The sequence below is a fragment of the Salinisphaera orenii subsp. orenii MK-B5 genome, assembly GCF_003788635.1.
Classification (GTDB): Bacteria; Pseudomonadota; Gammaproteobacteria; order Nevskiales; family Salinisphaeraceae; genus Salinisphaera; species Salinisphaera orenii.
In genome coordinates, this window is the sequence record NZ_AYKH01000043.1 from 82,501 (window position 1) to 138,748 (window position 56,248).

Here is a 56,248-nt window from a genome sequence, read left to right on the forward strand (position 1 = left end):
TTTGTATATGGGCAAGATCGATAATGATTATCTGTGGCTGCGCGAGCAGCCACGCCGTACATCGCGTCTGCGCCGGACCGCGATCCTTTTGATGATACCGCTCGTGGCCGGCGCCGCCTGGCTGACGACCACGCCCGGGCCTGAGCCCGGGCAGTCGACCACGAGTGGCACAGCGGCCGACAGTTCGGATTCGGGCACCGACGGCGGCGACACCGCGTCGCAGCTCGTGGATGCGCGCCTGAGCGTACCGGGCAGCGCCGGGAAGCGCGATGCCGAATCGCGCCCGGCCGGGGCCGAGCACACGGTCAGTGAGGACAGCGCGGCTACGGACGACCGCGGGCTCGACGCCCAACAGGCCGGCGCGCGCACGATCGCCGTCGCTCCGGTGTCCACGAGCGATCCGGAGATCGCATCCGGGTCGACACCCGCCCCCCGCGTCGACGTCGACGCGGCCGGCGTACGCACGCAGCCGCTGGTGGCCTCGGAACTGAGCCCGGAGACGCTGACTCAGTCGAACCAGCCGCCCGCGCCGGCCGAGACGCCGGGCGAAGGCCCGGGTCGTTGGGAGGAGATCACGATCCGATCCGGCGATACGCTCTCGATCGCGTTCAATCGCCACGGCCTGGCCTATCAGGACTCGCTCGAGATCGCCCATATGGACAAGTACGGCGATCGCTTCACTCGTGGATTGAAGGCGGGCGACACCATGAAGGTGCGCGCCGATCGCGATGGCAGCGTACTGGCAGTGGACTTTCCGCTGGATCCGCTCAAGACCCTGGAAGTCCGTCCCGACGGCGACGGTTTCACCGGCGATGTCGTGATGACCGACGTCGAACACCGAAAGGCCTACTCCGCCGGCACCATCAACACGAGCTTCTACGTCGACGCGCTCGAAGCCGGCCTGTCGGACAACCAGATCATGCAGCTGGTCAAGATCTTCGGCTGGGACATCGACTTCGCGCTCGACATCCGGCCGGGGGATCGTTTCGTGGTGGTGCGCGACGAGATCTATCGCGACGGCGACAAGATCGCGGACGGCCCCATTCTGGCGGCCTCCTTCGTCAACGACGACAAGTCGGTGCGCGCCGTGCGCTATACCCTCGACAACGGCGAGAGTGCCTATTTCTCACCGGAGGGGCGCCCCATGAAGAAAGCCTTCATCCGCACGCCGGTCGACTACACGCGCATCAGCTCCCGCTTCAGCCTGTCCCGCAAGCACCCGGTCCTCAACAAGATCCGGCGTCACGCCGGCACCGACTACGCCGCCCCCACGGGCACGCCCATCAAGGCCACCGGCAACGGGCGCATCGTGTTTCGCGGTCGTCGCGGCGGCTATGGCAACGTGGTCATCATCAGGCACGACGATCATCTGTCAACGCGCTACGGCCACATGTCCAGATTCGCCGAGGGCCTGGGCACCGGCAGCCGGGTACAGCAGGGCGAGGTGATCGGCTACGTCGGCATGAGCGGCCTGGCGACCGGACCGCACCTGCATTACGAGTTCCGCGTCGACGGCGAGCCGAAGGATCCGGAAACCGTCGATCTGCCGCAGGCGACCCGGCTGCCCAAGAGTCAGCTGGCGGACTTCAAGCAGTACACCGCGCCGCTGCTGACCCAGCTCAAGACGCTGTCGCACACGCACATTGCACGCGTTGACGAAGCGGCCGACGACGCGTCGCGGCCGAACTGAAGACATGGACAGCGGCCCGGGGTTGCACATCGGCCTGATGTCGGGCACCAGCGTCGACGCAGCCGATGCCGCGCTGGTCGAATTCCCCGCCGACGGGCCGCCCCGCTTGCTGGCTACACACGCCGAACCACCCCCCGCGGCGCTGCGCGAGGACCTGCTGCATTTGTCGCAGCAGGTCGCCGGCGTGTCGCTCGCGAAGTTCGGCGAGCTCGATCAGCGCGTCGGCGCCTGGTTCGCCGACGCCGCCCAGGCCGTCATGCGCAAGGCCGACGTGTCGGCGGGCGCCGTCGCTGCGATCGGCAGCCACGGCCAAACCATTCGCCACGAGCCCGAAGCGCCGCTGCCATTCAGCCTACAGCTCGGCGCCGCGAGTCTGATCGCCGCCCGCACCGGCTGTCGGGTGGTCGCCGACTTCCGCAACAGCGACATGGCCATCGGCGGTCAGGGGGCACCGCTGGTGCCGGCATTCCATCGCAGCGTGTTTGCCGACTCGCAGCAGGCACGCATCGTCGTCAACATCGGCGGTATCGCCAACCTGACCATTCTGCCGACGGCCGCGATCCACGACCTCGACGCCGTCACCGGTCTGGATACCGGCCCGGGCAATGCGCTGATGGACGCCTGGGTCGCCATCCATCTCGGCCGACGGCTGGACGACGACGGCCGCTGGGCCGCGAGCGGCCGCGTCGACGCCCCGCTGCTCGCCCAGTTGATGAACGACCCGTATCTGCGCCGGCCCGCCCCCAAGAGCACCGGCCGGGAGCATTTCAACCTCGACTGGCTGCGCGCCCAGATCGACAGCCTGCACGCACCGCCGGATCCGGTGAACGTCCAGGCCACGCTGTGCGAATTCACCGCGTGCTCGATCGCGCAGGCCGTCGCGCATCACGGCCCGGGCGACGAGCGGGTGCTGCTCTGCGGCGGCGGCGTCCGCAACGCCGAGCTGAAACGACGGCTGGTCGACCGCCTCGCTCCACGCGACCTCGTCTCGACCGCCGATTACGGTCTCGACCCGGACTGGGTGGAGGCGGTCGCGTTCGCCTGGCTGGCCAAACGCACCGTCAATGGACAGAGCGGTAACCTGCCCTCGGTCACTGGCGCCAGGTTCCCCGTGCCGCTGGGTGCGGTCCACGAAGCGCGCGTGCGCGCCTGAGAACGTAGCGCCAGCCGGGGACCGCCAGAAAGCACCAGCAGGGTGCCGAACATTCGGCTTGCGGCGCATGGGTGAGGGCTATCGCGCCGTATCGCCGCGGCCAGGAAAAGACACAGGTTCAGACAGGCGGGCCGGGGCTCGCGGCGCGTCCGCCGCGCCCTGCCAGCTGACGACGGCAGGCGGAGAACCGAAAACACTGGCGGCATCGTCGGCGACACCGCGATACCTCGACGCCGGAGTCGCCAAAACGATAGGCGCCGCATAGCCGGGCGTAGCGGTGACAGACGATGGCTTTGTCATCACCCCCGCCCGGCCTCTGGCGATGCCGCTCCTCTGCTTTAGTGGGTGAGGGCGCGTGTCCCGCGCGATGCCACGAACGAGTTGCCGCAACCACAGGTCGTCGTGGCGTTGGGATTGCGGATCACGAACTGCGCCGCGCTGCGCGCGGCTTTGCTACGCAAAGCAATGGCATTGTAATCACCCCGCTTCGCCTGCGGCGAAGCCGCCCCCTCAAGGGGGCGAAGGCGCGCAGTGCCGTGCTATACGGCGAACGAGTTGCCGCAGCCGCAGGTCGTCGTGGCGTTGGGATTGCGGATCACGAACTGCGCCGCGCTGCGCGCGGCTTTGCTGCGCAAAGCGATGGCGTTGTCATCACCCCCGCTTCGCCTGCGGCGAAGCCGCCCCCTCAAGGGGGGCGAAGGCGCGCAGTTCAGTGCTATACGGCGAACGAGTTGCCGCAGCCGCAGGTCGTCGTGGCGTTGGGATTGCGGATCACGAACTGCGCGCCTTCGATCCCGTCGGAGAAGTCGATCTCGGCGCCGGTGAGATAGAGCACGCTCATCGGGTCCACGAGCAGAGTCACGCCCTGTTTCTCGATGCGGGTGTCTCCGTCCTCGATGTTCTCGTCGAAGGTGAAGCCGTACTGGAAACCCGAGCAGCCGCCGCCGGAGACGAACACGCGCAGTTTGAGCGCGTCGTTATCCTCGTCGTCGAGCAGTTCCTTGACCTTGGTCGCGGCGGCATCCGTGAACACCAGCGCGGCCTGGTCGTCGTACGTCGGTTGCGTGGCGGTACTCATAATCGCTTCATCCCGTTGACAGGATAGTCATAGCATACTTTATCGGTGCGATACCGGCGATTTGCAAGCCCCCGGCTACATCGCACTACGGCAGCGGACCGGGCGCGGCGAGCGCGCGAGTCTCCGGCGCGCCGATCATCAGGTTGAAGCACTGCACGGCCTGCCCCGCGGCGCCCTTGACCAGATTGTCGATCACCGACAGTACCACCGCCGTGTCGCCATCGCCGGGCCGGTGGACGGCGATCCGGCACATGTTGCTGGCCCGGACGTGCCGAGTCTCGGGCGTGGCACCCGCGTCCAGCACGTCCACGAACGGTTCGTCGGCATAGGCCCGCTCGAACACGGCCTGCAGATCTACCCGATCGGCGAGCTGCGCGTACAGGGTCGCATGGATGCCGCGGATCATGGGCACCAGATGCGGCACGAAGGTCAGCCCGACATCGCCGCGGGCCAGATCGCCCAGCACTTGCCGGATCTCGGGCAGGTGGCGATGCCCGTCAACGCCGTAGGCCTTGAAGGATTCGTTCATCTCGGCGAACAGAAAGCCCGGCTTGAGACTCTTGCCGGCCCCCGAGACGCCCGTCTTGGCATCCGCCACCAGCGTCGACACGTCCACCAGCCCGGCATCGATCAGGGGTTTGAAACCCAGCACCACGGCGGTCGGGTAGCAGCCCGGGCAGGCCACCAGGTCGGCGCCGGCGATCGCCTTCCGGTTGAGTTCCGGCAGGCCGTAGACAGCGCGTTCGATGAGTTCCGGACAGGCATGCGCGACGCCGTACCAGCGCGCCCAGAGCGCGGGGTCGCGCAGCCGGAAATCGGCCGACAGGTCGATCACGCGCTTGCCGGCCGCGAGCAGTGCGGGCACATCGTGCATGGCAGCCGCGTGCGGCGTGGCGAAAAAGACCACATCGCAGTCGGCGAACGTCGCCGCTTCCGGAACGCTGAACTCAAGATCGATCACGCCGCGCAGCTGCGGGTAGGCCTCGGCCACCGGCGTGCCGGCGTCGCCGCGCGAGGTCACGGCCACGACTTCGGCCTCCGGATGCCCGGCGAGCAGGCGCAGCAGCTCGGCGCCCGCATAGCCGGTCCCGCCCACGATCGCAACGCGCTGTGTGTCGGCCATGATGTGCAACTGTCCAAGTTCGGCTGAACGGCGCATAATAACGCGCACGCTGGCAGCCTGCGCAGACGCGCACGCCGCCGCCTCCATTTCGCACCCGGGCAGGATCTGTTGCACCCCCGCCAACGAATGTGCCATGGCTGTTAAGCCCTCGCGCGGGCGCAGGCTTCGCGAGGCCTGGCAGGGGCGGCTGGACAGCCTGCGCGCGCAGGTCGCGGACATCGAGAACACGCCCGGGCTGAGCCTGCTGTGCCTGCTCGGCGCGGCCACCGGCGGACTCTGCGGCCTCGTCATCCTGGCGCTGCACACGGCGATCCACACCCTGCAGGGCCCGCTGTTCGAGACCTTCGGCGGGCGCACCTTCGTCGACAGCTCGGTCGCCTTTCGCGTCGCGGTGCCGATCCTGGGCGCCGTGCTGCTGGGGGTCATCGTCGAACGGCTTTTCAAGTCGGCCGAGCACGGGATCGTGCATATCATCGAGCGGCTGGTCTATTACCAGGGCTATCTGCCGCTCAAGGCCGCCGCCGCCGAGTTCACAATGTCAGTGCTGGCCCTGACGACCGGCCAGTCGGTCGGCCGCGAAGGCGTGGCCGCGCACACCGGCGCGGCCACCGGCAGCTGGCTCGGGCGTCGCCTCGACCTGCCCAACAACAGCGTGCGCACGCTGGTGGGCTGCGGCGCGGCCGCCGGCATCGCCGCCTCCTTCAACACGCCGCTGGCGGCCGTGATCTTCGCCATGGAAGTGGTGATGATGGAATACACCATCGCCGGCTTCGCGCCCATCATCCTGGCGGCAGTCACGGGCTCTCTGGTGACGTTCACGCTCACCGACGTCCATCCACGCCTGATGGCGGACTACTCGGGCTTCGCCACGGTGGAGCTGCCCTATCTCGCCTTCGTCGGGGCGATACTCGGCGTCGCCGGCGCCGGCTTCACTCGACTGTGCGGCGCACTCGTGCCCTGGATGGGGCGGATCCGCATCAGTCTGCGGATCGCGCTGGCCGGCGTGGTCACCGCGCTGCTCGCGATCGTCTATCCGCAGGTCATGGGCCTGGGCTTCGACACCGTCAACGCCTCGCTCGCGGGTGATTTCACCATCACCATGGCACTCGGCATCGGGCTGGCGAAACTGCTGGCCACCAGCTTCGCGACCGCCGCGGCCATGCCCGGGGGCGTGATCCTGCCCACCTTCGTGATCGGCTCGGCGCTGGGCAGCGCACTCGGCGCGCTTGGGGCGATGCTGCTGCCCGGCCACGCCAACGACGCCGGTCTCTATGCGTTGCTGGGCATCGGCGCGATGATGGGCGCCGTGCTGCAGGCCCCGCTTTCAGCCCTCGTCGTGATACTGGAACTGTCCGGGCAGACCGGCCTGGTCCTGCCCGGCATGCTGGTGGTGATCGCCGCGCTCGTGGTCTCGCGACGCATCGCGGTGTCCGATTCGCTGTTCCGCCTGCTGCTGCGCCGTCGCGGGCTGGACTATCGCAACGATCCGATATCGCAGTATCTGCGCCGCGCCAGCGTGATCTCGGCGATGAACCGGCGTTTTCGCATCGTCGAACGCCGGATCACGCGCGGCGCGCTCGACGAGATCCTGGAGAACAACATCGACTGGCTGCTCATCCGCCGGCGCGACGGCCGTGCCAGCCTGATGCGGCCGGGCGACGTCGCGCGCTTTCTCAGCAACGCCGAGAACGCCGACCTGACCGAAGTGGACCTCATGGAGATCCCCGGTCAGCGTGCCGATGCCTACCCGATTCACGTCCGCGCCAGTCTGCAGGAGGCCTTCGATCAGATCGAGCGCAACGAAGCCGACGCCCTGATCGTCGAGCGCACCGGCGGCAGCAACCGCACGATCACCTACGGTGTACTCACGCGCGAAACCATCGACGGCAGCTATCGCCCCTAGCAGGCCCGGCATGAGGCGCCCATCTCGCGCACCCGCGAGGCCCCCAGCCGGCCAACGGGGCGTCCGGCCACTGCCTCCGCCGGCGCATGGGCGGCACCCACGGCGGGCGCACCGGACCGAAGCCGGCGCGACCGTTACAATGCCGCCTCACTGTTCCCGCGCCGAACGCCGGCGCCCGCCTTAGGAGATCGCCATGCTGTTGTGGGTCAAGGCCTTTCACGTCATCGCCATGGTGACGTGGTTCGCCGGTCTGTTCTATCTGCCGCGCCTGTTCGTCTATCACGCCGACACCCACGACGAACTCGGCCACACCCGTTTCTGCACCATGGAGAAACGCTTGAGCGTGCTGATGTCGATCGGCGCCGCCGCGACCATCGGGCTCGGCCTGTGGCTGCTCGCCGCCTACGGCGGCGAATGGATGGCCGCGAACGGCTGGATGCACGCCAAGCTCGCCCTCGTTCTGGGCCTGATCGGCTACCACGGCTGGTGCCAGGTGCAGGTCAAGAAGTTCCGCGAACAGCGCAGCAGCGGCAGTGCCGGCTATTTCCGGCTGATGAACGAGATCCCGAGCGTGTTTCTCGTGCTGATCGTCGTGCTGGCCGTGGTCAAGCCGTTCTGACGACCGTTGCGCACTAGAAAGCCGCGCACATGAAAAAGCCCGCCGGCGCACCACGGCGCCGGCGGGCTGTCAGTACGACGGCAGCGGCGGCCGGAACTATTCGCCGGCGTCCGGCGTCTGGTTGATGTCCGGACCGGTCTGCGACTGCAGGAAGTTCGGCTCGCCCATGGTCTTGATCAGGCCGAGCTGGGTCTCGATGAAATCGATGTGCTCTTCCTCGTCGGCCAGGATCTCGGCGAACAGCTCGCGGGTCACGTAGTCGTTGACCTCTTCACAGTAGCCGATCGCCTCCTTGTAGTACGCGTGGCCCTCGTACTCCGCGGCCAGATCGCACTCAAGCATCTCCTTGGGATTCTCGCCCACGCGCAGCTTACCCAGATCCTGCAGGTTGGGCAGGCCACCGAGGAACAGGATGCGCTTGATGAACCGATCGGCGTGCTGCATCTCCTCGATCGATTCCTGATATTCCTTCTTGCCGAGCTGGAAGTAGCCCATGTCGTCGTACATCCGCGCATGCAGGAAGTACTGATTGATCGCGGTAAGCTCCAGCTTGAGCGACTTCTGGAGATATTCGATGACCTTGGCGTCGCCTTTCATGGCTCTGATTCCCTGACTGTGGAACGGGATTGACGCCCAAGGCTAGCCCAGACGCCGGCGCCAGACAAACGCGGCGCCACATCGAGGCGGCGGAATGCAAACGGAAATCAGAGGCGCCTGAAGCAAGCGCCGGGCACGGCTCAGCCGACAGCGGTCAGCGGCGACTCTTCAACTGCCGCCAGCAGTGGCGTGGCGCGCTCCTGGCGCTGGCGGCATTCGGTCAGCACGTCGCGGGCGCAGGGCGCACAGCGTCCGCAGCAGCCGGCAACGCCCAGCCGCTTGCGCAGCTCGCGCATGCTGCACGCGCCGGCGCAGTAGGCCTCGCGAATCTGACAGTCGGTAACGGCGTTGCAGACACAAACGTACATGGCATGACCTCCGACGCGCAGTAAAACGCGAATGAGAATGAGTGTCAACCACAATCCGATGACACTCGCCATGCGCTGACGTTGCGCGCGAGCCCGTCTGTGGCGCGCACGGGATCATTGCGCGATCACGCGCGTCAGGGGCGTCGGGGCGGCTGCGCTACTGCGTCTTGAGACAGTCGGAGAGCTCGTCCAGCGCGAGCCGGTAGACCTGTCGCTTGAAGAAGACGACCTCGTCCACCGGATGCCAGTAGTCGACCCAGCGCCAGCCGTCGAACTCCGGCTTTTCGGTGGCATCGAAGCGCACGCAGGACTCCGGCGCGATCAGCTCGAGCATGAACCACTTCTGTTTCTGGCCGATGCACAGCGGCCGCCGGTTCCGGCGCACGTAGCGCTTGGGCAGACGATAACGCAGCCAGCGCCGCGTAGCGCCGATCATGCGCACGTGCTCGGGGCGCAGGCCGACCTCCTCCTCGAGCTCACGGAACAACGCGTCCCGCGCGTCCTCGCCTTCACGGATTCCGCCCTGGGGGAACTGCCAGGATTGCTGACCGATTCGCTTGGCCCAGAAGACCTCGCCTCTGGGATTGCTTAGGATGATGCCGACGTTGGCTCTGAAACCCTGCGCATCAATCACGATCACGCCCTCGGTATAACTACGGATTCGATTCTTTCATAAATCGGTCGCAAACGAAAAAGGCTGCCTTATCTTGAACCTAACGCTATTCGATCTTGATCATACGCTGCTGGCCGGTGACAGCGATTATCTCTGGGGGCGCTTCCTGGTCGACGAGGGCGTGGTCGACGGCGAGACCTACGCCCGCGAGAACGAGCGCTTTCACGCCCAGTACCAGGCGGGAAACCTCGATATCCATGCCTATCAGCGCTTCGTGCTCGCGCCGCTGCGCGAGCAGCCGCTGCCGCGCATGCACGACCTGCGGGCACGCTATGTCCGCACGCGGATCGCACCGATCGTGGCCCGCCACGCGCGTGCGCTGATCGCGCATCACCGCGATCGCGGCGACGCGCTCGCCATCATCACCGCGACCAACCGGTTCATCACCGAGCCCATCGCGGACCTGCTCGACATCGACACGCTGATCGCGACCGAGCCCGAGGTGGTGGACGGCCTCTACAGCGGCGAGATCGCCGGCACGCCGTCGTTCCAGGACGGCAAGATCGTGCGTGCCCAGGCCTGGACCGCCGCCCAGCCGCAGCCCTTCGAGCACGTCACCTTCTATTCGGATTCGCACAACGACCTGCCCCTGCTGCGCTGGGCGGATACCGCGATCGCGGTGGACCCGGACGAACGGCTGGCGGAGGCCGCCCGCGCCGCGGACTGGGCGATCATTAGTCTGCGCGGCGAGACACGACCGTTCTAGCCCCGGCAGCACCCGGCCCGCTATCGCGGTTGTAGCGCAGTGCGCGAAGCGCGCTCGGATGGAGCGCCGGCAGGCCCCGCGCTTAGACGCACAGCTGAATCAGGACGATGCCCGACCCGCGGCCGTCGACCCGCGGTGACGGCCTGAGCGCGGGCGCGTTATCGAAACGGCGCCAGCCGACCCGTGACCCGCCTACCGACCGGTTCGCTCGGCCCCGCCGCGCCGACCGCTAGCCCGTCGGCGCGTCGCGGGCCTCGTCCCAGGCGGAAACGAAAGGCGCGATCGCCTCGCGCAGGCGGCCGTTGGTGGCGAATACGCTGCGCGTGTCGAGATCGATAGCCCCGCCGCCGAGCGCGCTGATGTCGCCCCCGGCCTCGCGCAGGATCACGGTAAGAGCGGCGATGTCGAGGATGTTGAGGTCGGATTCCAGGATCGCGTCGATGCGCCCCGAGGCCAGCAGATGATAGTGATAGAAGTCGCCGTAGCCGCGGATGCGGTGCACCCGGCCGACCAGCGCGCCGATGTCCGGCCAGGCCGGCGACGCGCCGAGCGCGGCGATATTGCCCAGCGAGAGACTGGTCTCGGCCAGCGCATCGGTCGTGGACACGCGGATCGGCTCGCCGTTGAGAGTCGCCCCGTGACCGCGGGCCGCGCAGGCCAGCTCGCCGCCGTTGAACATCGGCGCGTTGGACACGCCCACCACGAGCTCGCCGCGGTGGCGCAGCGCGATCTGGGTGGAGAAGAACGGATAGCCACGCACGAAGCTCTTGGTGCCGTCGACCGGATCGATCAGCCAGACGTATTCGGCGTCCGCGCTTTCGTGCCCCAGCTCCTCACCGTAGAAGCCGTGCTCCGGATAGGCCCGCGAAAGCACGTCCTTGATCGCGCGCTCGGACTCGATGTCGGCGACGGTCACCGGGCTCGCATCGGCCTTGCGCTCGACGTCGAACGTGCCCTGGTAATAATGACGGATGACCGTCTCGGCGGCCCGGGCGGCCTCGACGGCGGTCTCGAGATAACCCCTGTAATCGGTCAAAGCGTGCATCCTCGATCGACGGTAAATCAGCGAAAGCGCGCCATCCTAGCGCAGCACGCCGAAAATGGTGAGCAGCGCGAGTCCCGCGAGGGCGACCAGCAACGCCCGCGACACCAGGCCGAGCGCCTCGAGCAGCGTGTCGTTGAGCTCTTCATCCGTACGCCGCCTCGTGCGCGCATCGGCGCCACGCCCCAGGCCGAGCGCGCCCCGGCCCACGGCCGCCAGCAGCCGCCAGCTCGCCGCCCCGCTGGCATGGGTGATCGCCCGCGCCGCGGGCCAGGCCGCCAGCGCCTGTCCGGTCCGGCCGACCAGCGCGTAGAGCAGCGCGGTCAGGCGCGCCGGTATCCACGCCGCCAGCCCGTGCACGTAGGTGGCGGTGCGCCGCAGCGCCCGCGAACCGGTGCCGCGGGCGGCCAGCACGGGCAGCTCCCGCACGCTGCGATAGAACACCGCCCCGGCGGGGCCGGCCACGAAGAACCACAGCAGCACCGCCAGCACGCGCTCGTGGCCCTGCACCAGCACCGCGCCGACGATCGTCTGCCCGTCGCGGTCCGCCGGCGGGCGGCCGCTATGCGACCGGCACAGGGCTGCGGCGCAGGCCGCGGCGCGGTCGTGATCGGCCTCGCTGCGGGCATGCGCCAGGGCGTAGACGTCCTCCCACAGATCGCGCGGGCCGAAGGTCAGCACCAGCACGACCACGCCGAAGATCAGATCCACCCCGAGCCAGAGATAGTGCTCGATCGCCCACTGCAACAGCGCGACCGCGAGCACCGGCGGCGCGATCACCAGCACGCCGCTCGGATGCGACAGCCAGCGCGCGCCGGCGCGGCTGCGTTCGATCAGCGCCACGTACCGTGCGAAGCCGTCGACATCGCGCCAGCGTCTGAGCTGGCCCAGCGCCCGTTCGACGAACAACGCCACGACGATGACGATCAGATGCATGACGACTCCAGCAGGCGACGGAAGAGCGCCCAGTCGAAGGCCGGGCCCGGGTCGGTCTTGCGACCCGGCGCGATGTCGCTGTGGCCGACGATACGCGCCGGCGTGAGCCCCGGATAGGCCCGCAGCAGCGCGCCGGCGACGGCGCCGAGCGCGCGGTACTGCGCGGGGCTGTAGGGACAGTCGTCGGTGCCTTCCAGCTCCACCCCGACGCCGAAATCGTTGACCGCATCCCGGCCGTCGAAGTGCGAACGCCCGGCGTGCCAGGCACGCGCGTGGAAGCCCACGTACTGCGTGATGCGGCCGGTGCGCTCGATCAGCGCATGCGCGGAGACCCGCAGATCGGCGATACGCCGGTAGAACGGATGCGCCGCCGGCGCGAGGCGGTTGCTGAACAGCGCATCGACCTGACCGTGACCGAAGCACCCGGGCGGCAGTGTGATCCCGTGCACCACCAGCGTGTCCACCGCCGTGCCGGCCGGCCGGGCGTCGCAGTTCGGCGAAGGCAGACGGCGCACGCCCGTCAACCACCCGGCTTGGATGTGCAGCGGCGCGACCATGAGGTCAGAAATAGGCCTGAAGACCGAGCACGCCGCGCAGACCGGCGTCGACCGCCGTGCCTTCCCAGCCCAGCTCGGCGCGCAGGGCCAGATCGCCGAACAACGGCATCTGCTGTATGCCGCGCGCCCACCGATAGTGGCCGTCGTCGCCGGCGACATATTCCAGCGCGCCGGCTTCTAACTTGAGCTGGTAACCCGGCGCCTGGCGGGCGAGCACGCCGGCGCTGCCCCCGGCTCCGAGCGCATAGCCCGGCGACAGCGCGCTGTTGGCGTCGACCGAGGCCAGGCCGAAGACATAGCCCATCAGGTCGTCGCCGCCCCAGGCCAGGCCGGGCCCGCCCTGCAGGTAGTAGCCGAGATTGTTGGGGACATCGTCGAAGACCACCGACGACGGCCGCCGCCGCAGTCCGGTGTCGATCTGGAAGGAGACCGGCTTGAACAGCTCGTCGCGCGGCGACAGCGAGATGATGTTGAGGATCTGCAGGTCGTCGATGCGCAGCTCGCCGTCGGCCGGGTCCACGCGCAGCCCCAGGTCGAGGAAATTGATCTCGGCCCCGGCGGTGTAGCCTCCGGGATCGTCCAGCAGATCGTGGTACGCGGGCCGGATGCGCAGGCCGAACGACAGGTCATCGCCCTCGTAGACCGCCGCGGCGGCCATCCGCAGCGACTCGTGGCCGCGGTCCGGCGGCGTCCGCGGCGCCGGCACGGGCGTGAACGGCGACGGCTGTCGAATCTGGCTGCGCGCCAGCAGAATGGCGTCGGCATGATCGCTGTCGGCCTCAACGGCCTCGGCGTCGCTCTGCAGCCGGTAGTAGAGATAGTCGTGGGCGACCTCCAGCACCCCGGCACGCACATCGGGCGCGAGCTCGGACAGCGCTTCGCCCTCGAGGGGCACGCGGGCGGCGGCCACGTCGAGCGCCAGCTCGCGATCGGCCGGATCGAGCTGGCCCGCCTCCCAACGGATCGTGGTCTCCAGCGACGGCCGGTAGCCGGGTGCGGCCATCAGTCCCGGCACGTCGGCCAGCGCGCGGATGGTATCCGCCGGGATCGCGTACCAGTCGAAGTCCTCGGTCAGATCCAGCGACGGCCGGGCGACCTCCAGCAGACTCAGCAGCTGGTAGGAGCAGTTCTTGGTGAGAAAGTAGTAGTCGAAGCGCACCCCGTCCATCTCCCAGAGATGGTCGACCAGGCGGTCACGCTCGTCGTCGTCGAGCTGTAGCGGGTAGGACCACACGTCGCGGTGCTCGATCCAGGCGTACTGCTTGACCTTCTCATAGTACGGGAACAGGCCGAACACGCCCGGATAGCCGCCGGTGAGCCCGTTCCAGGCGAACCCCAGCCCCTGCGCGTCGTCGCCCGCGGCCGCGGCGAAATTCACCGCATAGGCCAGCAGTTCGGTGCGACGCGCGGCGCGCGACGAATCGATGCGCAGCAGCGTGTGACCGAACATTGACGACGGGCTGTTGGGAAAGGCGGTCGGAAAGATCAGGCTGATGCGCTTCGGGCTGAGCGCGGCCCGCCATTGCCGGTATTCGTCGCAGTCCGCACCGCCGAGCGTCTGCGGCGCCAGCCCCAGCCGGCGTTCGAGAAACTTGCGCCGGGCGACGAACACACAGGCCGCCGGCTTGTTGCGGCCTTCGATCCGGCGATTCTCCACCAGCGCGGCGAGCGTGGCATCGAGCTCGGCCGCCGGATCGCGGCGCCCCTCGGCCGCCAGAAAGAAGTGCTCGCTGGCCACCGTGCTGTGCACGCCCGCGCCCAGCCAGTTCTTTTCATAGTGCCCGAGCGCGCGCCACTGCGGGCTGGCGGCCAGATCCCGCTCGGCGGCCCGTGCCTGCAGCGCCGCCAGATCCGACGCCGGCGCTTCGGCGGCACCGGTCGCCGGCCACCAGGCCATGCCCAACGCCAGAGCCACACCGAGCAGCGGCATACCCGTCAAACCTGCGCGTTTCACCATCAAAAGGCCTAATCGAAGAAATGCCGGAACGACACGCTGCAACCGGTGACGGCATCGCGCTGCCAGGTCTCGTGGCTGCACTCACCGCGCAGCGCGTTCTCGGACGATAGCGGCAGATTGGCGGTGATCCCGGTCCGCAGGCGCGAGAAATGCGCGGTGTATTCCAGCCATCGCGCGTGTAGGCCCCATTGTACGGATTCCGCCTGAAAGGCGACGCCGGCCTCGGCGCCCCCGCCGAGTGCCGCGCCCGGCTCCTCGCCGCTCACGCTCTCCAGGCGCGCGACCGCGAACACGTACGGAAACAGATCGCCGACCCGCCAGCTCGCCCCCGGCCCGCCCTGGACAAAGCCCCCGAGCGCGCGCCGTTCATGCGCCACCGGCGCTTGTTCCAGGCCCGCGTGCACGAACCAGGAGATCGGCTTGACGAAATCGCTGCGCGGCGCCAGCGACCGGATATTGACCAGATCGAGACGCTCGAGCGCGAGGCCGTCGGCCTCGTCGATACGCAGCTGTACGTCCAGCCCTTCGATCGCCGCTCCCGGCAGAAAGCCGGTCATCGGGTCGAACAGATCATGGTAGGTCAGCCGATAGCCGAAGGACAGAAAATCGCGGCCGTTCCGACGGCCGACGCCGATATTCGCCATCTGGGTGCCATGCCCGCTTTCCGGCGGGGCCGGCGGCGACGCCGGCGCATCGGGCGGCGCGGGATTGCGCTGCACCACGCGCAGCAGGGCCAGACTCTTGCGGGCGACATCGGGATCGCGCGCGCCTTCCCGGTTGCGCAGCCGCAGCGCCTGGTAGGCCACCTGGGCGATGAGATGCCGCCGCGGCGGCGGATAGGCCTCGAATCGCGGTGTCGCCGCCAGCGACGTGTCCTCGCGCAGGGCCGCCGCCAGCGCCCGTTCGTCGCCGTCCAGACGCGCGGCCAGCGCCTCCAGTTCACGGGCTTTCGACGGCCGGTAACGGCGCTGCGCCACCAAATCGGCGTCATACAGCGCGCGCACGGTGTTCACCGGCAGCTCGGCAAAGCGCAGCTCGGTCATCAGCGGCGCCGTCGGGCGGCCCACCTTGATCAGTTCGAGCAGGCGGAACGAACAGTTCTCGTCGAAGAAGTAGTAATCGAAATTGATCCCGCGCAGCTCCCAGAGATGGCGCACCACCCAGTCGATCTCGTCGGCATCGAGATTCAGGGCGTACTCCCACATGTCGCGGTTTTCGACAAAGGCGTAGTCGCGGATCTTCTCGACATACGAGGTTACCGAGAACTGGCCCGGGTAGCCGCCGGCCAGGCCCCGCCAGATATAGAACAGCGAATTGTCCGCCCCGCCGGCCTGGGCGCCGAAGTTGATCGCCCGCGACAGCCAGACGGCGTCGGGCTCGGCGCTGGCGTCCAGGCGCAGCAGCGTATGGCCGAACATCGACGACGGGCTGTTCAGATAGGCGGCGGGGAAGACCAGCACCAGCCGGCCGATGGGCATCTGCGCGCGCCATGCCTTGTAATCGTCGCAGTGGGCCAGCGGCTCGGGCTCTTGCCAGCCGAGTTTTTCGGCCAGAAAACGATAGCGCGCCGGAAAGCGACAGCGCGCCGGGCTGGCCGCCGGCGCGAGCGCCTGCCATGTGGCCCGCAGTTCGGCCGCCGGGTCGGCCTTGCCGTCGGCGGCGAGGAAAAAATCGTCGTCGTCGACATAGCTGGTGCCGACGCCGCGCAGGGTGGCGCCCGGATTGACGTGCATCAGCGCCTGCCACCGCTCAGTTGCCGCCAGGGCCGCGAGATCCGGCGCGGGCGCGGCATGGACGGCGACGCTGCAGACGAGCGCGCACAACCAGATCCCGGCCCGGGCAATGAGCCGCCATCGCGCCGCGGCACGCAAGACAAAAAAATGCCCCGCCTCCACCGAGACGGGGCGAGCCGGCAGACGTTCGATCAGGACACGTAGTGCGACAGACGATCGTCGCGCTTCATGACCATGGTGATGTTGTCCATCACTTCGCCGGAGGAGACATCGTCACGCGGAAAGATCTGCGTGAAATTCTCGTGCATGAGGCTATTGAAGTGGTCACGATCGGCCGGGTCGATCTGCATCGCCACCGTCAGCGCGGTCAGCGCCTCGCCGTGGCCCACGGCCATGTCCTGGGCGACCTCTTCGAGCACGCCGTTCATCGCCAGCAGGCTGTCGCCGCTGTAGGTCAGCGTACCGCTTACATCGCAGCCGTTGGTGCCACTGGTCATGCCGAAGGTGGCATTGCCGGAGGTGCCGTTGACGATGGTGGCCAGCAAATGGGCCGGCAGGCCACTCGAGCCTTCGAACAGCAGATTGCCCCAGCCGCAGCCCGGTCCGCCCGGCGCCACGGCGCTCGCGCTCATGCTCGACCCGAGCAGGACCGCACCGATGATGATCTTTTTCATTATTTTCCCCTGAATAAAGACAGTTCGTTATGCATTTTTTCGCCCTGCGATCGTTCGTCGGGCTTGATTCACTATAGCGCGCCTGCGGTGCCTGTAAAGCGGTTGCGCGAACCGCCGGCCGCGGCTTCATTTTGCAGCCGACGCGGCAATATGGCGGGCCGGCATTCAAAGCGGACGATTCATGAAAAACGAGCCCGCGGCCCGGCGTCTTTCGAGCGCGCCACTCTCCCTGACCACAGCCCCGGATCGAGTATCAGCACGAGCCCGGGCCAGGCGGCCGGAAGCGCGATGAATATACCTATCAGCCTCTCGCCGGTGATGATGCCCGCCGCCCCGAGCAGGCCGCGGCCCTCGCGCACGGCGCCGCTGCCGCCGAGCCAGGCGACGAGACCGCCGAAGGCGATCGCCATCGACAGCGACAAGGGCAGATAGAGACCGAGCGCGACCGCCAGCGCCCGGCAGACGGAGCCCGCTGTCCCGGCGACCGAGCAGGCTGTCGAGCGCGATCGTGGCCAGCGCGATCACGTCGCCGCCGATCACCCAGCCCCAGGGCAGATCGCCGCCGAACACACCGCGCACGACCGTCACCATGAGATCGGCCTGGGGCGCCGGCGACGCACTGGGATGGGCCGTGTCCGACACCCCGATGCCGTAGGCGTGCAGCAGCAGCGACCACACCGGCGATCGGCACGATCTGGAAACAGGGCGCAATCGGACCCGTAGTCGAACACCATCAAGGCCGGCAGGGTGAAGATCACGCTGGCGGCGATCGCCTCGCCCGCGCTGGCCGCGGTCTGGACGATGCTGTTCTCGAGCACGTTGGCATCGGCGGACAGCCGCAGGATGCCCCGCGACAACATCGCCGCCGGAATCGAGGCCGACACGGTCAGCCCGGCGAACAGTCCTGGCTAGGCGTTGACCGCCGACAGCACCACGACCAGCGCCACCCCCGGCAGTGCCGCACGAAACGAAAGCTCACGCACCGGTGTCGAAGCTCCTGCGCTCACGGAACGGCCACCGAGCAGCGGATGATCGCGTCCGACCACCCTGATAAGCTCGCCCCGATGCGCAACGACCCCATCGCATTGACCAAGGATCGATACTTCATGCGCTCGACACTCCTGTTATGCCTGTCGCTGCTGATCGCCGGCGCGCCGGCCGCGAGCCTGGCCGATCCGCAGTCCGGCAACACGACCACGGCCTCCCCCGACGCCGCCGAAAGCCAGAACGAGCAGGGCGCGGACGCTGACGACACGCCGGCCGGTCGCGACAGGGACTCGGCGTCGGCCGGCGACGAGACGACCAAGGCGGACGAGCGCGACTCGAGCAGAGCGGCGCCGCGTGTCGATATCCCCGACATCGACATCCCGTACAAGAAGTACGTGCTCGACAACGGCCTGACGCTGATCGTGCACACCGACCACAAGACGCCGATCGTCGCCGTCAACATCTGGTATCACGTCGGCTCCAAGAACGAGGGCCCGAACCAGCAGGGCTTCGCGCATCTGTTCGAGCATCTGATGTTCCAGGGCAGCGAACACTGGGACGGCGAGTATTTCGAACCGTTCGAGCGCGCGGGCGCGACCGACATGAACGGAACCACCAACGTGGACCGCACCAACTATTTCGCGAGCGTGCCCACCAACGCCCTGGATATGGCCCTGTGGATGGAGTCCGACCGCATGGGGCACTTCCTCGGCGCCATCGACCAGGACCTGCTGGACGAACAGCGTGGCGTGGTCCTCAACGAGAAGCGCCAGGGCGAGAACCAGCCCTACGGTGAGGTCTTCAACACGTTGCCGACCAACACCTATCCGGCCGGCCACCCCTATTCCTGGCCGACCATCGGCTCCGAATCCGACCTGAACGCGGCCTCGCTGGAGGACGTCAAGTCGTGGTTCAAGCAGTACTACGGCCCCTCCAACGCGGTGCTGGTGCTGGCCGGCGACATCGAGCCGGAGGCCGCCCGCGACAAGGTCGAGCAGTACTTCGGCAGCATCGAACCCGGGCCGCCGGTCACCCGGCAGAAGCGCTGGATCGCCAAGATGAACGGCGAGCACCGGCAGGTGATGTTCGATCGCGTGCCGCAGGCGCGCGTCTACAAGGTCTGGAACGTCCCGCCGACGGGCTCGCCCGATGTGACCCGGCTGCAGATCGCCGCCGACCTGCTCGCCGGCTCGAAGACGAGCCCCCTCTACAAGACACTCGTCTACGACCGGCAGATCGCCACCGATGTCTCCGCCTTCGTCTGGGACAAGGAGATCGGCTCGCAATTCATCGTCAGCGCCACGGCCCGTCCGGATCAGGACCTGGCCGCGGTCGAGGCCGCCCTCGACGAGCAGCTGCAGCGCTTTCTGGACAAAGGCCCGGCGCCGGCGGCACTGGAACGCGCCCGCACGCGCTTCGGTGCCTCGTTCGTGCGCGGCACCGAGAGCGTGGGCGGCCTGGGCGGCAAGGCCGACATACTCGCCCAGGGCGAGATCTACGAAAACGACCCGGGCGCCTACAAGGACGAACTCGAGACGCTGCGCCAGGCAACGCCCGAGACGATCCGCAAAACGGCATCCCAATGGCTGTCGGAGGGCGTCTATGTACTCTCGGTCAAGCCCTTCGGCGAGCGCCACGCCAGCGGCGAGGACGTGGACCGCGACCAGCTGCCGGACATCGGCGACGGCGCCACCCTGGATCTGCCGGACGTCCAGCACACCCAACTGTCCAACGGTCTGAAGGTGCGCTTCGCCGAGCGCCATGACACGCCCGTCGTGCAGATGCGCATGATCTTCGACGCCGGCTATGCCGCCGACCCGCCGGAGGCCCCAGGCACCGCCAGCCTCGCCATGAACATGCTCGACGAGGGCACGACGCAACGCGACGCGCTCGAGATCAGCGCGGATGTCGACGCCCTCGGCGCCGGCCTGGGCACGAGCGCATCGCTGGACTCGGCCAGCGTCACGCTGTCCACACTGGCCACGACCCTCGAACCGGCCACGAGCATATTCGCGGACGTGATCCGCAACGCGAATTTTCCGGAAAAGGAATTCCAGCGTCTCAAGAAACAGCGGCTGGCCGCCATCGCCCAGGAAAAGCGCGACCCCACCAGCCTGGCCCTGCGCACGCTCGGACCGTTGCTCTACGGCGAGGACCATGCCTACGGCACGCCGCTGACCGGCAGCGGCACCACCGCCGCCATCCGCGAGATGACGGTCGAGGACGTGCGCGACTACGCCCACACCTGGCTGCGACCCGACAACGCCACGCTCGTGGTGGTCGGCGACACGACGCTCTCCGAGCTGAAACCGGTGCTGGAAAAGCAGTTCGGCGACTGGCAGCCACCGCAGAATGACAAGACGCCGCCGAGCAAGCCGCTGCCCGAGATCAGCGCGCCCGGGAAACCGCGGATCTATCTGCTCGATCGCCCGGGCAGCAATCAGGCCACCGTGATCGCCGGTAACGTCGCGCCGCCGAAATCCAGCGACGACGACATCGCCATGGAAACGGTCAACGCTGTGCTCGGCGGCATGTTCAACTCGCGGCTCAATCTGAACCTGCGCGAGGACAAGCACTGGTCCTACGGCGCGCGCAGCATGCTCATGGACGCGCGCGCCCAGCAGCCGTTCGTGGCCTACGCCTCGGTGCAGACCGACAAGACAGCGCCCTCCATGCGCGAGATGCGCAAGGAGCTCAAAGCCATCCGTGGCGACGAGCCGGCGACCGACAGCGAACTGTCCGCAGCCGAGGCCAATCTCACGCGCAGTCTGCCCGGGGACAACGAGACCACGTCGGAGCTGGCCTCGACGCTGGCCCAGTCGGTAATCTTCGATCTGCCGGACGACTACTACGAGCACTACGTCGAGCGTATCCGCGGGCTCGACGGCAAGGCGCTCACCGCGGCCGCGCGCACCATGATCAACGCCGACGGCCTGACCTGGATCGTCGTCGGCGACCTCGACAGCATCGAGAAGCCCGTGCGCGAACTCGGCTGGGGCGACGTGGAAGTGATCGATCCGGCCACGCTCGATCCCGCCACCGACGCCTCGCAGGAGGACGGAGACGACTCATGAGACCCGGGCCGTTGACCGGACTGGCCGGCGCGGCGCTGCTGGCCGGCGCGGCGCTGCCCGCGGGCGCGGCGGTCGAGCGCGAGGACATCCTCGTCCTCGACGCCGACGGCCGCCACTACACGAGCTACAAGACCCTGCGCTCGGATCTGGCCGAACGCGTGCTCTATCTCGGTCCGGACGAGGCCCCGGGGGACAATGTCTATATCGTGCCCTCGGACTACCGCACCAGTGAGGGCCCGGACGGAGGCATGCGGCTGCGCTTCGACACCGGCAGCTACGCGGTGATGGACACCGGCCGATTCACCGACGACCGACTGCGCCGCAGCGACGACGGCACCTACGTGTTCACCAGCTGGGACGGGGACACGCGCGCCGACGGCCATCACGGCAAATGGAACGCACCGGACGACTTCGACTCGTTCGCCTATACCTGGGTGGTGCCGGCCAGCATCGAGATCGTCGACTACAGCGCCAATCGCCGCGGCGACTGGTCGCACCAGGGTCGCAACCTCACCTGGCGCGGCGAAGACGTCAACGACATCACGTTCCGGATCCGCTACCGGGTCGAGGCAGCGGCTCAGACCGGCGGGCCGCCGGCAACCTCCGCGAACGCCAGCGAGGCCACGACCGAGTCAGCCGCCGACACCGCCCCGTTCCAGCCGGTGCCCAAGCGTCAGCGCATGGCCATCGGCTCGCACAGCGACACCCGGGTCGCCGACGCCGCCGAACCATCGCCCGCCCCGGGCCGAACAGCGCCGCAGACAGCGCCGACCGAAAGCCCGGGCGCGCCGTCCTCGAACACCGCGCCAATCGAGATACCGAACCTGCAGACCGCACCCGCCGCCGCGCTGGCGCCCACGCCAGGCGCCGATACGACCGCCGACGCATCGGCCCCGCAGTCGCCCGAACGTCCGGGTGCACCGTCGGACAGCGGCGGCACGGCGGCGTCCACCACGGCTGCGGACGGCATCGATCTCGAAAGCGTCGTGGTGCTGGCCGGCGCGCGGCCGACGATCACCGCACGGGGGCACGTCGTGCTCGATCGACTCGCCCGCCGGCTCGCCGAAGGTGACGCCCGACGAGTGACGGTGACCGGCCCTGCGATCAAGAGCACGCGCGAGATGGGCGGCTCGGCCGCGCAGGCCGCGCGGGTGGCCGACTACCTCGCCAATCACGGGCTTGAGTCCGGCACGGTCGACAGCCGCGCGGGCTCCACCGGGAGCACACACGGCACGCGGACGGTACGCGTGACCGCCGATCCGAACGCCGCCCTGGCGGGTTTCGATCCAGGACGCTGAGCGGGCGCGACCGCATCCGGCGTCGGCCACTGCTGCAGCGGTCGACCGAAACGACAACGCCGCGGGTCGGCTGCCTCGGCACGGCCGACCGTCACGGCTTGTACAGCCCAAGCCGAACTGGGGCGGACCAATCGCAAGTGCGATATCGTCAGCCCGTCTCCGGCCGGGCCCATCGCCGACTCCGGGTAGGCCGCAGCGCGGCCGCGCCCGCGCGCTAGTCGGGCGAGTTCTGCTGGAAATCGCCCAGCGGCCGCACGAAGGTGTACTTGCCGGGCTCGACGATCAGCCGCCGGCCGGCGTCGTCCACGTTCATGCCCAGCAGCGAGAACGGCAGCGAGACCACGAACAGCCCCGTGCCCACGGCGGTGGCGGCGAGGCTCACCGGCCGCACGAGCACCGCATCCACGCCCATGGCGGCTGCAGAGGGGCGGCCGGGATCGGCATAATCGTCGATCGCCGCGGCCGGATTCGCCAGGCCGAGCCCGAGCGCGGCGACGACAACGATCAGCGCACGACGCGCGGAGAACACCGACATGACCCAAGCCCCGGATGATTGCATGCAAGCCACACTAGCAAAGCGCCGCGGCAAGTCAATCCGGCGATGCGGCCCCGCGGGCGGCCGGCGGAGCCGTCGGGCATGAGCGATCAGGAAGTCTATCTCGCCTCGGATCCGGTCAACGCCGAGATCGCCAAGGACATGCTGGCCAGCCACGGCATCGCCGCTCAGGTGCGCAACCAGTATCTATGGGGCGGCATGGGCGATCTCCCGGCCAACGTCTATCCCAGCGTCTGGGTCGAGGATCCGGCCGACTACGCCGCCGCGCGCGCGCTCATACGCGCGTTCGAGCGGGGCCCGGTCGAAAGCGGCAGCACCTGGCGCTGTCCGAACTGCGGCGAACAGCTCGACGCCCAGTTCGATCAGTGCTGGAACTGCCAGACCGAACGCCCGGGCGACTGAGCGCGCCGATGCGGATCGTCCTGCACCAGCCGCGCATTCCGCCCAACACCGGCAACGCCATCCGGCTGTGCGTGAACATCGGCGCCACGCTCGACCTCATTCACCCACTGGGCTTCTCGCTGTTGGACCGCCATCTCCGGCGCGCCGGGCTCGACTACCGGGAACGGGCGGTCATTCACGAGTGGCCGGACTACGCCGCCTGGCGCGACGCCCATCCGGGCATCCGCGTGTTCGCGGCCACGAAACACGGCGACACCCGATACGACACCGTCGCCTATCGCGCCGACGACGCCCTGCTGTTCGGCAGCGAGACCGAGGGCCTGCCACAACACCTGATCGCCGCCGCGGATGCCGCCATCGTGCTGCCCATGCGGCCGGCCAACCGCAGTCTGAACCTGTCCAACAGCGTGGCGGTGATCGCCTACGAGGCCTGGCGCCAGGCGGGATTCCGCTAGCGCCGAACCGCGCCTAGGCGCGATCCGCGCGGTCGAACAGCACCTCCCAGCCCGCGCCGTCGGCGGCCTCCGACAGGCGCCGGTCCGGCTGCACGGCCACGGCCTCGCCGACTTCGTGGAACAGATAGGTATCGTTGATGGAGTCGCCGAAGGCGATCGCCTGTGACAACGGCAGATTCGCAGCGGCGGCGAGCGTGCGCGCGGCGTCGATCTTCGTGGCGCCGTAGGGATGGCGCACCGGCGGGCCGGCGGTGAAGCGATCGGCACGGGCCTCGCACAGTGCACCGAGCGCGGCATCGGCCTCCAGCCACTGCGCGAGAGCATCGGCCAGGAACTGCGGCGTGCCGGAGAGCAGCACCACATGATCCCCGGCGGCCTGATGGGCGCGCAGCCGTTCGACCGCGGGGGCATACAGCGCCGGCGCGACGTCATCGGCGACGAAGTCGCGCGCGAGCGTTTCGATGTCCCGGCGCCGGTGGCCGCTCAGATACGCCTTGTTCTTCTGCAGCACATGGCGGCCGAAACGCGGCAGGTAGCGGATGCAGAACCACAGATAGGCGCCGACGCCCCGCAGCCCCAGAGCACCGCGCCGCCAGAGATAACGCGCAAAACGGGACTCCGAGCTGGCCCCGGGCACCAGGGTGCCGTCGATGTCGAACAGAACCAGGCGCATACGACTAGTCCTCCTGCAGCGACGGCCGTGCGTTCATGCAGAATTCCACGATCACCGGCAGGCCGCGAACCACGCAGATCGCCGCGGAGGCCCAGGCCAGCGCCAGACCGATACCGCTCATGATGCCGCCCCAGTCGGCCCAGAACGCCGGCGCGAGCGCATCGAACGGCTGCCACAGCAGGATCCAGGCGAACGTCACCGCCTTGAGCACGGCATAGAAGCCGCGCATGAAGCGTCCGGCCACCAGGAACCGCCCCACCGGCGACTGCATCATGTCGAAGGCGGCGGTACCCGAGGCGGCGCCCTTGCTGCGGATCGCATCGACCAGATTGCCGCGGATGATGAACAGCAGGGGAATCCAGACGCCGATGAAGCCCAGATGCGCGAGCACCACCCAAAGCACCGTCTCGACGATGCGGTCGATGGCGATGTCGAAGGTGGCGCCGAACAGCGTTTCCTCGTTGAAGCGCCGCGCCACCCAACCGTCGACGCCGTCGAGCGCGATGATCAGCAGCGTCAGCGGCGCGTTCACGAGCTGGAGCGCCGGATTCCCGGAATAGATGATTCCCAGAAGCACGAAAAGCAGCAGGAAGCGCCCGAAAGTTACCCAGTTCGCCATACCCCGGAGTGTCCTGAGTCGGTGTGCCGCTCGGGCGGCCGAACCGGGCCGCCGCAATATCCGCCGCCACGGCGAACATCATGACCTGATGTCACATTTTAATCTTTTTCGGACCGGAACGGGCGATCCGTCAATCTACGTACGGCCTCGGGCGGCGAGACGCCCTCGTGCAGCACGCGATAAGCCTGGGAGGCGATCGGCATCTCGACGCCCAAGTGGTCCGCGATGCGATGTACCTCGCGGGCCACGCGCACGCCCTCGACCACCTGGCGGATCTCGCGCTCGGCCGACGCCACGTCGTGACCGGCGGCCAGGGCCAGCCCCATGCGCCGGTTGCGCGACTGATCGTCGGTGCAGGTGAGCAGCAGATCGCCGAGGCCGGCCATGCCCACGAGCGTTCCGCGCTCGCCGCCGAGCTTCTCGCCCAGCCGCATCATCTCCGACAGCCCGCGGGTGATCAGCAGCGCGCGGGCGTTGGCGCCGTAGCCGAGGCCGTCGGAGATGCCCACCGCGATCGCCAGCACGTTCTTCACCGCGCCACCGACACCGACGCCGACGACATCGCTGGCGGTGTAGACCCGGAACACGCCGTCGTGGAAGGCGCCGGCCATGTCGCGGGCGAAATCCGCATCCGCGGAGGCGATCGTGACCGCCGTTGGCATGCCCCGGCCGACCTCGCCGGCGAAGCTCGGGCCGCTGAGCACGGCGGTCGCACGCGCCGCACCCAGCTCCTCGGCTGCAACCCGGTCGGGCAGCAGGGCGGATTCGGGCTCCAGGCCCTTGGTCGCCCAGATCACGCGCTGGCTCTCGGCAAGCAGATCGCGCAGGCTGCGCAGACAGGCGCGCAGGGCGTGACTCGGCACGACCACCAGCACATCGTCGGCCGCGGCCACCGCGCGGGCCAGGTCGGGCTCCGGCGTCAGACGCTCGGGAAAGGGACAGCCCGGCAGGTAGCGACTGTTCTCGCGATCACGGGCCATCGCGGCGATGGCGGCCTCGTCGCGCGCCCACAGACGCACGTCGTTGTCGTTGCGCGCCAGCTGGATCGCCAGCGCCGTGCCCCAGGACCCCGCGCCGACCACGGCCATGCAGCGGCCGCCACGAGCGGCATCGGTCGTAGCCACGGACGCGTTCAGTGGGTCGCGTCGCGGGCGTCGGTGGCCGACGACTCCGGGTTCTGCTGATGCTGGGCGTAGAGCCGGTCGAAGTTCACCGGCTGCAGCAGGAAGTGCGGAAAGCCCGCCCGCTGGACCATGTCGCCGATGCTTTCGCGCACGTAGGGAAACAACACCGACGGGCAGTAGGCCCCGAGCACGTGATTGCGCTCGCGTTCCTCGGTGAAGCCCTCGATGCGGAACACGCCGGCCTGCTGGACCTCGACGATATAGGCCGTGCGATCGGCCTGCTTGGCCGTGACCGTCACCGTGACCACGACCTGATGGGTCTCGTCGCTGAGGTTGTGGATGCGGGTGTTCAGATCGACGTTGACGTCGGGCTTGTACTCCTCGGTGAACACGCGCGGCCCGTCGGGCACCTCGATCGAGGCGTCCCGAATATAGATTTTCTGCAGCGCGACCTGCTTCTGCGCCTGCCCGTTGTCACCGCCGTTGCCGGCCTCGTCCGCCATGGGTCTCTCCTCGTTGGTCTGAGCTCGCGGCTACTTGCGGGTCACCGGCAGGCCGTCCGCCTGCCAGGCGTTGATGCCGCCCTTGAGGGCGTACACATGGGTGTAGCCCTTGCGCCGCAGCTTGCTGGCGGCCTGCGGTGCCACGTTGCCGATGCCGCAGTAGCAGATGATGGTGCGATCGGTCTTCTTCGTGATCTCGCCGGCGCGTTCCTCGATGCCGGCCATGGGCACGTGCACGGCATTGAGGATGTGGTTCTTCTTGTAGTCGGCCGCCGAGCGCGTGTCCACCACGACGGCGTCGTCGGTGTTCATCAGCCGCACGGCTTCGGTCGCCGGGATCGGCCGGTGCCCCTTCATCAGCCGATAGACCTCGTTGACCGCCAGGGCGATCAGCACGATCACCAGGGCGCTCCAGAGGAACGGATGATTGACGATGAATTCCTGAATCTGCTGCAGCATGGTGTCCGGTCGGGGCTGGTGACGGGCCGGTTGTTTCACGAAATGACGCCCGGCCGGGCCGGGCGCCGGCGGCGATTATTGCATACCGGACGCTGGCCGCGTGGCTTACAATCCCGCCCATGCGCGTGTTTCGATCGTTCGGCGTCGCCCTGCTCGCCGCCACCCTGACCGTGTCCGCGACCGGCTCGGCCCAGTCCGACCGCTCCGAGCAGGCCCGGGCCGAGCTCGACGCCCTGCGCGATCGCATCGACGCCGTCCGCCAGCACATCGCCGCCGACAAGAGCCAGCGCGGCGACCTGGCGAACGCCCTCAATCAGGCCGAAGCCGACATCAGCGCCGCCCAGAAGCGCCTGCGTACGCTCGACGATGCGATCGCCGCGCATCGCGATCGCATCGACAGCCTCACCGCGCGGCGCGACGCCGAGCGCGACGACCTCGGCGACAAGCTGGACGTGCTCCGCGATCAGGTCCGCGCCGCCTATTCGAGCGGCCGCATGAATCGCATGCGTCTGCTGCTGTCCGGCGAGTCGCCCGAGAAGCTCGGCCGCATGCTCGTGTATTTCGAGTACTTCGCCGGCGCCCAGACCGAGCAGGTCCACGCGCTGCAGGACACCCTCGCCGATCTCGCGGTGCGCCAGCGCGCCCTGGAGCAGGAACAGGACGCGCTGGCCGAACGCCGGGCCGACCGTGCCGAGACGCTGTCGCGTCTAGAGGCCAATCAGGCCGAACGCCGGGAGGCCATCGCGGCACTCGACTCGCAGCTGTCCTCGCGCCAGGCCAACCTGGAGAACCTGCGCATCGACGCCCAGCGGCTGGAGGATCTGCTCGGCTCCCTGCAGAGCGAGCTCTCGGCCCTGCCGCCGGTCGACGAGGGCACGCCGTTCGCCGAACTCAAGGGCCGCATGAGGCCGCCGGTCGACGGCCGGGTGCTGGCCCGCTTCGGCACCACCAAGGCCGGCGGCCCGCTGAAATGGCAGGGCCAGTGGCGCGCCGCGCCCGAAGGCACCGCGGTCCGGGCGGTGGCGGGCGGTCGCGTGGTCTATGTCGGCTACATGCACCGCTACGGACTGATCGTGATCCTCGATCACGGCAACAACTACTACACGCTCTACGGCCATGCCGAGAGCACCTACGTCGAGGTCGGCGACAACGTCCAACGCGGCCAGGCGGTGGCCAAGGCCGGGCGCAGCGGCGGCCATCGGCGCAGCGGCGCCTATTTCGAGATCCGGCGCGGCAGCACGCCCGTCAATCCGTCGCAGTGGCTGTCCGGTTGACGCGCCCGGCACCGGCCGATGGTGTGCTATCTTCTAGCGTCGTTCCGGAACGCGGTTCACGCTCCGATCGTTCGCGCCGCAGCTGCGGCCAGGGGGAGTCCTAGCGTCATGCGAGCCACAATCCGCAGCACGCTGCTGATCGCCTTCGGCGTCATCATCGGCACCGTCCTCGCCCTTCCGCCCGGCGCGTTCGCGCAGCCCGGCGACGATTCGCGAGACGAAGCCGCCGATGCCCCGGCGCACGGCCTGCCGCTCGAGGAACTGCGCACCTTCGTCGAGATCCTCAACCGCGTGAAGCAGGGCTACGTCGAGGATGTCTCCGACCAGGCGCTGCTGGAAAACGCCATCCGCGGCATGCTCGACGGCCTCGACCCGCACTCGGCCTATCTCAACAAGTCGGAGTTCAAGGAGATCTCGATCTCGACCTCCGGTCGCTTCGGCGGTCTCGGCGTCGAGGTGCAGATCGAGAACGGCTTCGTGCGCGTGGTCGCGCCGATCGACGACACCCCGGCGAGCGAGGCCGGGCTCCAGGCCGGCGACCTGATCGTGCGCATCGACGGCAAGGCGGTCAAAGGCATGTCGCTGATGGACGCGGTCAAGACGATGCGCGGCGATCCGGGCAGCGAAGTCACGCTCACGATCCTGCGCGACGGCCGCGACGAGCCTTTCACGGTCACGCTCGAGCGTTCGGTGATCCGCGTGGAGAGCGTCAAGGCGCGGATGCTCGACGATGGCTACGGCTATGTCCGCATCACCCAGTTCTCCAGCCAGACCGGCGAAAGCCTCGAACGCGAGCTCGAGCGGCTGCAGGACCGCGCCGACGAAGGGCTTCGCGGCATCGTGCTCGACCTGCGCAATAACCCCGGCGGCGTGCTGAGTTCGGCAGTGGACGTCGCCGACACCTTCCTGGACGCGGGCGGCATCGTCTCGATCAAGGGGCGGGCGGAGAACACCGACCAGCAGTTCGACGCCGAGCCCGGCGACATGCTCGACGGCGCGCCGATCGTGGTGCTGGTCAACGAGGGTTCGGCCTCGGCATCGGAGATCGTGGCGGGCGCCCTGCAGGACGACAGCCGCGCCGTGATCATGGGTTCCCGGACCTTCGGCAAGGGCTCGGTCCAGACCATACTGCCGCTGGCGAACGGGGCCGCGCTCAAGCTCACCACTGCGCGCTACTACACACCGAGTGGGCGCTCGATCCAGGCCGAGGGCATCGACCCGGACGTGGGCATTCAGAACGTCAACGTCACCGCTGCCCAGGGCAGCGAGGTCCTGCCCTTCTCGGAGGCCGATCTCGCCGGCGCGCTGGCCAACGACAACGATGACGACGAGGACGGCCCGCGCGACGGCGTGAAAGGGCCCGACGGCAAGCCGCTGGCCGAGTCCGACTACGCCCTGTACGAGGCGCTGAACCTGCTCAAGGGGCTCTACATCCTGCGCACGCGCTGAGCGCGCCCGCGGCGCTACTCGGGCCCGACGGCACGCCAGCGCATCTCGACGTGCGTGTCGCTCTGTCCGCTACGCTGGAAGCCGTGGCGGGCGTAGAATGCCTCGGCGCGGGCATTGGTGCGGAATACGCGCAGCGTCACCGCCCTGTCCAGACGCCCGGCCCGGGCCTGGAGATGACCCAGCAGCCGGCCACCGCGACCGGCCCCGCGGGCCTCGGCCACGAGCACGATGTTCGCCAGATGCAGCGCACCCGCCCGCCACAGCACCTGCAGATAGCCCACCTCGCGGGCCCCATCGACGACGATCAGCGGGCGCACACGCTCGAACAGACGGCCGAAATCGCGCCGCTGCCAGGCGTCGTTCCAGCCCCAGATCGCGTCGATGTGATCCCGATAGGCCACCGCGTACCATACGAACAGGCGCGGCCATTCGTCACGGCGGGCCCGTCGCAGGGACAGGCCCGCATCCACGCGGCCCGGGCCGAGCGCGGACCGCAGCCGGGTCAGCCCCGCCAGGCGCGTACCCAGCAGGCCAGACCCGCGACCGCGCCGAGGCCCGTCAGCCAGGCCGGGGCAGGCGCATAGATCGCCAGGACCGCCGCCGAGACCACGAGCCCGGTGCCGACGACGGTCCAGCGCATGGCGCGCCGCGCCGTACGCAGCTCGTGGGTGATGTCGCCGAGCGCGCGCTCGAGTTCGCGGGCGGCCGGAGTGCTGCCCTCGTCCAGCCGCTTGACTACGGTCGCGACCAGACCGGGCAGACTGTCCATGATCTGCGGCGCCTGGCGACGCAGCCGCTCGGCGGCAACCCGCGGGCTGGCGCGGTGGTGCATCCATTCCTCGAGCACCGGCTTGGCCGTGGACCAGAGATCCAGCTGCGGATAGAGATCGCGCCCGAGACCCTCGACGTTGAGCACGGTCTTCTGCAGCAGCACCAACTGCGGCTGGACCTGATAGCGATAGCGGCGCGCGATCCGGAACAGCCGGACCAGGAACAGTCCGAAGGAAATCTCGGCCAGCGGCTTGTTCATGATCGGCTCGGAGACCGTGCGGATCGCGCCCTCGAATTCCTCGACCCGGATATCGGCCGGCATCCAGCCGGATTCGATGTGCAGCTCGGCGATGCGCTTGTAGTCCTGATTGAAAAACGCCAGGAAGTTCTCGGCCAGATAGCGCTGATCCGCGCTCGTCAGCGAGCCGACGATGCCGAAATCCAGGCCGATGTAGCGCGGCCGATGCGGGTGGGTGACGTCCACGAAGATATTGCCGGGATGCATGTCGGCGTGGAAGAAATTGTCGCGAAAGACCTGCTTGAAGAAGATCTCCACGCCGCGCTCGGCCAGCACCTTGAAATCCACGCCCGCCGCGGTGAGCGATTCGACGTCGTCGATGGGGATGCCGTGCATGCGCTCCATGACCAGCACGCTCTCGGTGCTGTAGTCGAAGAATATCTCCGGATGCACGATCAAATCCGAGCCGGCCCAGTTGCGCCCGAGCTGGCTGGCGTTGGCGCCCTCGCGCATCAGATCCAGCTCGTCGGTGATGATGCGGTCGTACTCGGCCACGATCTCGACCGGGCGCAGCCGCCGGGCCTCCGGGTGAAAGCGCGCGGCCAGACCGGCCAGGCGATAGAGCACGGCGATGTCGCGGTCGATGCGTTCGTGCACGTCCGGGCGCAGCACCTTGACCACGACCTCGCGGCCGGCCGCCTCGCCGGCACGCGGGTGCAGACGCGCGGCGTGCACCTGGGCGATCGAGGCCGCGGCCATCGGCTCGGTCTCGAAGGACTCGAAGAACACCTCGAGCGAGTGGCCGTAGGCCGCCTCGATCAGCCGGCGCGCCTCGGCGCCCTCGAACGGCGGCACATCGTCCTGAAGCTTCGACAGCTCCTCGGCCATGCCTTCGGGCAGCAGATCGCGCCGGGTCGACAGCGTCTGGCCGAACTTGACGAAGACCGGGCCGAGCGCTTCCAGCGCCAGGCGCAGACGCACGTTCAGCGGCTCGTCGAAATCGCGCGGCCTGCCGAGCAGCCAGGTGGGTGCGGCATCGCCCATCAGCTCGCCCAGACCGTAACGGCGGGCGGTGCGCAGGATCTCGAGCATGCGGCGGCTGCGGGACAGCATCAGCGGGCGCCCCGCAGTCGCCGCAGCCGCGCGCCCAGCCGGTCGACGTCGTCGCGCAGCGTCTCGACCTCGCCGGCGAAGACGTCATGCTCCCAGCGGCCGACGACATCGCGCGATTCCTCCCGCAGATATTCCGCGGCCTGCTCGGGCACCTCGCGGGCCGCGCGCGCGACCAGCGCCCGCGCCGAGGCCAGCCCGCGGCCGAGGACATAGGCCGGCACCGGGCCGAAGCGGGCGTCCACGATGTCGGTGATGTCGAAGTCCACGGCCGAGAACAGGTCGGCGAAACGCTGGGCGACGCCGACGTCGCCCTCGATGCGCAGGCCCGCGCCCATCAGGCCTTCGCGGCCGCCGGAGAACAGCAGCCGTCCGAAGACCATGCTCGCCCCGGTCAGCGTCACGTCCGCGGCCTCCGGCGGCGCCGCGCACACCTGCATGCCGTGATCCTCGGCCACGAACACCAGCCGCAGCCCCAGATCCGACAGCCGCAGCTCCAGCGCGCATCCGGCCAGCGCCGCGCAGCGCTCGAGCGCGCGGGCATCGCTGCCGAGATAGCGGGCCAGCGCGATCTCCACCGCCCCGAGTGCCGGCGTGGGCAGGCTGCGGTACTCGGTCACGGGCTGTAACCGCGATGGACGGCGACGATGCCGCCGGTGAGGTTGTGATAGCCGCAGCGCACCAGGCCGGCCGTGCGCATCATCTCGCGCAGCGTGTCCTGGTCCGGATGCATGCGGATCGACTCCGCGAGATAGCGGTAGGAGGCCTCGTCGCCGGCGACGTTGCGGCCCAGCCAGGGCAGTACCGAAAACGAGTAGATATCGTAGAGCTTGTCCAGCCCCGGCACCGCCGGCTTGGAGAATTCGAGCACGATCGCGCGGCCGCCGGGCCGGGTCACGCGTCGCATCTCGGCCAGCGCGGCCGGCTTGTCGGTGACGTTGCGCAGCCCGAAGCCGATGGACACGCAGTCGAACGTGTCGTCGGCGAACGGCAGCCGCTCGGCGTTGGCCAGACAATAGTCGACGTTGTCGACAATGCCGGCGTCGATGAGCCGGTCGCGCCCGTGCGCCAGCATGGCGGGGTTGATGTCGGAGAGCAGCACGCGGCCGTCGGGGCCCGCGCGGCGCGCGAACCCGGTGGCGAGGTCGCCGGTGCCGCCGGCCAGGTCCAGCACCCGCTCGCCCGGGCGCACCGCCGCCAGTTCCAGGGTGAAGTGCTTCCACGCCCGATGGATGCCCATCGACATCAGATCGTTCATCAGGTCGTAGTTGTCGGCCACCGAGTCGAACACCGCGCCGACACGGCGCTGCTTCTCGCCGCGGGCGACGCGTTCGTAGCCGAAGTCGATGGTGTCCGGATCGTCGCCGGAGGCGTCCCGGCGCGGGCGGCCGGTCTCGTCGTGCTGGGCCATATCGGACCTAGAAGCGGGGCTGCGGGAAGCTTACGCGAGGCGCTGTTCGCGGCCAAGCGCCTGCCGCGGCGTGCCCCGAATCTAGTAGATTGGGCACCTCAATCGACTCGGGGACGCTCTCATGGAGACAACGCAGCACGAGGTCGTGGTCTTCGGCGCGACCAGTTTCGTCGGCCGCCTGACCTGCGCCTATCTCGCGGATCGGTACGGCGACGACCTGGACTGGGCCATGGCCGGCCGCTCGCAGAGCCGGCTGGAGTCGGTGCGCGACGAGGTAGGCGCCGGCGACGACGTGCCGCTGATCGTGGCCGACGCCGCCGATCCGGCCGCGCTCGAGGCACTCTGCGAGCGCGCGCGGGTGGTGGTGTCCACCGTCGGCCCCTACGCCCTCTACGGCGAGACGCTGGTGCGGATCTGTGCCGAGACCGGCACGGACTACTGCGACCTCACCGGCGAGGTGCAGTGGATCCGGCGCATGATAGAACGCTACGAGGCGACCGCTGCGGAAAGCGGCGCCCGCATCGTGCACTGTTGCGGCTTCGACTCGCTGCCCTCCGACCTCGGCGTGCACTATCTTCAGCGCACGGCGCGGCAGCGCTTCGGCGCCCCCTGCACGCGGGTGAAGATGCGGGTCAAGGCCATGCGCGGCACCTTTTCCGGCGGCACCGTCGCCAGCCTGGTCAACGTCGCCCGCGAGATGCGCGCCGACCCGGACCTGCGCCGCGCGCTGGCCGATCCCTACGCGCTCTGCCCGGCGACATACCGGCCGGCGACACGCCAGCCCGACGTCAAAGGCCCGACGTTCGATACCGATGCCGGTGCCTGGGTCGCGCCGTTCGTCATGGCCGCCATCAACACCCGCGTGGTCCAGCGCAGCAACGCCCTGTCGAAGCAGGCCTACGGCGCGGATTTTCGCTACGACGAGGCCCAGATGATGGGCCGCGGCGCCCGCGGCCGGCTGCGTGCCTACGCCCTGACCGCTGCCCTAGGCGGCTTCATGGCCGGCGTCGCGCTCGCACCCACCCGCCGTCTGCTGGAGCGCTTCGTGCTGCCCGGGCCCGGCGAGGGCCCCTCGTCACAGGCGCAGGAAAACGGCTTCTACGACATCCGTTTCTTCGGCGAGACCGAGGCCGGCGAGAAACTGGCGATCAAGGTCGTGGGCGATCGCGATCCCGGCTACGGCTCCACCTCGAAGATGCTCGGCGAAGCCGCCGTCTGCCTGGCCCGCGACATCGACACCGCCACCGCCGGCGGTTTCTGGACGCCGGCCACGATCTTCGGCGACACCCTGGTCGAGCGCCTGGAAAACGACGCCGGCCTGCATTTCGAGGCGCTGACCTGACACCGCCGCGCCGGCCACCGGGGCCGACGATGCCGCCCCGAGGCCGGCACCAGAGCAGAACGCGGTGTCGCGGCGCCCGGTTACGGGCCGGACGCGAGCGTTGTCCAGCCCGGGCGCCCGATTCGCCCATGAACCGGCACACCTCTACAGCAGCCCGCCGGCTCCGCCCATCGCCGTGCTCGTATAGGCTGTGAGCCATGATGAGCCGGACCGAGACACCCCACTGGCATCTGCTGGGCGCCGGCCATATCGGCACCTGGGCGGCCCGTCATCTCCTCGCGGCCGGACACCGCGTGAGCGTGATACGCGCCACGCAGGCCACGGCGGTACACGCACGTTTCACCCGCGCCGACGGCCGCGACCGCACCATGCTGCGTCTGCCCGTCGCCTCGCCCGCCGCGCTGAGCGCGCCGCTGTCGCATGTCGTTGTCGCCTGCAAGACGCCGTTCACCGACACCGCACTGGCCCGCTGTCGCCTGGCCGCCGACTCGACGGTGATCCGCCTGCAGAACGGTATCGGCACGCTCGACGGCCGGCTGCCGGACCGGGCCTGCCTGATCGAGGCGGTGACCACCGCGGCGGTCAAGGGCCGGCGTGACGCCCACGAGATCGTGGCCGACAACCGGACCTGGATGGGCGGCTCGGCGGTGCCGCCGGCCTGGTTCGAGTCTCTGGCCGACCACTGGCCGGGGCTGCAATGGGCGGCGGACATCCGTTATCGGCAGTGGCGCAAGCTGGTGGCCAATGCCGTCATCAACCCGCTGACCGCGCTCCACGACGTACCCAACGGCGCGCTGGTCACCGACGCCCGTCTCGCCGGGCAGGCGGCCGAACTCGCCACCGAAGCGGACCGGCTGCTGGCCCGCCTCGACCCGACCTGGCCGGGCGACTCGCTGGCCGGCGTGCAGGCCATCGCCCGCGCCACTGCCGACAACACCTCGTCGATGCGGGCGGACATGGCGCGCGGCGCCGCCACCGAGATCGAGGCCATCAACGGCTGGCTCCTGCGTCAGGCCGATACCTGCGGGCTGGCCCTGCCCGCGCATGCGGCGATCGTAGAGGCCGTGCGCCGGCGCGGCTAGACGCGGGCCGTATCAGCGCATGCCGATGACCTCGACGGCGTGGGCCTCGTCCGCGCGTTTCACCCCCAGCAACAGACTGCCCAGCACGCAGATCGCCAGATTGAGCAGCAGGCCCCAGAGGCCACTGAACACCCCCAGCGGCGTCCAGTCCGCGAACGTCATCGCCGAGGCCAGCAGCGTGCCGGCGAGCATGCCGGCGAACACTGCACGCGTGTTCAGCCGCACCCAGTACAAGCCCAGAATGAGCGCGGGCGCGGCCTGGATGAGCAACTCGAACTTGAGCACGAAGATACGGTAGAGCGTGCCCGGCGGGTACCAGGCGATGATCACCAGCACGACCACGGCGGCCAGACCGACCAGCTTGCCAACCCGGATCTTGCGGTGTTCGGAGGCGTCGCGGTCGACGAAACGACCGTACAGATCGTTCGACACGATCGACGAGAACGTCAGCAGAACCGAATCCGCGGTGGATACGATCGCCGCGATCACGCCGCCGAACAGCAGCACCATGGCCCAGTAGAAGACCACGTGACGCGTGGCCAGCGCGTTGGCGATGCGACCGACGAGCTGCTCCGACTCACCCGTGGACAGCCCCGGGAACGCAGCGATGCCGATGATGCCCACGAAGAAGACCACGGCGGCGGTGGCGAACGGCATGAAGGCCATGCGGATGAACGAGCGCTTGAGGGTGGCCTCGCTCCGGGCCGAGAAGATGCGCTGGACCGCGTGCGGATAGACCGCCGCGCCGATCCCCACCAGCGCGATCAGCGAGAACCAATGGGCCACGCCCGCGGCGTCCGGGGCGCCGAGCTTGTCCGGCGCCTCGCGCCGCATCACTTCGGCGGCCGTCCCCGGGCCGCCGAAGTAGATCAGCGAGCCGAGCAGCAGCATGAACACACCGAAAAGCAGGGCGATACCCTGGATGGTGTCGGTGTAGGCCACCGACCGCATGCCGCCGAGCCAGCTGTAGGCGACCATGATCACGATGAAGAACACCACCCCGACCTGATACGGGATGGTGCCGCCGGTCAGCCCCGACACCCCCTGGCCGATGGCCACGAACTGCTCCAGCAGATAGTTGCCCAGCGCGTAGAGCATGAGGATGGACGCCAGAATGGTGACCGCCCGCGACCTGAATCGCATGTCGATCCAGTCCACCGGCGTGAGCAGCGAGAAACGCCGGCCCAGCGCGTACAGCCGCGGGGCGAAGAACAGATAGACCGCGATGATGCAGATAAAAAACGGCACCGACACCAGGTACTGGTAGCCGATGCGGTAGGCCGTGGGCGGATAGCCGATGACGGTGTTGCCGCTGTACTGGGTGGCGAAGAAGGTGAAGAACAGCACCATCACGCCCAGGCCGCGGCCGCCGAGATAGTACTCGTCCAGGCTTTCGTGGATATGGCGGTTGCGCAGATACGTGATCAGGCCGACCGCGAGCATCAGCCCGCCATAGGCCAGCAGTACCGCGATGCCGGCCGCGCCGCCGAATGCGAGCTCCATGGCCTACGCCTCGGGATCGTCGTCGGTGCCCATGTCCCATTGGCAGCAGACCACCCACGCCACGAAACACGACAGCGCCAGCGACGCCGCGAGGATGATCCAGGCCCAGTACGGCACACCCCAGAGCAGCGGCTCGAACGAACCGGCCGGGAAGTACCATGGCGTGATCAGCGCCATCAGCACCACGAATCCGATCCACACCGCCGGGCTGCGCACCGGCTCCTTTCGCGCTCTCATCGACTCCTCCTTCGGCGCAACGCACGCCCGATGTTCGAGGCCCGACTTCACGGCCGGGCCGTTTGTTGTGCCGCCGGCCATCGCGCTGGACACGGACCGCGGCTTGACCCGCACGCCCGGCCGCGCTGTGATGCAGCGGTTGTCTTCGAGCATGGCTGCCGCGCACGCGCGGCGACAATCATGCGATGCGCAAGGGTGACTTCGTGAAACACGAAACCGCAAACGCCGCGCGGCCGACACCGCGCCGCCGGCCCGGCGCCCGCTGATGCGCGACCTGGACCCGGTCAGCCTGCGCCTGTTCGTGGCGATCGCCGACGAACGCAGCCTGACCGCCGCGGCCGCGCGCGAGCACATGGCTCTGGCCGCGGTGAGCAAGCGGGTGCGCGACCTCGAGGCGCGACTGGACACCGCCCTGCTCTATCGTCGGCCGCGCGGCGTCGAACCGACCCCGGCCGGGGACGCACTGCTGCATCATGCCCGCGGCCTGCTGGACGACATGGACCGGCTCGCCGCCGAGCTGAGCGAATACAGCCGCGGCGTGCGCGGACACGTGCGTCTGGACGCCAACACCTCGGCCATCATCCAGTTCCTGCCGCACGATCTGTCGACCTTCACCCGCGCCCACCCGGCGATCAAGATCGACCTGCAGGAGCGGGTCAGCAGCGAGGCGGCCCAGGCGGTACGCGAGGGCCGGACCGACATCGCCGTGTTCGCCGACACCCCGGCGGCGGCCGAGCTGCAACGCCGGGTCTACCGTCGCGACCAGCTGGTGCTGGTCACCCCGCACGACCACCCGCTCGCCGGGCGCGCGACCGCGTCGCTGGCCGACGCCCTGCCCTACGACATCATCGGCCTGCAGCACAACGCCTCCCTGCACGGGCTGTTGGCCGAAGCCGCCCGCGGCCTCGACACGCCGCTGCGGCTGCGTATTCAGGTACGCAGTTTCGAGGGCATCTGCCGGATGATCGCCCACGGCATGGGCGTCGGCGTGCTGCCCGCGGGCGCGGTGACGCCCACCGCGGCGCGCCCGCTCACCGTCGTACCGCTGGCCGACGATTGGGCCGAACGCACCCTGTGGCTGGGCATGCGCGACTACGCCACGCTGCCGGTGATCGCCCGCGAGATGGTCGACCACCTGACCGCGGCCGACGACCACGAGTGACACCGCGCCTACGCCGAATACGAAGCCTTGATCCGCGATCGGCTGATTGTCGGCCGCGCCGCCGCTGACTAGGCTCGAGGGATCGCCCACCGATGCCACCGACGAGATGACCGACCCCGCACCCCAGAACAGGCCGATGGCGCTGGCGGGCCTCAAGGTGCTCGAACTCGGCCAGCTCATCGCCGGCCCCTTCGCCAGCAAGCTGTTCGGCGAATTCGGCGCCGATGTCATCAAGATCGAGCCGCCGGGCACCGGCGACCCGCTCCGGCGCTGGCGGGTCATGCGCGGCGACACCTCGCTGTGGTGGCACGTCCAGAGCCGCAACAAGCGCTCCGTCTCGCTGGACCTGAAGTCCGCGGAGGGCCAGGACATCGTGCGCCGGCTGGCGGCAGAGGCCGATATCGTGGTCGAGAACTTCAGTCCCGGCCGGCTGGAACAATGGGGGCTCGGCTGGGCGGATCTGGCAGCGATCAACGACCGCCTGATCATGGTCCGGATCTCCGGCTACGGCCAGACCGGCCCGTATCGCGACCTGCCCGGCTTCGGCGTCATCGGCGAAGCCGTGGGCGGGCTGCGCTATCTGTCCGGCCATCCGGGCGAGTCGTCGGTACGGGTGGGCGTGTCCATCGGCGATTCGCTGTCGGCGCTCTACGGTGTCATCGGCGCCCTGCTCGCGCTCGCCGAACGCCGGCAGTCGGGCCGCGGCCAGTACATCGATGTCGCCCTCTACGAATCCGTGTTCGGCATGATGGAATCGCTGATTCCGGAATACGACGGCGCCGGCATCATCCGCGAGCCCGGCGGCAGCGCCCTGCCCGGCATCACCCCGTCGAACGCCTACCGCTGCGCAGACGGCACCGAAGTGCTCATCGCCGGCAACGGCGACTCCATCTTCAAGCGGCTGATGACCGCGATCGGGCGCGACGATCTCGGCGCGGAGCCGGCCCTGGCCCACAACGACGGCCGCACCCGGCACGCCGCGCGTATCGATGCGGCCATCGAGGCCTGGACGCGTCAAAACGACCGCGCTCGTGTGCTGGAGGTGCTGGAGGCCGCCCGCGTGCCCTGCGGCCGGCCCTACACGGCCAGGGACATCGTCGAGGACGCCCACTACGCCGCCCGCCACATGATCGAGACGATCACCACCGCCGACGGCGAATCGCTGCGGGTACCGGCGGTGCTGCCGCGGCTGTCGCGCACGCCGGGCCGCGTGGGCGGCGGCGGCCCGGCGCTCGGCGAACACACACGCGCCGTGCTCGACGAGCTGGGCATCGACCGCGCCACCCAGCAGCGCCTGCACGCCGCCGGCGTGCTCCACGATCCCGACACCGGAGATCGAGCATGAGCGAACGCGTGTTCATCAACGAGGTCGCCCCGCGCGACGGTTTCCAGATCGAGCCCGGCTTCGTGCCCACGGCGGACAAGATCGCGCTCATCGACGCCCTGTCGCCGCTCGGATTCGCCGGGATCGAGGTCACATCCTTCACCTCGCCGAAAGCGATCCCAAACCTCGCCGACGCCGATCGGGTGATGGCCGGCATCGACCGTACGCCTGGCGTGTCGTATATCGCGCTCGTTCCCAACGCCCTCGGGGTGGCGCGGGCGCTGGCTGCCGGCACCGACGAACTCAACTTCGTGATGTCGGCCAGCGACAGCCACGGCCGGGCCAACCTGCGCCTGACCGCGGCGGATTCGCTGGCCCGCTTCGCCGCCATGGCGGACACCGGCCGGGCCGCCGGTGCGCGCCTCAACGTCTCCATCTCCACCGCCTTCGGCTGCCCGTTCGAGGGCCCGGTCGACCCTGCACGCGTGCGCGATATCGTCGCTCGCATCGCCGCACTGGGCATCCACGGCGTGACCCTCTGCGACACCACCGGCATGGCCAATCCGCGCCAGGTGGCTGCCCTGTGCCGCGAGCTGATCGCCGCATGGCCGCGGCTGGAACTGACCCTGCATCTGCACAACACCCGCGGCATGGGGCTGGCCAACGCCCTGGCCGGCTTCGAGGCCGGGGTGACGCGCTTCGACGCCGCACTCGGCGGCCTCGGCGGCTGCCCCTTCGCACCGGGTGCGACCGGCAACGTCTGCAGCGAGGATCTCGTGCACATGTTCGAACAGATGGGCGTGGCCACCGGCGTCGATCTCGACGCCCTGCTGCGCGTGGCCCGCGACCTGCCGGCGCTGGTCGGCCACGAGGTGCCCGGCCAGGTGGCCAAGGCGGGCACGGCCGAGCGTCGCCACCCGCTGCCCGACGGCGTCGGCTGACACACCGCGCGCCCGCGTTCGATCATGATGCCTACCGAGTCCTTCGATCAGCGTGTTGCGTTGACCCATTGATCCCAAGGGCGCCCGTGGAAAGATCCGCGCGATCGTCACGCGCAAGCTCCGACCACACGACGCGGCGCTCGCGGCACCGCAAAGACCACGCGGCTCGACACGCCAGAACGACGGCTCGTATCGCCCGGAACAGCACTCGCCGGCTGATCCCCGACACTGCGACATCGGCCCGAGCACGCCCTGCTCGGGGTCCCGGGGCAATCCGGCCTCGCCGGCCGGACGCCGTCACTTGCCCGCCACGCGACGACTGTCGACAATGCGCGCCCGCACGCGGTACCGGCGCCCGTACCGCCATCACCGGAGAGACACGGCATGGCCACCGCATCACGCGAGGACCGCGATCGCCGACGGCTCGGCCTGACGCTGGTCGCGCTGTTGCTGGTCGCACTCAATCTGCGGCCGGCGCTTACGAGTGTATCGCCAGTGCTGCAGCGCATCGGTGAAAGTCTGGCGCTGTCACCGGCGATGCTGGGGCTGCTGACCACGCTGCCGGTGCTCTGTCTCGGCCTCGCCGCACCCGTTGCGCCGCGGGCCGCGCGCCGCCTCGGTGCGGAACGCGCGGTGCTCGCCGCCCTGCTCGTGCTGGCGCTGGCGCTGCTGGTGCGTCCCTATACCGGCACGCCGGGCCTGTTCGCGGGCACCGCGCTGGCCGGCGGCTGCATCGGCGTGCTCGGGGTGCTGCTGCCGGGGCTGGTCAAGCGGGATTTTCCAGAGCGCGTCAGCGCCATGACCGGGCTTTACACGATGACGCTGTGCCTGGGCGCAGCGACCGCCGCGGGCGCGACCGAACCGCTCCGGCTGATTCTCGGCGAGGCCTGGCGCGGCGCGCTGGCGCTCTGGCTGATACCGGCGCTCGCCGCCGCGGTGATCTGGGGGCTGCAGCCCCGGGCGCCGGCAGCAGCCACCCGCCACGCCGGACCGCGCACCCGTCTGATGCGGGACTCGCTGGCCTGGCAGGTCACGCTGTTCATGGGCAGCCAGTCCGCGCTGGCCTACAGCGTGTTCGGCTGGCTGCCCACGATTCTGGCCGACCGGGGGCTGGCGCCGGTCACCGCCGGACTGGCGCTGTCCTGTTCCATCCTGGTTCAGCTGATATCGGCACTCGCCGCGCCGGCGCTCGGCGCCCGCATGCGTGATCAGCGCGCGGTCAGCGCGGGCGTGATGGCGCTGGTGATGATCGGCGTGGCCGGCTGCATTTTCGCGCCGCTGGCAAGCGTCTGGCTGTGGATCGCCATCCTCGGGCTCGGCCAGGGCGGCAGCTTCGCCATGGGCCTGACGCTGATCGCCGTGCGCGCACGCGATGCCGACACCGCCGCGGACCTGTCGGCCATGGCGCAGGGGGTGGGTTATATGCTCGCGGCCGCCGGCCCACTGCTGGTCGGGCTGCTACACGAGGCCTTCGGCGGCTGGCGGGCGGTGGGCGTGGCCCTGTGCCTGATCGCCGCGGCTTCGATGATCCTGGGGCTCGGCGCGGGCCGACGCGCCTGGGTGGGCGGCACGGACGCGGCCTAGGCAGTGCCGGGGATCGCCCCCGGCCGGCACCGGCTGCCGGCCGAGGTTTCCAGCGCAGGACGGCCGCCGGCGCAGCCTAGGTCCGGCGGCGGCGCAGGGCGACCAGCGCCATCAGGCCGCCCATCAGTACGAACAGGCCGATTGAATCCGGCTCGGCCACATCCATGCCGTCGCCATCACCCGGCGACGGCAGATTCAGCAGCTGGTCCTGCTGGCCGAACAGCATGTTCTCGAGCGCGAAGCCCTGGGCCGCGAGTGTGGCGGTCAGCTGGACACCGGCGATATCGTTGCTGCCGTCATCGGTCACCAGTGCCAGCACGGAATAGCCGAGGGCATCGTTGGTGATCGAGCCGAGCACATTGCCCTCGCGATCGAAGGCGGTAAGCCGCTCGGCGCCGATGGCGTTGATGAAGCCGACGGACAGGCCGACGCCGGCCTGGTCGGCGCCGAATAGTATGGAGATCGGGCCGTTGAACAACGGCAGACCGGTGAGCACCGGATTGTTGCTGCTCGCGCTATCGGTGACGGTCACGGTGGACGACGACTGCAGGTCCAAGCTCAGGCCGGTATTCGGCGTGCCGCTGACGCAGGCGGTGCTGGCGCCGCATTCGGCCACGTTGCCGCGCGACTGGCCGCTGAAATAACCCCCGAAGCTGACGCTGCCACGGTTCGCCGCCCCATCGGCCGGGGTATAGATCGGGTTCGCGGTACCCAGAGGCACTTCGTTGAAATCGATACGCGACGCATCGGCGCCGAAGGTGTCCGCACCGGCCGGAATCACCGCCGCCTGGGCGGAGACCGCGACGACTGTCAGCAGCAGCGATGCGCCACACCGAAGCCAACCACGACGATGCGAAGCCAGAGCGGGGAGCGCATTGGGAATCATTGACTAACTCTACTAGGAAGGTGTTGTAACGCGAGCGAGAGCAAGATCGGGACCAAGATCGCAACCATTTGTTTTAAATATACTATATTGACGCAAGAGATTGCCCGACGACGACTTGCGTAATATTTCCCGACAGCTTGCACACGCGTTACCGGCGGCCAACCGATTGTCCGTCATCAACTGGGCTGTGCAGACGTATTTGACAGGGTCGAACCTAGTTCTTAGTTTCGCACAGCAGACCAAGGGCATCGCCGTCGAAAGACGGCCGCGCAAAACCACGGGTCTAACACGCTGTAACCCAGCGTCATGGCGGCCGGGTTGCCTCATCCGCATTTCGGTGCCCGCTGTCCGCCTTTCCGACCGACGGAGACAGCGGCGTACTGCACATCACTCTTTCTGCAACAAACGGACGGACAGCCCATGCGTGGAGCAATGTTTCGGTGGTGGCTTATCGGCGGCCTTGTGGCCGCCGGTTCGGCGCTCGCCCCGGCTTCGGCCGCCCCCTCTTATTCCGCCGCCGGGACCGCCGGCTCGTATAGCGGCTCCTCGAACGCTTCGTCTGCAAGCTCGAACGGCTATGCAGCCAGCTCCGACGGTTATTCGTCAGGTTCCAATGGTGCATCACCAGGCGCCGGGATGCCCGAAATCACCGGTTATGGGACCGCCGGCGAATACGGCACCAACGCCTCGGATGACGGCGATACGGGCGGCCAGGACGATTCGGATCAAGACGATTCGAACCAGGACTCGGACGAAGGCGAGAACGGCGACCAGGACGACGAACAGACCCCACCGACGAGCGATACCGACCCCGGTGACGTAGGCGACACGGTGGTCTCCGTACGGGCCATTCGCACCGGCCGATCGAGCAGTGGCACCGCACCGCTGACTTTCGGACAAGTCTTCGCGCGGGGCGCCGTGCCCGAAAACGACTCGGTCCATGCCCGTGTGGGTGACCGTTTGCTGCCGACGCAGGTCGACGCCAAGGCGCGCTGGGACGACGGTTCCCTGCGTCACGCCGTGATCTCCACCCGGGTGGCGCCTTCGGGCAATGATACCCGCATCGATCTCGCACGGGTCGAGGGCGACGAGGACGCCGCGGGTTCGCCGCTGCGCATCGGCGCCCTGCTCGCCAGTGATTTCAGCGCCCGGGTCGAGATCAAGGCCCGCGGCACGCGCTATACCGTCGATGCGCGCGATCTGCTCAACGACGTCGCCGCGTCATCGGGCGGCTGCTCGGACTGGGGCCGTCAGTGCAAGCAGTGGCTGTCCGGGCCCCAGGTCTCGGAATGGATCGTCGGCGGCCCGATCGAGGGCGCCAGCGGCGAATCACCAAGGCTCGCGGCCTATTTCCACATCCGCGCCTACGCCGACGACAACGGCGAGATCGAGCGGGCCCGTGTCGATACCGTGATCGAGAACAACTGGGCCTATCCGGACGAGACGCGCAACGCTCAGTACAACGTCACCCTGGAAGTCGGCGACGAGCAGTATCGCAACAACGGCCTCAAGCATTATCGGCAGGCGCGCTGGCATCGGGTGCTGTGGTGGAACGACGATCCGGGCCTGTACGCCCGAATCGACACCGACTACCTGCAATCCACGGGCGCGATCTCGCAGTACGCCGACGTCGAGCCGACGAACGGACTGCTCAACTCCGTGCGCCAGTCCGTGGCGCCGATGAATAACGGCGATCAGACCGACTATATGCCCACCACCGGATCACAGTCGGCCATCGGCCCGCTGCCGCGCTGGACCTCGGCCTACGCGGTCTCCGGCGATCGGCGCGCGTTCCGTTGGATGCTGGCCAACGACGATGCCATCGGCAGCTACAGCGTCCATTATCGCGACCGCGAGACCGGCCGTCCGCTGGAGATCACGCGCCACCCCTACGTCACGATCGCCAACCGCAGCTACGCGCAGCGCGCCGGCTCCAACTACCAGCGTGATCTGCTCCCCGACTGTCAGGGCGACTGCAACAACCCCTACGCTTTCGATATCGCGCACCATCCGTCGATAGGCTATGTGCCCTACCTCGTCACGGGCGATTTCTACTATCTCGAGGAGATGCAGTTCGTCGCCTCCTACGTGCAGCTCTGGGCGAATCCGAACTATCGGGACTACAAGAAGGGCACCCTGCGCGGCGCCCAGAGTCAGGTCCGCGGGCAGGCCTGGTCGCTGCGCAGTCTCTCGGACGCAGCGTTCGCGACCCCGGACGACGATCCGCTGAAGTCCTACTTCACCCAAATCGTCGACCACGTCCTCGACGACTACAACGACACGTTCGTGGACAGCGACCGCAGCCCCTTGCACGTGATCAACAACTACGGCGCGGTGATCTACCCGAGCGGTGGTCGAGAGCGCGTCGGCATCGCCCCCTGGCAGGCAGATTTCTTCACCTGGGCGGCCGGGCACGCCGCCGAACAGCGCATGCCCGGCGCTGAAAAACTGGTCGGCTGGCTGGCCGATTTCCAGATCGGACGCATGACAGGTTGGCAGGACGACCCGACCGAGGGATATTGCTGGCTCGAGGCCTCCTCCTATTCGTTGCAGATCCGCCCGAATCGCGGCGCGGACGACTACGACAGCCTCGAGGAAGTCTACGCCACCAACTTCCCCGAACTGGTCGGCACGCGCTGCAACAGTGCCCGGATGCGTCTGCGCATGGCTAATATGGAGGGTACGAGTTACCAGGCGGGCGAGATGGTCGGTTATGCCAACTCCACGACCGGCTTCCCTGCCAACATGCAGCCCGGTCTGGCCATGGCCGTCGACAGCGGCCACCCCGACGGCGCCGCCGCATGGCGGATATTCGAGGACCGAAACGTCAAGCCGGACTACGACAATCTGCCGAACTTCGCGGTCGTCCCCCGCTCGCGCTGAGCCCACCACGACAAGGCCCTCCGCTGTGCGCGGAGGGCCTCCTACCTGCCTGCCGATAACGGCGGCCTGCCAGCCATATCCGGCTGCCTTGCATGAGCGTACGGCACGTGCACCGCACCGGGCTCGCGGGCCTCTCCCGGTCAACCATCGCGGCTATCGACTACCGTATCGACCGCGGCTCGATGCCTGTGCAAGAACCGGGAATCCGGTCTCGACGTGCCGTGAAGCGCGCCGCGCGTTCAAACGCCTGATGCGGTCGCAATGCGAGCCATCGACGCTCTGCGCGCCGTAGTAGGTCATTGATACGCCCAGTGGCTCCCGGCGAGGCGTTTACCGCCCCGCCATAGCGTTCCGAGTGCCGCCGTGTCGGCTTCGAAACCGCGCCAACACCGCCGCTGGCCTTCCGGCGCAGAATGGCAAGCCGCAGCGTGTGCCGGCCTGCGCAGACTCACACGGCATGCCGTAAGGCTACTTACTGCCCGCAGAGGACGACTCGCCGGCCCGGGATCCAGAAGCCGCGATTCCGACCAACCGCTTCGGGCCACGCAGTCGGACGGCGGAAATCATCGAGAGAGATCCGGCCGCTATCATCTACTACGCGGGACGGTCGTTGCAGACGCCCCGTGCGAATGGTTCAAGGGACCGAATTGCAGGAGTGGGCCGTGTCGGCCGTGGGTCACCCCGTAGCAAAGATCTCGCAGGCGCCGTCGCCGTACGAGTGGCGCTTTTCGACGCGCTCGGAGGGCCGTGGCGGCATGGCCGGCTCTCCAACACGCAACGGCCTGCGCCGCCCAGCACGTCGGAAGCCCGAAAGAAAAACGGCACCGTCCGGAAATCCCGAACGGTGCCGTGAAGAGCCGTGGCAGCAGAGTCCGGCTTATATGCCGTACCCGCTAGAACGCCACGTTGCTATCGGCGCTCAGAGCGAGCGGCTGCGGCGCAGGCCGATGCCCGTCAGCAGCAGGGCGAGACCGAAGCCCAGAAGGCCGATTTCACCCGGCTCAGGCACGGCGACCGGCGGCGTGCCGCTGTTGACGATATCGGCGTTGTTCACCGTGCCGCTGAAGCCACCATTATCCTGGAAGCTCGTCGTTCCGAGGGCGATATTCGTCGACGAGAAGATGAAGGACGTATCCGGATCGATGCCGAAGTACGCCAGCAAGTCCTCATGCTTGGTGTCGAGACCGAAGCCACTGACGTTGACCGTGCCCGGGGGCGTGTTCGGATTCAAATTCGACGGTATCGCCGTCGGCCGGTCCGTGAAGGTACCGGTCAGCAGGATGCCGTTAGCGATCACCGTATTCGAGGAATCCAGCGCAGATCCGGTCAGAACGAACTCCCCACCGGCGGCGAACTCATAGTCGGCGGTATCGCTACCTTCAATGGTGTTGGCGCCGGTCGTGAAGTTCAGCAGACACCCGCTGCAGGTCAGTGAACTCTCGTTCGGGGCTATGCCGCCACTGAAGTCGATGCTGTTGAAACGGATATCGGTTCCCGTGAGCACACCGCCGTCGCCGTCATAGCTAACGGTGCCGCCGCGTATACCCGGATCATCGAAGGTCAGCGTCGGAGCAGCCAGGGCCGTACCCCCGGCAGCCGCCAGCGCGACGAGCGCGCTTCCAAGCAGAATATTTTTGACTTTCATGGCTTTCACCCGGTTATCAAGACATAGAAACAGTCAGGTCCTTCTTCCGTTGTGTGTTTGAGACGCGACCTGCACATCTCGGTTCACGCCTGCATCTCAGCAACTTGTGTGCCATGAGCGAAGACCCATGATTTCATAATGTATTTTCAAAAGGCTTGGGCCCAAACGCCACGCCAGTGCATTCTTTTCCGACACTTTCCCGGCCCAAGGCTTCGCCGCGACCGCCCCGCGAGCCGGCAGACGCGAAACCGAGCATTCCGCACTTTCGGGAACATCTTGAGCCGCAAGGGGTTGCCGCAACGCGGCCTCGCGTCTCGGCGCATCTCGATACAGTGTCGGTTTCTCTTACACCCGATCGCGTGCCGCGGCGATACGCGTCACGGCATGGCCCACGGGCCGCAGCACGGCGTCGATCTGTCGATGGCAACTGCAGAACGCGCCGGGACGGCGGCCTCGCCGGAGGCAAGCGCCGCCGCCTTGGCGCGCCATACGGTGACTGCGCCCGCACCCCAGAGCACCGAGACCGGAGCGGATCGCGGCCGGCGGGCGGGCCGGGCGATCAGAGAAGAATCACGACCAGGCAGGTCTTGACGCCCACCCGCACGACCGCGCAGTAGCGCAGATTGATCGATCGGCCACCGCTCAGGTCCTGCACGTCGACGAGTTCGCCACCCCCGTCATCGACGACTTCGGTCATGCGCGAGCGCGCGATCCAGTGCATCTCGTAGGCGGGGATTCCGCGCAGACGTTTCCACCAGCGGCGGAATACGCGGCGGCGCAGGTTGTAGGCCCGCCAGCGCAGACTGCCTGGCTCGATCCGCGGGCCGTTCGGCATCTGGAACACGGCCACGCCGTCCGGCCGGAGCACCCGGAAGAATTCGCGCACATAGTTCGCCGCCGCCTCCGGCGGAACATGCTGCAGAGTGATGCTGCTGTAGACGAAGTCAAAACTGTCGTCCGCGAACAGGGATAGATCCGCCCGCGCGTTGGCCACGAACCGAACGCGCTCGCCCCGATCGTTCCACCGGCGCGCGCAGTCGACCATGGATTCGGCGATGTCCACGCCGACGACTTCGTCGAAACGGTCGGCCAGCGCGAACGTGAGCCGCCCGACGCCGCAGCCGAAATCCAGAGCCCGCGCCGTCCCCGGGCGCAGCGACAGGCCGTCGACGTAGTCGATGACGTCGTCGACTTCCCGGCGACCGCGATCGAAGAAGACCTCGGGGTCCCACTGATTGCCGCGACGCCGCTTGGAGGTGAGCACCGCATAGAACGGATCCTCGCGCCCCCAGGTCTCGTAGGTGGCCTTGACGGGGGCCAGCGTGGCGTCGCGGCGTCGGTCGGTCTCGGGCATCGTCTCATCCACTCGAAGGCTGGAAGCACCGGGCACGTCGTGCCGGGCGACCGCTGCACGGCCATCGCCGGTACACGCGGCGCAGCAGGCGCTGAACAGAGAAAGTGGCGGGGCATCCGTCGGAGGCGACGAGCGCCGAATGCAGTCGTTACCCGGAAACCCGGTCGCCGGCGGCAAAAGCAAGTCCGCGGCGCAGACAGGACCGGATGACGAAACGCTGACAGGGGACCGGCCGCCGCCACGCATCGCCCGCGCGCCGTGGCTTTAGGCACGGGCGCCGGCGGAGTGATCGGGTGCTATGGCGGGGTCAGCATGCCTCAAGGGTACGCAACCGGCCCGGGATTGCACAGCCGGGCCCGAACGCCTGCGCGTGGTCGTCAGTGCCGGCTCGCACCGAACTCCAGCAGCGAGACGAACAACGAGATCACGATCAGGCTGAATAGAAAGGCGAATCCGCTCTGATACAGGACCAACGCCCAGCCGATCCCGTCGGCCGGCGTGAACGCGGGCGTCAACGAAAACTGGATCGACAGCGACTGGATCAGCGCATCGCCCGGCGCCAGCCCGGTCGCCGCCTCGCCGAAGCGGCCGGCCTTGGTATGCACGAACGCCATCAGAAACGCCGCCGCGACGTAGTTTTCCAGCGCCAGCACGATCGTCCGGCCGGTTGCGGCGACCTGCCGGCCCGCGGTGATCTTGCAGCGGCCGAACAGGATCACGCCCAGCTCCTTGTCCAGAATGCCGAAGACCCGCAGCAGCGCCGGCCAGATCAGCCACGCCGGCAGACTCGCCTGAGCCAGCCACAGGCCGACGCCGAGTACCAGCCAGGCCACGATGTAGAGCTCGGAAAGCGCGTACCGCGCGGCCCGCAGACCCGCGGTGTCGCGGCCGCCGCGCTGGTTCGCGCTCTCGCCGGCCTCCAGCAGCGCGTCCACCCAGCGATAGGGCGACAGCCAGAAGCAGAGCACGATGAAACGCTCGACGAGCGCGACGCTGCTCACGGCTCAGCGCCCAGCGACAATCGGTCGCCGGGGGCGAAAGCCGCCAGCCCCGCCGGGGCCTGGGCGCGCGTGCCGTAACCGGTGATCCGGACCACCGTGTCGGGATAGGCCGCGATGTAGGCGGCCACCGCGCCGAAGCCGGCGTGTTCGGCGTTGCCCGTGGCACGGGCATCGAGAATCACCGTGGGCGCCTCGAACAGGCGCGCGTAGTAGGCCGTCGAGAAGGCCGAATCCCCGCCATAGGCGAGCAGCGGCCGGTCCCCGTCCCACAGCATGAAGCCGCAGCTCGGCTCGCTGTGGCGCGCCCGCAGCAGGGTGATCGTCAGCCCGTCGGCGAGCGTCACCGGGCCGTCGGCCGCGACCAGTTCGCAGAAATCCGCCAGCGGCCGGCCGGTGCTGCGCAGTTCGTGCAGCCGATGCCGCTGCAGCCGCTCGACCACCGCCGGCGCGGCGATCACGCGCGGCCGGCGGCCGGCCGCCGCGGCCAGCGGCAGCACTACCGGCAGCTCGGCGGCGTGGTCACTGTGATTGTGGGTGACCAGGATCGTGTCCGGCACCGTGCCCAACCAGTGCCGGCACGCCCGCACCACGCCGAAGCCGACATCCACGAGCAGCACCGGGCGCCCGTCGAACAGCAGCGCGACGGCGCTGCTGGGCTCGCCCTCCCAGACCGCGGTCGCCCCGCGCCCGGTTCCCAGACAGCACACGGACAGTTCCATCGTCCCCCCGAGGATTGCGCGGGCCACCCCGCCCGCCGATCAGGATGATAGAAGGTTTGCCGTCCCCGCGCCGGGCGCGCTCGAGCCGGCGGGCCGTCCCGACCGCCCGGATCCCGGGCTCATCCCGCCAGCGCATCCAGGATCGCCTCCGGCACGGCCCGCCGGCCCGCGGCCGTCACCCTGTAGAACGGGATTTCGGGGGTCGGCGGCGCCAGCGCGCGATGCACGGTCCCGGGCATCGCCAGATGCGCCAGCCCCGCGGAGAGAAAGGTCACGCCCTCACCCGCGGCCACCCGGGCGACGGCGTTCTGGCGCGGCGAGACCTCGGCCACGACCCGGGGCGAAAACCCCGCCCTGTCGCAGGCTGCGATCAGCAGATCGTGGAAATGCGGATTCAGTTCGCGCGGAAACAGGATCCAGTCGGCGTCGGCGAGGGCACTCAGCGCCAGGGGCTCGATCGCCGCCAGCGGGTGGTCGTCGGGCAGCAGTACCCGGACGGGATCCGTATCCAGTGCCAACGCATGCAGCGCCGGGTCGGGCGGGGCGAACAGGACGAACACCACATCCAGATGCCCTGCCGCCAGCGCCTCGACCAGGGCCCCCGAGGCACCCGCCCGAAGCGATATCTCCAGGTCCGGGAACTCGCGTCGGAGTCGACGCATGCCCGCCGGCAGGAACACCGAGGCGGCGGCATCGACATAGCCGATGCGCAGCCGGCCGGCCCCCCCCGCACCGGCCGCTCGCGTCACCGCGACCGCGTCGCCGAAGCGCGTCAGCAGATCCGTGGCCTTCGGATACAGCACCCGCGCAGCGGGTGTCGGCCGGACCCCGCGCGATCCGCGCTCGAACAGGCCGACGCCCAACTGGCGCTCGAGTACCGCAATCCGCTTGGACAAGGCGGGCTGGGCCAGATGCAGCGTTCCGGCCGCACGGCCGAAGTGGCCGGCCTCGAAGACGGCGACGAATGCCCGCAGATGCGCAAGATCGAATCCGAACGATTCCATGAAGGCATCGTAGCGCGATTATTCGATATTGGATCGGACACGGGCCCGCGACCAGTATCGCGTTCGTCCCCTGTTCAACCGCGCATCCCATGACGAATCGACACCCCGACAACGACCCCGCCACAGGCGTGACCGAGACCACACGCCGCGCCCGCGGCACCGCCGCACTCGCGGCCATCACCGGCGCCTCCGGCGCCGCCGTCATCGACTCACTGGCCGACATCGCGCCCGAGCTCGGCGAGTGGATCCTGGATTTCGCCTACGGCGACGTCTTCGCCCGGCCCGGGCTGGACCACGCCACGCGCGAGCTCGCCACGATCGCCGCCCTCACCGCCAGCGGCCACGCCGCGCCCCAGCTCGAAGTCCACATCGGCGGCGCGCTCAACGTCGGCTGCACACCCCAGGCGATCATCGACATCATTCTCCAGATGGCCGTCTACGCGGGCTTTCCCGCGGCGCTGAACGGCGTCGCTGCCGCACGCGAGGTCTTTGCGGAACGCGACCTGCTGCCGCTGACCGGCGTCGATCACAGCTGACACGAGCGCCCAAGCGGGCGCCGGCCCATGGGCAGGGCCCGCCGAAGCGCGGCCGACACGCCGAACGCCTCGCCGCGAGGCCGGCGCCGGCCGGCAGTTCATGTGAACAACACGTCCGAGACCGCGAATCGTGCTCTGCAATACGCGCCAGACCTCCGAACAGCCATGGTCGTCGCATCGCCGGCGGCCCGCCGCTGCGGGACGGGCACGGTTTTGACCCGGGCCCAGGGCTGGCGTAGTTTACCGCCCGCTCCAATCCAACTCGCTCGAGCGATACGGGGAACCCGGTGAGATTCCGGGACTGACGCGCAGCGGTATGGGGGCACGACGATCGCATCACGGCACTGTCCGCACCGGATGGGAAGCCGCGATCGAAGGCCAGGCCGGTCACGCACCGGCGTACCCCCGAGTCCGAATACCCGGTTGGAGTCAGGCGCAACGGCGCCTGTCACCGAGCCTTCGCGTTCAAGGTCATCGGACTCGACAGCCAACCTGCCCAACGGGGCGACCCTGTCGTGCCGGTCTCGTTTACGACGTGAGGCTCCATCACGAATTTTTTGTGCATGGAGACCCGATGTTTCATCGACCCGAACGCGCGCTGTCCCGCGCGCTGCTGCTATCCGCCTGCGGACCCGTCCTCGCTGCAGGCGTCGACACCCCCTCACCCGACGCCCTCGGCGGCATCGAGGTCGAGGGTTCCGCCATCGAGGAGACGTTGCCCGCCGAGCTCGCGGCCTACGGCGCCGAACGCGAGGTCATCGAGGGCCGAACCCTCGAGGAAACGGGCATGAGCGACGTGGCGCAGGCGCTGGAACGCCTGGTTCCGGGGCTCTTCGTGGCGCCGCGCGCCGGCCGGGGCAGCTACATCGACGCCTCGCTCGACGGTTCGCGCACCCAGGACGTGCTCTGGCTGGTCGACGGGGTGCGTATCAACAATCGCCTGTATGGCTCGACCACGCCGCTGGACTCGATCACCACCCAGATGATCGACCACATCGAGGTGCTGCGGGGCGGTCAGGGGCTGTTCTACGGCACGCAGGCCGTGGCGGGCGTCGTCAACATCGTCCTGCGCAAGCCGAAGGCCGAACGCGGCGGCGAGCTGCGCCTGGGCACCGGCACGCTGGGCGACCGCCGCGCGGCGGGTCACGTCACCGGCCCGGGCCCGCTGGGCGAGTGGCTGGTCTTCGGCGCCTATGACGAATCCGACGGCTACGAGCCGTTCGAGCGGGACGCCTACCAGGCCAACGCGCGGCGCCAGGATCGCGGCTTCAAGCGCCAGAGCATCGGCGCCAAGTACAGCGCCTCGCCCATGGCCGACAGCTCGCTGCGCGTGCTCGCGCTCTACAACGACGCCGCGGCGGACAACGCCAAGCCCGTGAACAACTACCACTCGCTCAACGACCGCGACGAGGTCATCGCCTCGATCAAGTGGGATCAGCGCCTCTCGGACCGCTTCAGCTACTACGCCAAGGGCTACTGGCATTCGTGGTGGACCGACTACACCCGCATCGGCCTCGACGACGACGGCTCGCGGCACGTCATCAACGACGGCGACGAGTGGGGCTACGACGACTACGGCGCCAACCTGGCCGGGCGCTACATCGCACCGGGCGGCAGCCAGCTTCTGTTGGGCTACGATTTCCAGTCCTACTCGGGACGCGACTATGTTCTGCGCATCGACGAGCAGGCCGAGACGGTGCACGCCGGCTTCGCCCAGTTCCGGCCGGTCCTGGCTTTCTCGCCCGACACCCGGATCGCGCTCGGCGCCCGCTACAACCATTCGGATTTCGGCGGCGAACACACGATCTGGAACGCCAGCCTCGACCAGCCGCTGGCCGAGGGCCTGCGCCTCAAGGCCTCCGCCGGCACCCACTTCATCCTGCCGAGCGCCTACCAGCTGTTCGTGATCGACCCGGCCTTCCCCGCCGGCAACCCGGATCTCGGGCCCGAGGAGAGCCGCAACGTGCGCGCGGCACTCGTCGGCGACCCGCGGCCGGGCGTGCACTGGAAGCTCGGCGGCTTCCACCGCGAGATCGACCATCTCATCACCGTCGAGGAGGGCACCTTCCGCAACGCCGACGAAGGCGTGCGCGTACGCGGCGCCCAGGGCGCACTCGAACTCGGCGGCGCAACCGGCTGGCAGTTCGACATCAGCGCCACGTATGCGGATTCGCAGACCCTCGACGGTGACGGCCAGATTCCCGGCATCCCCGAATGGGTGGCCAAGTCGAGCCTGGCCTGGGACAGCGACCGGCGAATGCGCGGCGCCCGCCTGAGCGTGCGCCACGTCGGCGAGAACACCGAACAGCTCGCCGACTACGGCGACCAGTCGTTCGGCGACTACACCCTCTTCGATGCCAGCGCCTACCAGCGATTCGGCGATGACGGCGCCCACCGCGTGACGCTGCGCCTCGAGAACCTGACCGACCGGCGCTACGCGACCCGCGTCGCGCAGGACACGCGTGCCGACGGCGACACGTTCCGCTACGACTGGCTCGGCGTGCCGCGAAACGCCCAGCTGATCTACAGCTACACCTTCTGATGGCGTTCCCGGCACGCCGGTGGCAGCCGGCGCTGATCGTCCTGCATCGCTGGCTGGGCATCGGCCTCAGTCTGATGATGCTGGCCTGGTTCGCCTCCGGCGTGGTGATGGTCTTCCACGGCTATCCGCACTACGGCGACGGCCCGCGTCGCGCCGCGCTGGCCGACCTGCGGATCGAGACACTCCGGGCCGCGCCCGCGAGCGCGGCGCGAACACTGGACCTGCCCGGGCCGCCGAGCGCCATTCGCGTCACCCGGACCGGCGACCGCCCGCGCATGCATCTGCGCACCGAGGGCGGCCCGTGGCGCAGCGTCTACGCCGACACCGGCGCGCCCGTGCCCGCGCTCGAGCGGGCCTCCGCCCGGCAGCGCGCCCGGCGGCTCACCGGCGCGGCGGCGACCGAGGCCACGCGGCTGACGCGGCCGGACCAGTGGACCTTCGCCGGCCGGCTGTCGCCGTTCCGACCGCTCTGGCGCGTCGCGCTCGCGAATGAGGCCGGCAGCGTGGTCTACCTGTCCGAGCACACCGGCGAACTCGTGCACCGGACCGACCGCTCGGCGCGGCTGTGGGGCTACGCCGGGCCGGTCGTTCACTGGCTCTACCCGACCCGGCTGCGTCATCTCGACGGCCTCTGGCGGCAGCTCGTCATGGGCCTGGCCGGCGTCGGCGCGGTGCTGTGCCTGACCGGCCTGGCCCTCGGCGCGCTGCAGTGGCGGCGCCTGCACCGTCGTCGTCCGCGGGGCTGGCGCGGCTGGCACCACGCCCTTGGCCTGGTCTTCGGGCTGTTCGCCTTCACCTGGGTGTTCAGCGGCCTGCTGTCGCTCGACCCGTTTCACTGGGCCTCGAAGCCGTTGTTCGACGACGGCGCACGCAGCTGGATCGCCGGCGGCGAGCGCCCGCAACCGCCGACGCGGCCGATCGCGGCCCTGGCGGCGGCGCACGAGCGGCCGGCCCGCCTGCGCGAGATCGCCTGGCAACCCATCGCCGGCGAGAGCGGCTACCGGCTGTCCGCGGCCGACGGCGCCACGGCCTGGGTGGCCGAGGACGGCACCGGGCTGAGCGAACGCCTGGGCGAACCCCGGGTCCGGGCGCTGCTCGCCCGGCGCGGCGGCCATGCCCTGACCGAACTGAACCGGCTGACCGCCTACGACGCCTATCACTATCCGCGGCGTCGCGATCGACTCGCCGACCGCGACCCGCCGCTGCCGGTCTATCGGGCGGACTACACAGACGGCGTACGAGTCTATTTCGACCCCGCTCGGGCCGAGGTGGTGCACGCCCTCGACGGCCG

51 protein-coding genes, 3 pseudogenes and 2 riboswitches (1 of these 56 cut by a window edge) are annotated in these 56,248 nt (G+C 68.9%); of the genes and pseudogenes, 21 read left to right on the top strand and 33 right to left on the bottom strand.

Annotation, left to right across the window (positions count from 1 at the left end):
- The first annotated feature begins 7 nt into the window (after positions 1-7).
- Both SAOR_RS15745 and SAOR_RS15750 read left to right on the top strand, forming a co-directional pair.
- On the top strand, positions 8-1,690 hold the full coding sequence (locus SAOR_RS15745; protein WP_123632253.1) for a peptidoglycan DD-metalloendopeptidase family protein: 1,683 nt from the start codon (positions 8-10) through the stop codon (positions 1,688-1,690).
- 4 nt (positions 1,691-1,694) lie between these two features.
- Positions 1,695-2,843, top strand: coding sequence for an anhydro-N-acetylmuramic acid kinase (locus SAOR_RS15750; RefSeq protein WP_123632254.1), 1,149 nt, complete (start codon positions 1,695-1,697; stop codon positions 2,841-2,843).
- A gap of 539 nt (positions 2,844-3,382) precedes the next feature.
- On the opposite strand, the pseudogene SAOR_RS17350 reads toward SAOR_RS15750, so the two are convergent.
- From SAOR_RS17350 to argC, 3 genes and pseudogenes are all read right to left on the bottom strand, one after another.
- Positions 3,383-3,451 (bottom strand): annotated as a pseudogene (locus SAOR_RS17350) (iron-sulfur cluster insertion protein ErpA); the annotation flags it as partial.
- 107 nt (positions 3,452-3,558) lie between these two features.
- Positions 3,559-3,921 (bottom strand): iron-sulfur cluster insertion protein ErpA, encoded by a 363-nt coding sequence (gene erpA, locus SAOR_RS15760; protein ID WP_123590632.1) that lies wholly within the window; start codon positions 3,919-3,921, stop codon positions 3,559-3,561.
- Between the two features lie 85 nt (positions 3,922-4,006).
- Complete coding sequence (gene argC, locus SAOR_RS15765; protein WP_123632255.1) at positions 4,007-5,044, bottom strand: N-acetyl-gamma-glutamyl-phosphate reductase; 1,038 nt, start codon at positions 5,042-5,044, stop codon at positions 4,007-4,009.
- A gap of 133 nt (positions 5,045-5,177) precedes the next feature.
- Between argC and SAOR_RS15770 the strand changes: the two genes are divergently transcribed.
- Positions 5,178-6,947, top strand: coding sequence for a chloride channel protein (locus SAOR_RS15770; RefSeq protein ID WP_185015727.1), 1,770 nt, complete (start codon positions 5,178-5,180; stop codon positions 6,945-6,947).
- A 193-nt stretch (positions 6,948-7,140) separates the two neighbouring features.
- Positions 7,141-7,566, top strand: a complete 426-nt coding sequence (locus SAOR_RS15775; RefSeq protein ID WP_184947450.1) for a CopD family protein — start codon at positions 7,141-7,143, stop codon at positions 7,564-7,566.
- A 96-nt stretch (positions 7,567-7,662) separates the two neighbouring features.
- On the opposite strand, the gene bfr is transcribed toward SAOR_RS15775, so the two are convergent.
- The 3 genes from bfr to SAOR_RS15790 form a co-directional block, all read right to left on the bottom strand.
- Complete coding sequence (gene bfr / locus SAOR_RS15780) at positions 7,663-8,163, bottom strand: bacterioferritin (RefSeq protein WP_123590630.1); 501 nt, start codon at positions 8,161-8,163, stop codon at positions 7,663-7,665.
- Positions 8,164-8,303: 140 nt separating this feature from the next.
- Positions 8,304-8,531 (bottom strand): (2Fe-2S)-binding protein, encoded by a 228-nt coding sequence (locus SAOR_RS15785; protein WP_123632257.1) that lies wholly within the window; start codon positions 8,529-8,531, stop codon positions 8,304-8,306.
- 157 nt (positions 8,532-8,688) lie between these two features.
- Positions 8,689-9,165, bottom strand: a complete 477-nt coding sequence (locus tag SAOR_RS15790; protein ID WP_123590636.1) for an RNA pyrophosphohydrolase — start codon at positions 9,163-9,165, stop codon at positions 8,689-8,691.
- Positions 9,166-9,238: 73 nt separating this feature from the next.
- Between SAOR_RS15790 and SAOR_RS15795 the strand changes: the two genes are divergently transcribed.
- Positions 9,239-9,910, top strand: coding sequence for a histidinol-phosphatase (locus SAOR_RS15795; RefSeq protein WP_123632258.1), 672 nt, complete (start codon positions 9,239-9,241; stop codon positions 9,908-9,910).
- A gap of 229 nt (positions 9,911-10,139) precedes the next feature.
- On the opposite strand, the gene SAOR_RS15800 is transcribed toward SAOR_RS15795, so the two are convergent.
- The 9 genes and pseudogenes from SAOR_RS15800 to SAOR_RS17445 all read right to left on the bottom strand — a co-directional run.
- The gene (locus SAOR_RS15800; protein WP_123632259.1) at positions 10,140-10,946 is read right to left on the bottom strand and encodes an inositol monophosphatase family protein; all 807 of its coding nucleotides are present in this window, start codon (positions 10,944-10,946) and stop codon (positions 10,140-10,142) included.
- A 45-nt stretch (positions 10,947-10,991) separates the two neighbouring features.
- Positions 10,992-11,888 (bottom strand): regulatory signaling modulator protein AmpE, encoded by an 897-nt coding sequence (gene ampE / locus SAOR_RS15805; RefSeq protein ID WP_123632260.1) that lies wholly within the window; start codon positions 11,886-11,888, stop codon positions 10,992-10,994.
- Positions 11,879-12,445, bottom strand: a complete 567-nt coding sequence (gene ampD / locus SAOR_RS15810) for a 1,6-anhydro-N-acetylmuramyl-L-alanine amidase AmpD (RefSeq protein ID WP_123632261.1) — start codon at positions 12,443-12,445, stop codon at positions 11,879-11,881. The genes ampE and ampD overlap by 10 nt, the downstream gene beginning before the upstream one ends.
- Positions 12,446-12,449: 4 nt before the next feature.
- Complete coding sequence (locus tag SAOR_RS15815) at positions 12,450-14,375, bottom strand: Lnb N-terminal periplasmic domain-containing protein (protein WP_185015729.1); 1,926 nt, start codon at positions 14,373-14,375, stop codon at positions 12,450-12,452.
- A 35-nt stretch (positions 14,376-14,410) separates the two neighbouring features.
- Positions 14,411-16,225 carry an Lnb N-terminal periplasmic domain-containing protein gene (locus SAOR_RS15820; RefSeq protein ID WP_221180033.1) on the bottom strand — a complete coding sequence of 605 codons (1,815 nt, stop codon included), beginning with the start codon at positions 16,223-16,225 and terminating at the stop codon, positions 14,411-14,413.
- A gap of 101 nt (positions 16,226-16,326) precedes the next feature.
- Positions 16,327-16,809, bottom strand: a complete 483-nt coding sequence (locus tag SAOR_RS15825) for a DUF3015 domain-containing protein (protein WP_123632263.1) — start codon at positions 16,807-16,809, stop codon at positions 16,327-16,329.
- Positions 16,810-16,988: 179 nt separating this feature from the next.
- Positions 16,989-17,231: a hypothetical protein gene (locus SAOR_RS15830; protein WP_185015730.1), complete on the bottom strand. Its 243-nt coding sequence runs from the start codon at positions 17,229-17,231 to the stop codon at positions 16,989-16,991.
- Positions 17,232-17,307: 76 nt separating this feature from the next.
- Positions 17,308-17,487: pseudogene (locus SAOR_RS17440) on the bottom strand (hypothetical protein); the annotation flags it as partial.
- 92 nt (positions 17,488-17,579) lie between these two features.
- A pseudogene (locus SAOR_RS17445) lies at positions 17,580-17,669 on the bottom strand (hypothetical protein); the annotation flags it as partial.
- A 246-nt stretch (positions 17,670-17,915) separates the two neighbouring features.
- Between SAOR_RS17445 and SAOR_RS15840 the strand changes: the two are divergent.
- Positions 17,916-20,870 carry a M16 family metallopeptidase gene (locus SAOR_RS15840; RefSeq protein ID WP_123632265.1) on the top strand — a complete coding sequence of 985 codons (2,955 nt, stop codon included), beginning with the start codon at positions 17,916-17,918 and terminating at the stop codon, positions 20,868-20,870.
- On the top strand, positions 20,867-22,168 hold the full coding sequence (locus SAOR_RS15845) for a hypothetical protein (protein ID WP_123632266.1): 1,302 nt from the start codon (positions 20,867-20,869) through the stop codon (positions 22,166-22,168). Before SAOR_RS15840 ends, SAOR_RS15845 begins: the two co-directional genes overlap by 4 nt.
- A 214-nt stretch (positions 22,169-22,382) precedes the next feature.
- On the opposite strand, the gene SAOR_RS15850 is transcribed toward SAOR_RS15845, so the two are convergent.
- Positions 22,383-22,703: a hypothetical protein gene (locus tag SAOR_RS15850; RefSeq protein WP_123632267.1), complete on the bottom strand. Its 321-nt coding sequence runs from the start codon at positions 22,701-22,703 to the stop codon at positions 22,383-22,385.
- Positions 22,704-22,805: 102 nt separating this feature from the next.
- Between SAOR_RS15850 and SAOR_RS15855 the strand changes: the two genes are divergently transcribed.
- Positions 22,806-23,126 (top strand): putative signal transducing protein, encoded by a 321-nt coding sequence (locus SAOR_RS15855; RefSeq protein ID WP_184947444.1) that lies wholly within the window; start codon positions 22,806-22,808, stop codon positions 23,124-23,126.
- A gap of 8 nt (positions 23,127-23,134) precedes the next feature.
- Positions 23,135-23,581, top strand: a complete 447-nt coding sequence (locus SAOR_RS15860; protein ID WP_123632269.1) for a tRNA (cytidine(34)-2'-O)-methyltransferase — start codon at positions 23,135-23,137, stop codon at positions 23,579-23,581.
- A 13-nt stretch (positions 23,582-23,594) separates the two neighbouring features.
- Here the strand turns inward: SAOR_RS15860 and SAOR_RS15865 are convergent, their stop codons facing one another.
- The 5 genes from SAOR_RS15865 to SAOR_RS15885 all read right to left on the bottom strand — a co-directional run bounded on the left by SAOR_RS15865 (position 23,595) and on the right by SAOR_RS15885 (position 26,998).
- Entirely contained in the window at positions 23,595-24,254 is a 660-nt protein-coding gene (locus SAOR_RS15865) for an HAD family hydrolase (RefSeq protein WP_123632270.1), read from the bottom strand.
- A gap of 4 nt (positions 24,255-24,258) precedes the next feature.
- Positions 24,259-24,873 carry a CDP-alcohol phosphatidyltransferase family protein gene (locus SAOR_RS15870; protein ID WP_123632271.1) on the bottom strand — a complete coding sequence of 205 codons (615 nt, stop codon included), beginning with the start codon at positions 24,871-24,873 and terminating at the stop codon, positions 24,259-24,261.
- A 98-nt stretch (positions 24,874-24,971) separates the two neighbouring features.
- Positions 24,972-25,961 carry an NAD(P)H-dependent glycerol-3-phosphate dehydrogenase gene (locus SAOR_RS15875; RefSeq protein WP_123632314.1) on the bottom strand — a complete coding sequence of 330 codons (990 nt, stop codon included), beginning with the start codon at positions 25,959-25,961 and terminating at the stop codon, positions 24,972-24,974.
- 44 nt (positions 25,962-26,005) lie between these two features.
- The gene (gene secB, locus SAOR_RS15880; protein ID WP_123632272.1) at positions 26,006-26,500 is read right to left on the bottom strand and encodes a protein-export chaperone SecB; all 495 of its coding nucleotides are present in this window, start codon (positions 26,498-26,500) and stop codon (positions 26,006-26,008) included.
- 30 nt (positions 26,501-26,530) lie between these two features.
- Positions 26,531-26,998, bottom strand: a complete 468-nt coding sequence (locus SAOR_RS15885) for a rhodanese-like domain-containing protein (RefSeq protein ID WP_185015731.1) — start codon at positions 26,996-26,998, stop codon at positions 26,531-26,533.
- Between the two features lie 80 nt (positions 26,999-27,078).
- Between SAOR_RS15885 and SAOR_RS15890 the strand changes: the two genes are divergently transcribed.
- Both SAOR_RS15890 and SAOR_RS15895 read left to right on the top strand, forming a co-directional pair.
- Entirely contained in the window at positions 27,079-28,233 is a 1,155-nt protein-coding gene (locus SAOR_RS15890; RefSeq protein ID WP_123632274.1) for a murein hydrolase activator EnvC family protein, read from the top strand.
- A gap of 108 nt (positions 28,234-28,341) precedes the next feature.
- On the top strand, positions 28,342-29,682 hold the full coding sequence (locus SAOR_RS15895; RefSeq protein ID WP_123632275.1) for a S41 family peptidase: 1,341 nt from the start codon (positions 28,342-28,344) through the stop codon (positions 29,680-29,682).
- Positions 29,683-29,696: 14 nt separating this feature from the next.
- Here SAOR_RS15895 and SAOR_RS16860 read toward each other — a convergent pair whose 3' ends face one another.
- The 4 genes from SAOR_RS16860 to ubiE are packed head-to-tail and all read right to left on the bottom strand — an operon-like array spanning position 29,697 to position 33,212.
- Positions 29,697-30,152 carry a GNAT family N-acetyltransferase gene (locus tag SAOR_RS16860; RefSeq protein WP_185015732.1) on the bottom strand — a complete coding sequence of 152 codons (456 nt, stop codon included), beginning with the start codon at positions 30,150-30,152 and terminating at the stop codon, positions 29,697-29,699.
- Between the two features lie 32 nt (positions 30,153-30,184).
- Positions 30,185-31,807, bottom strand: coding sequence for a ubiquinone biosynthesis regulatory protein kinase UbiB (ubiB, locus tag SAOR_RS15905; protein WP_425472129.1), 1,623 nt, complete (start codon positions 31,805-31,807; stop codon positions 30,185-30,187).
- Positions 31,804-32,421 (bottom strand): ubiquinone biosynthesis accessory factor UbiJ, encoded by a 618-nt coding sequence (locus SAOR_RS16865; RefSeq protein WP_185015733.1) that lies wholly within the window; start codon positions 32,419-32,421, stop codon positions 31,804-31,806. Before SAOR_RS16865 ends, ubiB begins: the two co-directional genes overlap by 4 nt.
- Positions 32,418-33,212, bottom strand: a complete 795-nt coding sequence (ubiE, locus tag SAOR_RS15915; RefSeq protein ID WP_123632278.1) for a bifunctional demethylmenaquinone methyltransferase/2-methoxy-6-polyprenyl-1,4-benzoquinol methylase UbiE — start codon at positions 33,210-33,212, stop codon at positions 32,418-32,420. Before ubiE ends, SAOR_RS16865 begins: the two co-directional genes overlap by 4 nt.
- A 121-nt stretch (positions 33,213-33,333) precedes the next feature.
- Here ubiE and SAOR_RS15920 point away from each other — a divergent pair, with 121 nt between their 5' ends.
- Together SAOR_RS15920 and SAOR_RS15925 are read left to right on the top strand one after the other, a co-directional pair.
- Positions 33,334-34,554, top strand: a complete 1,221-nt coding sequence (locus SAOR_RS15920; RefSeq protein WP_123632279.1) for a saccharopine dehydrogenase family protein — start codon at positions 33,334-33,336, stop codon at positions 34,552-34,554.
- 197 nt (positions 34,555-34,751) lie between these two features.
- Positions 34,752-35,636 (top strand): ketopantoate reductase family protein, encoded by an 885-nt coding sequence (locus tag SAOR_RS15925; protein WP_221180035.1) that lies wholly within the window; start codon positions 34,752-34,754, stop codon positions 35,634-35,636.
- Between the two features lie 12 nt (positions 35,637-35,648).
- On the opposite strand, the gene SAOR_RS15930 is transcribed toward SAOR_RS15925, so the two are convergent.
- Complete coding sequence (locus SAOR_RS15930) at positions 35,649-37,139, bottom strand: sodium:solute symporter family protein (protein WP_123632281.1); 1,491 nt, start codon at positions 37,137-37,139, stop codon at positions 35,649-35,651.
- A gap of 3 nt (positions 37,140-37,142) precedes the next feature.
- Positions 37,143-37,376: a hypothetical protein gene (locus SAOR_RS15935; protein ID WP_123632282.1), complete on the bottom strand. Its 234-nt coding sequence runs from the start codon at positions 37,374-37,376 to the stop codon at positions 37,143-37,145.
- 265 nt (positions 37,377-37,641) lie between these two features.
- Here SAOR_RS15935 and SAOR_RS15940 point away from each other — a divergent pair, with 265 nt between their 5' ends.
- The 4 genes from SAOR_RS15940 (at position 37,642) to SAOR_RS15955 (ending at position 42,387) form a co-directional block, all read left to right on the top strand.
- Positions 37,642-38,538: a LysR family transcriptional regulator gene (locus tag SAOR_RS15940; protein WP_123632283.1), complete on the top strand. Its 897-nt coding sequence runs from the start codon at positions 37,642-37,644 to the stop codon at positions 38,536-38,538.
- Between the two features lie 106 nt (positions 38,539-38,644).
- On the top strand, positions 38,645-39,883 hold the full coding sequence (locus SAOR_RS15945) for a CaiB/BaiF CoA transferase family protein (protein ID WP_185015734.1): 1,239 nt from the start codon (positions 38,645-38,647) through the stop codon (positions 39,881-39,883).
- Positions 39,880-40,803, top strand: a complete 924-nt coding sequence (locus SAOR_RS15950) for a hydroxymethylglutaryl-CoA lyase (RefSeq protein WP_123632284.1) — start codon at positions 39,880-39,882, stop codon at positions 40,801-40,803. The genes SAOR_RS15945 and SAOR_RS15950 overlap by 4 nt, the downstream gene beginning before the upstream one ends.
- Positions 40,804-41,187: 384 nt before the next feature.
- Positions 41,188-42,387, top strand: a complete 1,200-nt coding sequence (locus SAOR_RS15955; protein ID WP_123632285.1) for a CynX/NimT family MFS transporter — start codon at positions 41,188-41,190, stop codon at positions 42,385-42,387.
- A gap of 76 nt (positions 42,388-42,463) precedes the next feature.
- On the opposite strand, the gene SAOR_RS15960 is transcribed toward SAOR_RS15955, so the two are convergent.
- Positions 42,464-43,273 carry a PEP-CTERM sorting domain-containing protein gene (locus SAOR_RS15960; RefSeq protein WP_123632286.1) on the bottom strand — a complete coding sequence of 270 codons (810 nt, stop codon included), beginning with the start codon at positions 43,271-43,273 and terminating at the stop codon, positions 42,464-42,466.
- A 234-nt stretch (positions 43,274-43,507) separates the two neighbouring features.
- A riboswitch (cyclic di-GMP riboswitch) is annotated at positions 43,508-43,599 on the top strand.
- A gap of 310 nt (positions 43,600-43,909) precedes the next feature.
- On the opposite strand from SAOR_RS15960, the gene SAOR_RS15965 reads away from it, so the two are divergent.
- Positions 43,910-46,156: a hypothetical protein gene (locus SAOR_RS15965; RefSeq protein WP_123632287.1), complete on the top strand. Its 2,247-nt coding sequence runs from the start codon at positions 43,910-43,912 to the stop codon at positions 46,154-46,156.
- A gap of 919 nt (positions 46,157-47,075) precedes the next feature.
- On the opposite strand, the gene SAOR_RS15970 is transcribed toward SAOR_RS15965, so the two are convergent.
- The 5 genes from SAOR_RS15970 to SAOR_RS15990 all read right to left on the bottom strand — a co-directional run bounded on the left by SAOR_RS15970 (position 47,076) and on the right by SAOR_RS15990 (position 51,879).
- On the bottom strand, positions 47,076-47,801 hold the full coding sequence (locus tag SAOR_RS15970; RefSeq protein ID WP_123632288.1) for a PEP-CTERM sorting domain-containing protein: 726 nt from the start codon (positions 47,799-47,801) through the stop codon (positions 47,076-47,078).
- Between the two features lie 559 nt (positions 47,802-48,360).
- Positions 48,361-49,155, bottom strand: coding sequence for a class I SAM-dependent methyltransferase (locus SAOR_RS15975; protein WP_185015735.1), 795 nt, complete (start codon positions 49,153-49,155; stop codon positions 48,361-48,363).
- A gap of 377 nt (positions 49,156-49,532) precedes the next feature.
- Positions 49,533-50,156, bottom strand: coding sequence for a hypothetical protein (locus tag SAOR_RS15980; RefSeq protein ID WP_123632290.1), 624 nt, complete (start codon positions 50,154-50,156; stop codon positions 49,533-49,535).
- Entirely contained in the window at positions 50,153-50,875 is a 723-nt protein-coding gene (locus SAOR_RS15985; RefSeq protein WP_123632291.1) for an MBL fold metallo-hydrolase, read from the bottom strand. Before SAOR_RS15985 ends, SAOR_RS15980 begins: the two co-directional genes overlap by 4 nt.
- Before the next feature lie 119 nt (positions 50,876-50,994).
- Positions 50,995-51,879, bottom strand: coding sequence for a LysR family transcriptional regulator (locus tag SAOR_RS15990; protein WP_123632292.1), 885 nt, complete (start codon positions 51,877-51,879; stop codon positions 50,995-50,997).
- A gap of 89 nt (positions 51,880-51,968) precedes the next feature.
- Between SAOR_RS15990 and SAOR_RS15995 the strand changes: the two genes are divergently transcribed.
- The 3 genes from SAOR_RS15995 to SAOR_RS16005 all read left to right on the top strand — a co-directional run.
- On the top strand, positions 51,969-52,415 hold the full coding sequence (locus SAOR_RS15995) for a carboxymuconolactone decarboxylase family protein (RefSeq protein WP_123632293.1): 447 nt from the start codon (positions 51,969-51,971) through the stop codon (positions 52,413-52,415).
- 242 nt (positions 52,416-52,657) lie between these two features.
- Positions 52,658-52,856, top strand: a riboswitch (cobalamin riboswitch).
- A 133-nt stretch (positions 52,857-52,989) separates the two neighbouring features.
- Positions 52,990-54,957 (top strand): TonB-dependent receptor plug domain-containing protein, encoded by a 1,968-nt coding sequence (locus SAOR_RS16000; RefSeq protein WP_123632294.1) that lies wholly within the window; start codon positions 52,990-52,992, stop codon positions 54,955-54,957.
- A protein-coding gene (locus SAOR_RS16005) for a PepSY domain-containing protein (protein ID WP_123632295.1) crosses the window boundary here: on the top strand, positions 54,957-56,248 show its 5' portion. It continues 184 nt past the right edge of the window; the window shows 1,292 of its 1,476 coding nt (coding positions 1-1,292); its start codon is at positions 54,957-54,959; its stop codon lies beyond the right edge, outside the window. Before SAOR_RS16000 ends, SAOR_RS16005 begins: the two co-directional genes overlap by 1 nt.

What these genes read in the sequence shown, in the direction of transcription:
- SAOR_RS15950 (WP_123632284.1), top strand. Translation starts at nt 39,880, where the DNA reads ATGAGCGAACGCGTGTTCATCAACGAGGTCGCCCCGCGCGACGGTTTC.
- SAOR_RS15865 (WP_123632270.1), bottom strand. Translation starts at nt 24,254, where the DNA reads ATGCGCCTGGTTCTGTTCGACATCGACGGCACCCTGGTGCCCGGGGCC.
- SAOR_RS15920 (WP_123632279.1), top strand. Translation starts at nt 33,334, where the DNA reads ATGGAGACAACGCAGCACGAGGTCGTGGTCTTCGGCGCGACCAGTTTC.
- bfr (WP_123590630.1), bottom strand. Translation starts at nt 8,163, where the DNA reads ATGAAAGGCGACGCCAAGGTCATCGAATATCTCCAGAAGTCGCTCAAG.
- SAOR_RS15860 (WP_123632269.1), top strand. Translation starts at nt 23,135, where the DNA reads ATGCGGATCGTCCTGCACCAGCCGCGCATTCCGCCCAACACCGGCAAC.
- SAOR_RS15840 (WP_123632265.1), top strand. Translation starts at nt 17,916, where the DNA reads ATGCGCTCGACACTCCTGTTATGCCTGTCGCTGCTGATCGCCGGCGCG.
- SAOR_RS15955 (WP_123632285.1), top strand. Translation starts at nt 41,188, where the DNA reads ATGGCCACCGCATCACGCGAGGACCGCGATCGCCGACGGCTCGGCCTG.
- SAOR_RS15855 (WP_184947444.1), top strand. Translation starts at nt 22,806, where the DNA reads ATGAGCGATCAGGAAGTCTATCTCGCCTCGGATCCGGTCAACGCCGAG.
- SAOR_RS15945 (WP_185015734.1), top strand. Translation starts at nt 38,645, where the DNA reads ATGACCGACCCCGCACCCCAGAACAGGCCGATGGCGCTGGCGGGCCTC.
- SAOR_RS15815 (WP_185015729.1), bottom strand. Translation starts at nt 14,375, where the DNA reads ATGCCGCTGCTCGGTGTGGCTCTGGCGTTGGGCATGGCCTGGTGGCCG.
- SAOR_RS15970 (WP_123632288.1), bottom strand. Translation starts at nt 47,801, where the DNA reads ATGAAAGTCAAAAATATTCTGCTTGGAAGCGCGCTCGTCGCGCTGGCG.
- SAOR_RS15895 (WP_123632275.1), top strand. Translation starts at nt 28,342, where the DNA reads ATGCGAGCCACAATCCGCAGCACGCTGCTGATCGCCTTCGGCGTCATC.
- SAOR_RS15960 (WP_123632286.1), bottom strand. Translation starts at nt 43,273, where the DNA reads ATGATTCCCAATGCGCTCCCCGCTCTGGCTTCGCATCGTCGTGGTTGG.
- SAOR_RS15965 (WP_123632287.1), top strand. Translation starts at nt 43,910, where the DNA reads ATGCCCGAAATCACCGGTTATGGGACCGCCGGCGAATACGGCACCAAC.
- SAOR_RS15870 (WP_123632271.1), bottom strand. Translation starts at nt 24,873, where the DNA reads ATGGCGAACTGGGTAACTTTCGGGCGCTTCCTGCTGCTTTTCGTGCTT.
- SAOR_RS15745 (WP_123632253.1), top strand. Translation starts at nt 8, where the DNA reads ATGGGCAAGATCGATAATGATTATCTGTGGCTGCGCGAGCAGCCACGC.
- SAOR_RS15845 (WP_123632266.1), top strand. Translation starts at nt 20,867, where the DNA reads ATGAGACCCGGGCCGTTGACCGGACTGGCCGGCGCGGCGCTGCTGGCC.
- SAOR_RS15940 (WP_123632283.1), top strand. Translation starts at nt 37,642, where the DNA reads ATGCGCGACCTGGACCCGGTCAGCCTGCGCCTGTTCGTGGCGATCGCC.
- SAOR_RS15985 (WP_123632291.1), bottom strand. Translation starts at nt 50,875, where the DNA reads ATGGAACTGTCCGTGTGCTGTCTGGGAACCGGGCGCGGGGCGACCGCG.
- SAOR_RS15975 (WP_185015735.1), bottom strand. Translation starts at nt 49,155, where the DNA reads ATGCCCGAGACCGACCGACGCCGCGACGCCACGCTGGCCCCCGTCAAG.
- SAOR_RS15825 (WP_123632263.1), bottom strand. Translation starts at nt 16,809, where the DNA reads ATGAAAAAGATCATCATCGGTGCGGTCCTGCTCGGGTCGAGCATGAGC.
- ampE (WP_123632260.1), bottom strand. Translation starts at nt 11,888, where the DNA reads ATGCATCTGATCGTCATCGTCGTGGCGTTGTTCGTCGAACGGGCGCTG.
- SAOR_RS15995 (WP_123632293.1), top strand. Translation starts at nt 51,969, where the DNA reads ATGACGAATCGACACCCCGACAACGACCCCGCCACAGGCGTGACCGAG.
- SAOR_RS15750 (WP_123632254.1), top strand. Translation starts at nt 1,695, where the DNA reads ATGGACAGCGGCCCGGGGTTGCACATCGGCCTGATGTCGGGCACCAGC.
- SAOR_RS15785 (WP_123632257.1), bottom strand. Translation starts at nt 8,531, where the DNA reads ATGTACGTTTGTGTCTGCAACGCCGTTACCGACTGTCAGATTCGCGAG.
- SAOR_RS15875 (WP_123632314.1), bottom strand. Translation starts at nt 25,961, where the DNA reads ATGGCCGTGGTCGGCGCGGGGTCCTGGGGCACGGCGCTGGCGATCCAG.
- erpA (WP_123590632.1), bottom strand. Translation starts at nt 3,921, where the DNA reads ATGAGTACCGCCACGCAACCGACGTACGACGACCAGGCCGCGCTGGTG.
- argC (WP_123632255.1), bottom strand. Translation starts at nt 5,044, where the DNA reads ATGGCCGACACACAGCGCGTTGCGATCGTGGGCGGGACCGGCTATGCG.
- SAOR_RS15775 (WP_184947450.1), top strand. Translation starts at nt 7,141, where the DNA reads ATGCTGTTGTGGGTCAAGGCCTTTCACGTCATCGCCATGGTGACGTGG.
- SAOR_RS15930 (WP_123632281.1), bottom strand. Translation starts at nt 37,139, where the DNA reads ATGGAGCTCGCATTCGGCGGCGCGGCCGGCATCGCGGTACTGCTGGCC.
- SAOR_RS15890 (WP_123632274.1), top strand. Translation starts at nt 27,079, where the DNA reads ATGCGCGTGTTTCGATCGTTCGGCGTCGCCCTGCTCGCCGCCACCCTG.
- SAOR_RS15925 (WP_221180035.1), top strand. Translation starts at nt 34,752, where the DNA reads ATGATGAGCCGGACCGAGACACCCCACTGGCATCTGCTGGGCGCCGGC.
- SAOR_RS15990 (WP_123632292.1), bottom strand. Translation starts at nt 51,879, where the DNA reads ATGGAATCGTTCGGATTCGATCTTGCGCATCTGCGGGCATTCGTCGCC.
- ubiE (WP_123632278.1), bottom strand. Translation starts at nt 33,212, where the DNA reads ATGGCCCAGCACGACGAGACCGGCCGCCCGCGCCGGGACGCCTCCGGC.
- SAOR_RS16000 (WP_123632294.1), top strand. Translation starts at nt 52,990, where the DNA reads ATGTTTCATCGACCCGAACGCGCGCTGTCCCGCGCGCTGCTGCTATCC.
- SAOR_RS15935 (WP_123632282.1), bottom strand. Translation starts at nt 37,376, where the DNA reads ATGAGAGCGCGAAAGGAGCCGGTGCGCAGCCCGGCGGTGTGGATCGGA.
- ampD (WP_123632261.1), bottom strand. Translation starts at nt 12,445, where the DNA reads ATGGTCGCGCCGCTGCACATCCAAGCCGGGTGGTTGACGGGCGTGCGC.
- SAOR_RS15770 (WP_185015727.1), top strand. Translation starts at nt 5,178, where the DNA reads ATGGCTGTTAAGCCCTCGCGCGGGCGCAGGCTTCGCGAGGCCTGGCAG.
- secB (WP_123632272.1), bottom strand. Translation starts at nt 26,500, where the DNA reads ATGGCGGACGAGGCCGGCAACGGCGGTGACAACGGGCAGGCGCAGAAG.
- SAOR_RS15850 (WP_123632267.1), bottom strand. Translation starts at nt 22,703, where the DNA reads ATGTCGGTGTTCTCCGCGCGTCGTGCGCTGATCGTTGTCGTCGCCGCG.